This is a genomic window from Dactylosporangium salmoneum, assembly GCF_039532525.1.
GTDB classification, from domain to species: domain Bacteria; phylum Actinomycetota; class Actinomycetes; order Mycobacteriales; family Micromonosporaceae; genus Dactylosporangium; species Dactylosporangium salmoneum.
Window position 1 is genome coordinate 29,272 of record NZ_BAAARV010000005.1, and the last position, 47,590, is coordinate 76,861.

Genomic DNA, 47,590 nt, shown 5'->3' on the forward strand with positions numbered 1-47,590 from the left:
CGAGGGTGAGGTTGACGTACCCCGGACCGGCCACCTCGACGCGGGAACAGAGCTCGTCGAGCCCGGCGGCCCGGACCACCGCGGCCGCCGTGGCCCGCTTGTCCCCCGGCAGCGCGAGCGCTCCGTTGGCCTGGAAGTCGGCCCGCTGCGATCGGCGCAGGGCGGGGTCCACGGTCGATCCGGTCACGGTCTCGAACGCGGCCGCGAGCCTGTCCCGCAGCACCTTGCCGATGTCAGCCATGCCATCGCACGGTACCGAGCGCCCGGGCGCCCCGCCGCTGGTTTTCGGCTCAGGACCAGGCCGGCAGGACGCCCGGGCCGGTGACCATCAGCAGGACGCAGATGCCCGTGGCTATCAGGACTCGCGCGATTATCCGCATGCAACGGAAGGTAGCCGCGCGGGTCGCAACCCACGGTCACACCGCGGGGGGAGTTGCCTGCGGTCCCCGCGTCACCTTCTAGCCCCAGTTCTGCGGGGCCTGCTGGCGGGTGGTGACGTTGATGCGGTTGAAGAAGTTCGTCACGGCCACCCACAGCACGAGCCCACTCAGCTGCTCGTCGTTGAAGTGCTCGGCGGCCGCGGCCCAGATCTCGTCCGGCACCGCGTCCGCCCGGTCGGCCAGCCGGGTCGCCGCCTCGGCGAGGGCCAGGGCGGCGCGCTCCGCGGCGGTGAAGTACGGCGTCTCCCGCCACGCGGCCACGGCGAACAGCCGCTCGTCGGTCTCGCCGTTCTTGCGGGCGGAGCGGGCGCCGGAGTCCACGCAGGGGCCGCAGCCGTTGATCTGGCTGGCCCGCAGGTGGACCAGCTCCAGCGTCGGGCCCGGCACCCCGGACGAGTGCGCCGCCTTGTACAGCAGGTTGACCGCCTTCAGAACGTCCGGCCCGGCAGTGTTGGTCAGGCGGGGCGTGTTCGTGGTGTCCATCGTCGTTCCTCCGTCACATCGGGGCTGTTTGGTTCGTCGCTTGTATGACGCCCCGGTGGCGGGCAGTGTGACGAATATGGCGTAGGCCACAATTAGTGCCAAAGGTGGGCGATGTGAACGACGAGGTGCTGGCCGAACGGTTCGAGGCCGCGCGGCCCCGGCTGCGGGCGGTGGCGCAGCGGATGCTGGGCTCGGCGGCCGAGGCCGACGACGCCGTGCAGGAGGCCTGGCTGCGGCTGCACCGGGCGGACGCCGGCGAGGTGGACAACCTCGCCGCCTGGCTCACCACCGTCGTGGGCCGCATCTGCCTGGACATGCTGCGCTCGCGGGCCGGGCGCCGCGAAGAGCCGCTCGACGCCGTGGACGCGCCGACCGGCGGCGGCGATCCCGAGGAGGCGGCGGTGCTCGCCGACTCGGTCGGGGTGGCGCTGCTCGTGGTGCTGGAGACGCTCACGCCGACCGAGCGGCTGGCGTTCGTGCTGCACGACATGTTCGCGGTGTCGTTCGAGGACATCGCGGTCGTCGTGGGGCGCAGCCCGGCCGCGGCCCGGCAGCTGGCCAGCCGGGCCCGGCGGCGGGTGCAGTCGGGCGGCTCCGCCTCGGCGGCCGACGTGCGGCGGCAGCGGGAGATCGTGGCCGCGTTCCTCACCGCCTCGCGCACCGGGGACATGACGGGGCTGCTCACCCTGCTGGACCCCGACGTGGTCATGCGCGCCGACGAGACCGCGGCCCGGATGGGCGGCAGCGGCCAGTCGCGCGGCGCGGAGGTGGTGGCCGAGTTCTTCCACGGCCGGGCACAGGGCGCCGAGCCGGCCGACATCGACGGCGCGGCGGGCGCGGTGGTGCGCTCGCCGGACGGGCTGGCCCGGCTGGCGCTCAGCTTCACCGTCGCCGGCGGGCGGATCATCGCGATCGAGGTGGTGGCCGGGGCGCGGGAGCTGGCGGGGCTGGACATCACGCCGCTCGTCTGACGTTTTCCTTGAGGTGGCTCCCGTGGTGCCGATGAGTGGCACGAGGGGTGCAGAACGGGTGTCACCAGGGGGAATCGCCGTGAGCGTGGACGTTGCTTCCGAGGCGCGGTACCTGACGTTCACGCTCAACGGCGAGGCCTACGCGCTGGACATCTTCCACATCGCGGAGATCCTGGAGTACCGCAACCTCACGGTCGTGCCCATGGCGCCCGATTTCGTCCGCGGCGTCATCAACCTGCGCGGCCGGGCGGTTCCGGTGATCGACCTGGCCATCCGCTTCGCCAAGGGCTCCACCGCCATCGCCCGGCGCACCAGCATCATCATCGTGCACGTCAACGGCGTCCCGGGGGCCGGCGAGGCCCCGGGCGGGCGCGGCGACGGGCAGGAGATCGGCATCCTGGTCGACGCGGTGAGCAAGGTCGAGACGTTCACACCGGAGGACCTCGAACCGCCGCCGGCCTTCGGCGCGGGCATCCACGCGGACTTCATCGGCGGCATGGCCAAGCGCGATGGCGACTTCATCATCGTGCTCGACGTCGGGCACCTGCTCCCGGCGGCCGACATCGCGGCACTGGCGAGCGCGCCGCCCGATCCGGCCGACGACGCCGAGGGTGCGAGCCGGCCCGCGCCGGTGTCATGACGTCGCTGCTGGCCGGGCCGATCGTGATCACCCCGGCCGAGTTCCAGGCCGTCAGCGAGTTCCTGCACCGCCACACGGGCATCCGGCTGTCCCCGGGCAAGGAGTCGCTCGTCATGGGCCGGCTGGACCGGCGGCTGCGGGCGCTGGGGCTGTCGAGCTACACGCAGTACCTGCGGCTGCTCTCCGCGCCGCAGCAGACCGATGAGCTGCGCCTCGCGATCGACCAGCTGACCACCAACGAGACGTTCTTCTTCCGCGAGCCGCAGCACTTCGAGTACCTGGGCCGGGTCATCGCGCCCGCGCACCCGGCCGGCCGGCCGCTGCGGCTGTGGAGCGCGGCCAGCTCCAGCGGCGAGGAGGCGTACACCGCCGCGGTCGTGCTGTCCGAGGCGATGCCGGACGGGGCCTGGGAGATCGTCGGCACCGACATCTCGTCGCGGATGGTGGCCGGGGCCCGGGCCGGCCTGTACCCGATCACCGCGACGGAGCGGATCCCGCGGCCGCTGCTGCAGAAGTACTTCCGGCGCGGCCGGGACGAGTACCACGGGCTCATCCTCGTCGACCGCGCGCTGCGGGCCCGGACGAACTTCCAGCACGCCAACCTGCTCGACGACCTGCGCCGGCTGGGCCGCTTCGACGTGATCATGCTGCGCAACGTGATGATCTACTTCGAGAACGCCACGAAGGCCGGCCTGATCGACCGGGTACAGCACATGCTGCAGCCCGGCGGGCACCTCATCGTCAGCCTGTCCGAGACGCTCAACGGCATCCCGTCGCGGCTGCGCGCCGTGCAGCCGTCGATCTACCGGCTCCCCGAGGCGGCCCATGGCTAGCCCGGCGACGGACATCTACCTGCACCCCGGCGACGTCCGCTTCGCCGGGGCCGGGGTCCGGCTGCGCACGCTGCTGGGCTCGTGCGTGGCGATCACCCTGTGGCACCCGCGGCTGCGCGTCGGCGGCATGTGCCACTTCGTCGTGCCGGCGCGGAGTCAGCGGCAGCCCGGGGGCGAGCTCAGCGGCCGGTACGCCGACGAGGCCGTCGAACTGCTGCTGCGCGAGGTGCGCGGGCGGGGGACGGAGATCTCGCAGTACGAGGCGAAGATGTTCGGCGGCGGGGCGCAGTTCCCGCACAGCGGCGGCGTCCCGCAGGGCAACGTCGCGGCCGGGCTGCGGCTGCTCGAGGAGCAGGGCCTGCACCCGGCGGCCCGGCACCTGGGCAGCACCGGATCGCGCCTGCTCATCTTCGACATCGCCACCGGCGAGGTCTGGCTGCAGCACCAGGCGCTGCGGCACCTGGAGGACTCGGCATGACGATCCGCGTCCTCATCGTGGACGACTCGGCGGTGGTGCGGCAGGTGCTGTCGCGCCGCCTGTCCGGCGCGCCCGGCATCGAGGTGATCGGCTGCGCCGCCGACCCGCTCTTCGCCATGACGCAGATGAACCGCCAGTGGCCCGACGTCGTGGTGCTCGACATCGAGATGCCCCGGATGGACGGCATCACCTTCCTCAAGAAGATCATGGCGGCCCGGCCGACGCCGGTGATCATCTGCTCGACGCTGAGCCAGCGCGGCGCCCGCGCGACGATGGAGGCGCTGGCGGCCGGGGCGGCGAGCGTCGTACCGAAGCCCACGACCGGCCTGAAGACGTTCCTGGAGGAGGACTCCGGCGACATCGTCACGGCGGTGCGGGCCGCGGCGGCCGGCAAGGCGTCCCGGCTGGTCCCCGCGAACGAGCGCCGCCCCCTGCCGGCCGCGCCGGACCCGCCCGGCACCACCAGCGACCGGGTCGTGGCCATCGGCACCTCGACCGGCGGCACCCAGGCGCTCGAACAGGTGCTCACCGCCCTGCCCCCGGTGCGCTCGGGCATCGTGATCGTGCAGCACATGCCGGAGAAGTTCACCGCCGCCTTCGCCGAGCGGCTCGACGGCATGTGCCCGATGAGCGTGCGCGAGGCCGGCAACGGCGACCCGGTGGTGGCCGGGACCGTGCTCGTGGCCCCGGGCGGCCGACACCTGCAGCTGGTCGGCGACGGCGCCCACTTCCGGGTCAAGGTGAGCGACGGCCCGCCGATCAACCGGCACCGGCCGTCGGTCGACGTGCTGTTCCGCTCCGTCGCCAAGGTCGCCGGCCCGCGCGCGCTCGGCGTGATCATGACCGGCATGGGCGACGACGGCGCCCGCGGTCTGCTCGAGATGCGCCAGGCCGGCGCGCTGACCGTCGCGCAGGACGAAGCGACCTGCGTCGTGCACGGCATGCCGAAGGAGGCGGTCCGGCTCGGGGCCGTCGACCGGGAGGTTCCCCTGTCCGCCATAGCCGAGGTGATCCGTACCCATGCTTGAGTTGCTGCTCGTCCTGCTCGCCCTCGCGGTCGGCGCGGCCGCCGGTGCCTGGTTCGGCCGCCGGTCCGCCCGCGGTACCACCGACGAGGCCACGGTGCGCCGGGACGCCATCCGATTCCAGGACAGCGTGGGCGACCTCGCGTCCACGATCACGCCCGTCTGGGCCAACCAGATCGCGTCCTCGCGGTCGCAGATGGAGGACGCCGTCGGCGCCGTGACCGCCGAGTTCGGCCAGATCGTCGAGAACCTCGACGCGGTCCTGGCCTCCTCCAGCGCGGCGCTGGAGGACAGCCGGGGCGGCGGCGCGCTGGAGCGCGGCCGGCACCGCCTGGACAACGTGGTGAGCACGCTGGACGACGCGCTGCGCTCCAAGCGCGCCGCCCTCGGCGACCTGGAGCGGCTGCTGGAGCTCAACCAGGAGCTCAAGCAGATGACCGCCGAGGTGGCGCAGATCGCCGCGCAGACCAACCTCCTGGCCCTCAACGCCTCCATCGAGGCGGCCCGGGCCGGCGCGGCCGGGGCCGGCTTCGGCATCGTCGCGCTCGAGGTCCGCCAGCTCGCCGACCGCTCGTTCCAGACCAGCGAGCGGATGGCGCAGCGGGTGGACGGCATCGGCGGCGCGATCACGTCCACCCTGTCGCGGGCCGAGGGCGACGCCGAGCGCGAGGGGGTCGCCGTCGCGCGGGCCAACACCGAGGTGAGCGAGGTGCTCGACGACCTCGACGCGGTCTTCTCCGGCCTCCGGCACTCCTCCGACGAGCTGGAACGGGCCGCCGTCGGCATCCGCGGCGGCGTCTCGCAGGCCATCGTCAACCTGCAGTTCCAGGACCGCATCGGGCAGGTCCTGGGGCACGTCAAGGACAGCATCGAGCAGCTGCCGGGCCTCGTCGACCGGGCCGAGCCGGACGCGACCGGGATCCGCCGGCCGCTGGACGGGCGGCGCCTGCTCGACGACCTCACCGCGACCTACACCATGCACCAGGAGCGCGACGCCCAGCACGCCGGCGTCGCCGCCGGGGTGCCCGAATCGGAGATCACCTTCTTCTAGGAGTCCTCATGTCGAAGACCATCCTCGTTGTCGACGATTCGGCATCCGTGCGGCAGGTGGTGACGATCGCCCTGCGCGGCGCGGGCTACGAGGTGCTGGCCGCCACGGACGGCCAGGACGCGCTGCGCCAGCTCGACGGCCGCCGCGTGCACCTCATCGTCTCGGACGTGAACATGCCGAACATGGACGGCATCACGCTGGTCGGCGAGGTGAAGAAGCTTCCGGCGTACAAGTTCACGCCCATCATCATGCTGACGACCGAGTCGCAGGAGGAGAAGAAGCGGCAGGCCCAGGCGGCCGGGGCCAAGGCGTGGGTGACCAAGCCGTTCCAGCCGGCCCAGATGCTCGCCGCCGTGCAGAAGCTCATCGCGCCATGAGCCTCGGCTTCTCGGGCCTCGCTTTCGAGGGCCTCGCTTTCGAGGGGGAGTTGACCGTCATGACGGCCGCGGAGCAGCATGCCCGGCTGCGCGCGTACCTGCGCGGGACGGGCCCCTTCGAGCTCGACCTGTCCGGCGTGACCGAGCTGGACACCGCCGGCCTGCAGCTCCTGCTGGCCGCCCACCACGACGCCCGCCAGCAGGGCACCCGCCTCACGCTGCGGCATCCCAGCCCTGCGGTGGCAACGGCCCTCTCGGTCGCCCACCTCGACACCGGATCGCTGGGGGCGCTGTGAACGACTTCGCTGACTTCGGCGACGCGCTGGGAACGTTCCTCACCGAGGCCCGCGAACTGCTGCAGGACTTCGAGGAGGGCCTGCTCGGGCTGGAGGGCTACGACGACACTGCGGACACCGTCAACGCCCTCTTCCGGGCCATGCACACGCTCAAGGGCTCGGCCGGGCTGTTCGGGCTGGGGCACGTGGTGTCGTTCACGCACGTGGTCGAGACGGTGCTGGAGTCGGTCCGCGCGGGCGAGCTCCCCGTCACCGCCCCGCTCGTGTCGGCGCTGCTGCCGTGCGCCGACCACGTCTCCTCGATGGTCGAGGGCATCGCCGCGGGCCGGCTCGCGCCGACCGCCGACGAACAGGCCACCGGGGAACGGCTCCTGCTGGCGCTGCGGCCGTTCCTCGACGCGCCTCCGACCTGGCGCCTCACGCTCTGGTTCGGGCCGGACAGCCTGCGCAACGGCATGGACCCGTTGTCGTTCCTGCGGTACCTGTCGACCATCGGCACCCTCTCGCGGGTCGCCACCCGCGCCGACGCGCTGCCCGACCTCGAGAACATGGACCCCGAGACCTGCTACCTGGGCTTCGAGGCGGAGCTCGCCACGACCGCCCCGAAGGCCGACATCGAGGGCGTCTTCGACTTCGTCCGCGACGACAGCCAGATCGAGATCGTCCCCGTCCCGGTCGACACATTCGTGCGCCGCATCGAGGAGCTCCCCGACCGCGACCGCCTGGGCGACCTGCTCATCGAGAGCGGCGTGGCGACCGACCGCGACATCAGCACGGCCCTGCAGATCCAGCAGCAGGACAACGCCCGCGCCGGCGACGGCGCCCCGCGCCCGCTCGGCGAGATCCTCATCGAGCGCAACGTGGTCCAGGCGCCGGTGGTGGAGGCCGCGCTGAGCCGGCAGCGCAAGACCGCCGAGAGCCGTCCTCAGGACCAGACCATCCGGGTGTACGCCAACCGCCTGGACAAGCTGATCGACCTCGTCGGCGAGCTGGTCATCGCCCAGTCCAGCGTCGGCATCCGGCGGGTCGACGCCGGCGCCGACGTGGACGCGCAGAACGAGGTCATGCGGCTGGTCGAGGAGGTGCGGCACAGCGCGCTCTCGCTGCGGATGGTGCCGATCGGCACGACGCTACGCCGGTTCGAGCGGGTGGTCCGCGACGTCTGCGTCGACCTCGACAAGGACGTCGACCTCATCATCACCGGCGGCGACGCGGAGATGGACAAGGCGCTGGTCGAGCGGATCGGCGACCCGCTGACCCATCTCGTGCGCAACGCCCTGGACCACGGCATCGAGACCCGCGCGGAGCGCGAGCGGACGGACAAGCCGGTGCGCGGCAAGCTGCGGCTCAACGCCTTCCACGACGCCGGCTCCATCGTCATCGAGGTGGCCGACGACGGCCGCGGCCTCGACCGGGACCGGATCCTCGCCAAGGCGGTCGCCAACGGGCTCGTGCCGCCCACCGCCGGCCCGACGGACCAGGAGGTCTACGACCTCATCTTCGAGCCGGGCTTCTCCACCAAGGAGACGGTCTCCAGCCTGTCGGGCCGGGGCGTGGGCATGGACGTGGTGCGGCGCAACATCGCCGAGCTGCGCGGCACCGTCGAGGTCGACACGCGGGCCGGCGCCGGGACGACCTTCCGGATCCGGCTCCCCCTCACGCTCGCCATCATCGACGGGTTCCTCGTGGGGGTCGGGCCGGCCTCGTACATCGTGCCGCTGGACCGGGTCACCGAGTGCGTCGAACTGCCGGGGAACTGCGCGGCGCGGCCCTGCATGTCGCTGCGCGGCGAGGTGCTGCCGTTCATCCGCCTGCGGGACATCTTCGGCATCGCCGAGCCGCCGCCGCGCCGGCAGAACGTCGTCGTCATCGAGCAGTCCGGGCAGCGGGCCGGGCTCGTGGTGGACGTGCTGCTCGGGCAGTTCCAGACCGTCATCAAGCCGCTGGGCGGGCTGTTCAGCGCGGCGACCTGCATCAGCGGCTCTACGGTGCTGGGCAACGGCGAGGTGGCGCTGATCCTCGACGTGGGCCCGCTCGTGGCCGACCACGTCGCCCGCGAGCAGGTCCCTGTCCTTTCTTAGAAGCGGTTCTCGCTTTCTAGAAGCGGTTCTCGCTTGGTTCTCGCTTCCTAGAAGCGGTCGAACTTGGTCTCGTCGATGTCCGGGACCGTCACCTCGGAGCCGGTCGCCGGGTACGACGCGAAGGTCCGGTGGTTGCCCGCGCCGGCGCCGGCCGTGGCGTAGGCCGGGGCCGGGGCCGGGCGGGACGGCCGCGCGTGGGCGAACCCGCGGACCCCGTTGCCGGCCCGCTCGGTGGTGAAGAACGCCATCATGCTGCGCAGCTCCTCGGTCTGCGCGGCCATCTGCTCGGCGGTGGCGGCCAGCTCCTCGCTGGACGACGCCGTCTGCTGGGTGACCTTGCCGATCTGGGTCATCGCGATGTTGACCTGGTGGACCCCGGTCGACTGCTCGCCGCTGGCCGCCGCGATCTCCTGCACCAGGTCCGAGGTCCGGGTGATCGAGGGGATGATCTGGTCGAGCAGCTCGCCGGCCCGCTCGGCCGTCGTCACGCTGCTGGCCGCCAGCTCGCTGATCTCCTGCGCGGCGACCTGGCTGCGCTCGGCGAGCTTGCCGACCTCGGTGGCCACCACCGCGAAGCCCTTGCCGTGCTCCCCCGCCCGGGCCGCCTCGATCGTCGCGTTGAGCGCCAGCATGTTGGTCTGGAACGCGATGTCGTCGATGATGCCGATCTTGCTGGTGATCTGCCGCATCGCCTCGAGGGTCTTCTTGACCGCCTCCCCGCCGCCGTGGGCCTCGGTGGTCGCCTTCGTCGCGATGCTCTCGGTGGTCCCGGCGTTCTCGCTGTTCTGCGAGATCCCCGCGGACATCTGCTCGATGCTGGCGGTGGTCTCCTCGACGCTCGAAGCCTGCTCGGTCGCCGCCTGCGACAGGCTCTGCGAGGCGCCGCTGATCTGGCTCGCCGCGTTGGTCAGCTGTGCGGTCGAGTCGATCACCGAGCTCACCGTCTCGGAGAGCCGCTCGAGCGCGCTGTTGAGCGAGCGCCCCATCCGGCCGACCTCGTCGCGGCTGCGTACCGAGACCCGCTGGTCCAGCCGCCCGTCGGCCAGCGCGGCGAGGACGTTCACCGTCTGGGCGAGCGGCCGCGAGATGGCCCGGCTGATCAGCTGGACCACCGTGAACGCCAGCACCACCGCCACCACGATCAGGACCAGCATGATCACCCGCGAGGTGTCGTAGGCCGACCGGGAGTCCTTCAGCGTGGCCGCCGCGTCCGTGGTCTGCAGGGTCACCAGTTTCCCGGTGGCGCTGTCGATCGCCGCCGCGATCGGTATCCCCTGCTCCTTGGTCACCTTGTTGAAGTTGCCGTAGTCGCGGGCGGAGGCGAGCGGGATCAGCTTCTCCGACAGCAGCGACTGGTACGTCCGCCAGGAATCGGCGAACGCCTGCCGCTCCTGCGTCGCCCACTGCCCGGCCGAGGAGTTGAACTGCTCCCACCGCTTGTTCAGGTCGTCGATCGCCCCGCGCAGGGTCTTCTCGGCCGCGGCGTTGTCGTCGGCCGACTGCGCCAGCGCGAGCTCCCGCAGCTGGATGCGGACGTCCTTGTACGCCATGAGCACGTTGTCCACCGCCTGGACCTGGTGGAGATTCTCGTTGTACAGCGCGTCGAGCCGGCCCTGCGCACTGCCGAGCTGCGAGAGGGCGAGCAGTCCGATCGCCAGCAGCTGGACGGACACCAGGATCGCCATGATGCGAAGCTTCCAGCCGACCGACAGATCGCGAAACGCGGACATCAACGAACGGCGCGGATTCCCGGTTGCCTCGACCATGCCGGCCCTCCTCGAGCGGTGAGTACTCCTTTCGGGACATCGGCGCGGGCGCGCACCCGGATGAGACCTTTCCCGCAACCCGCTCGGTGGTACTCGCGGTCAGCCGCCGAGGCTGCGTCGGCGCACCGCTCGGTCGTGCTCGCGGGTCAGACCTCGTGCCGGCCGCGGAGATCGCCGTCTCCACCTACGCCGAACTGTCGGCGCCAATATCAAGACGGTGCCAGGACCTGCTCGGCCACTCCGGCATCGTCGTCACCGCCGACACCTACACCAGCGCCGCTGCGCCGACGCCACCGCCGCCCGGCACACCTGGCCCGCCGGTCGCGACGAAAGCAGACACCCTCCGGCAAGCAACCCGGCAACAAGCGAAAGCGCCGCAGGTCACGCGCCCGTCGTCACCCGAACCGTCGAGGACGAGCAGTGACACCCATGCGGCACCCATCGTCCACAGGAGACGGAAACGACGAAGGGCCTGAACCGCATCTCTGCAGCTCAGACCCTGTCGATCGAGCGCGCCCGAAGGGACTCGAACCCCTAACCTTCTGATCCGTAGTCAGATGCTCTATCCGTTGAGCTACGGGCGCTTGGTGCTGGGCCTAGTGTACACACCAGGTTTTGCGGGTTTTGCGCGGAGGCTCCGGGATTCGAACCCGGGATGGGCTTTAAGACCCAAACCGCATTAGCAGTGCGGCGCCATAGACCGAACTAGGCGAAGCCTCCAGCAGTCCCCGTCACCAGAGACCGCCGTACGAGGATACAGGCTTGCGGCAAGACCCGGCAAAGTGGGTAGTCCCCCCGCGTGGCGACCCGGGGTGTGCGCTGGTCGTTCGCGTGGCGGGTGCTCCGGGCGGTTGGCCATTACGCTCGTGAAGATGGGAGAGGACGCGGATCCGCCGGATCGTCGGAAGGCGACAAAAGACACAAAACCGGATTCGGTACCGCCACAAGCCCCGCCCCCGGGCCATGCCCGACGCGCCGGGGCTCTGGGCGACCTGACGCTGCGGTTCGAGCCGCCGCCGCGGGATGCGACCGCTGAGGATGCGCCGGCCGCGCCGCCCCGGCCCAGGACGGCGGCCCCGACGACACCCTTCGCGCCGGCCGCGCCCACGGTCTCGGCGACCCCCTTCCGCACCGCCCCCGCGCAGGCCAGCCCGCCTCCCGCCGCTGAAGCCGCGCGGGGTACCCGGGCGTCTCGTGCTCCGGCTCAGCGTTCGGAGCCCTCCCCGGCGACCGTGCCCGAGCCGCTCCCCGTCGAAGCGGCGCCGGTCGAGGAAGCGCCCCCGGCGACGACCCCGGCGAAGCGGGCCACGGCGGCCAAGAAGGCGGCTCCGGCCAAGAAAACCGCAGCTAAGACGGCCGCGGAGCCGGCTCGGAAAGCCGCAGAGCCGGTCGAGAAGACCGCGCCCAAGAAGGCGGCGGCGAAGAAGGCGGCTCCGGCCAAGAAGGCCGCCCCGAACGCGACGAAGGTCACACCATTGGCGGAACCTCCCGCTGATCCACCCGCGACGGAAGACCCGCCCGCGAAGAAGGCCACGGCGAAGAAGGCCGCCCCCAAGAAGGCCACCGCGAAAAAAGCGGCACCGAAAGTGGCGGAGATCACTATTTTCGAGGCCCGCGCATTCGTCGAGCCCACGCCAGCCGCCACGGTGCAGGCCGCCAAATCGGATGAATCCGCAAATGTCCAGATCCAGTCGGCGCCGGTCGATCCCGCATTCCTCCCCGAGATGCTCGCGGTGGCAGCGGTCGAGCGGCTCGGCGCCGGGGCGCGCGACCGGGTCGATTGGTACCGGGTCACGTACCCGGGCGTCGACGGTGACGCGATGTCGCGGGCGATCACCCGGGAGTTCGTCCGGCGGGCGCGGCGGCAGGGCTTCGCCGCGGGGTTCGCCGGCTCGGCCGGGGTCGTCGTCGAGGCGGCCGCCCTCGGCTGGCTGCAGGCGCGGCTGGTGCTGCACGTGGCCGCCGCGTACGGGCACGACCCCGAGGACCGCCGCCGGGCCGCCGAGCTCCTCGTCCTGCAGCAGGTCCACGCCACGGTGGAGACCGCCGAGGCCGCGGTGCGGGAGTCCCGGCAGGCCGGCCGCCGGACCGGAGCACCACGCTCGGCGGCGCCCTGGCGAGGGCGCTCGGCGCCGGGGTCGCGAGGGCGTTCGCCGTCCGGTTCGCCCGCCGGATCGTGCCCGGCGCGCCCGCGATGCTCGGCTCCGTGACCGCGGCCCGCAGCACCGAACGCCTCGCCGCCCGAGCCGTCCGCTACTACCGCAGCCTCCGCGCCTGACCCGAGAGCAGCCCCGAGCGGTGCCCTGCCACCGCAGCCTCGCGCGGCTGATCCGAGAGCAGCCCCGAGCGGTGCCCTGCCACCGCAGCCTCGCGCGGGTGATCCGGGAGCAGCCCCGAGCGGTGCGCTGCCGCGGCCTCCACCGAGCGGTGCGCTGACGCAGCCTCCGCGCCTGACCCGAGAGCAGCAGCCTCCGCGCCTGACCCGAGAGCAGCAGCCTCCGCGCCTGACCCGAGAGCAGCGCCGAGCGGTGCGCTGCCGCCACGGAAGCAGTCCCTGGCGGTGCGCTGCCGCCACGGAAGCAGTCCCGGGCGGTGCGCTGCCGCCACGGAAGCAGTCCCGGGCGGTGCGCTGCCGCCGCGGCCTCCACCGAGCGGTGCGCCGACGCAGCCTCCGCTTCACCAGGTACGCCATGGCGCCCGCCGCCCACGATCGCTCGACGAGATCGCGCTGGCTGAACGCGATGAGCACGACGACGCCCGCCCCCAAGGGGGACCGCCGCCGAACGTTCGGGTGAATTGCTCCGGGAATTGCTCGTCAGTGCTCCTGCCATTCATCGAGCAGACCGTCGTGGGCTTCCGCTGGGAGTGGTGAACAGGCCCCCGACGTCCCCGGAATGGGGCCACTGAACAGCCGGAGGAACCTGCCGTGCGGTGGACACCCGGCCGTCGAAGCGGCAGCCAGCTCGGGACTTCATGCGGATTACCGCAGCGGCACGCCTCGATACCGTACGCAGCAACATCGCCGCAGCTCACGCTGTGCGCCATTACCGCGAGATAGCCGTATTTCACTCGCCGCGAAACATGCCGCGCTGAGAGGCACCCTCATGACCATCGTCGGAATTGACCTGGGAACGACCTACTCGGCCGTCGGGTTCCTCAACGATCTGGGTAAGCCGCAGACCATTCCCAACCGCGACGGCGAGCCGACCACCCCCTCCGTCGTGTTGTTCCAGGACGACGCTCCGCTGGTGGGCACGATGGCCAAGCGGTCCGCCGCGACCGCACCGCTGGACGTCGTGCAGTTCGTAAAACGGCAGATGGGAGACCCGGCGTACCGGTTCGAGGCGAGCAACGGCGCGCAGTACCGCGCCGAGGAGGTTTCCGCCTTCATCCTGCGCCGGCTCAAGGAGGACGCCGAGGAGTTCCTGGGCCGGCCGGTCACGCAGGCGGTGATCACCGTTCCGGCCTACTTCGACTCCGCTCGGCGCAAAGCGACCCAGGACGCGGGCACCATCGCCGGCCTCGATGTCGTGCGGATCCTCAACGAGCCGACCGCGGCCGCGCTGGCCTACGGCATCGGCGCCGACACGGCCGGCACCTTCCTCGTGTACGACCTCGGCGGCGGCACATTCGACGTGACGGTCATGCGGACCGAGGGTGGCGAACTGCGCGTCCTGGCGATCCAGGGCGACCGCAACCTCGGCGGCTTCGACTTCGACAACGTCCTCATGGGGCTCATCAACGACCGGATCGTGGCCGAGGGCGGCGCCGATCTGTTCGACGACGAGCACGCCACCGCGATGCTGCGCGAGCGCACCGAGTTGGCCAAGCACAGCCTGACGACGGTGGAACGGGCGCGGGTGGTGCTCACCGTCGGCGGGCGCAACCACAACATCGTGGTGACCCGGGCCGAGTTCGAGGAGGCGGCGCAGGGGCTGCTGAACCGCACCCGGGGCCTGACCGAGATCGCGCTCGAAGACGCCGGGCTGACGTGGGCCGACATCGACAAGGTGTTGCTGGTCGGCGGTTCCACCCGGATGCCGATGGTGCGCCGCATGGTCGAGGCGGAGGCCGGCAAGCCCGCCGAGCGCGGCATCAACCCCGATGAGCTCGTCGTACTCGGCGCCGCCGTGCAGGCCCGGCTGGAGGAGGCCGCCGGCGAGCCGGGCGGACCCGTGCCGACAGTTGACGGGCAGCCGATCCCACCGGTGGCCGAGGCGACCTCGCACGGCCTGGGCACGCTGGCCCGCAACCCGGTCACCGGGCGCATGGAGAACACCGTGATCATTCCGCGCAACAGCCGGATTCCGGCCCAGCAACAGGGGTTCTTCACGACGGTGGTCGACAACCAGGAAGAGGTCGCCGTCGAGATCACGCAGGGCGACGACATCGACCCCGAGGGCGTCCAGATCCTCGACACCAAGGTCGTCAAGCTGCCGTCGTACCCATCCGGCGCTCCCATCGCCGTCACCTACGCCTATGACATCGACCAGACCGTCTTCGTCGAGGTCACGGACCTGACCGCGAAGCAGTCGCTGGGCACCTTCGAGGTCTACGCCCCGCAGAACTTCTCGGAGCAGGAGCTGATCGAGTCCGCCCGCCGCCTCACCGACGTCGGCGTGCAGTAGCCGCCGCAACAGCACCGGAGTAGCCGATGAGCATCGACAACACCCACCTCGTGGACTTCTACGAGCTACTGGGCCTCGCGCCGGACGCGAGCCCGGCGGACATCAAGGCGGCGATCAAGAACAAGCGACGCACCTTCAACGCCCGGCAGAGCCACCCCGAGCCCAAGACGCGCGCCCACGCCGAGCAGGTCATGCGCGACCTCGACGAGGCCGAGCGGACGCTGCTGGACGCCGGGCGCCGTCGCGAGTACGACCAGAACCGCCCGGCGCGGCAAGCCCAGGCGCAGGTCGGCGCCGTCGGCCCGGCGGGCGGGCCTGGCGGTGCGGACGACTGGGAGGACCGCGCGCGGCATTTCCTGGAAAACGACAACCCGCTCGCCGCGCACCGGGTGGCCCAGGAGTGGGTGATGTCCGCGCCCGGGAACTCGGTCGCGTGGACGGTCCGCGGCCAGGCGTCGGCGCTGCTGGGCAACTTCCCGGACGCCGAGTACGAGCTGGCGGAGGCGGGCCGGCTCGCGCCCGGCGAGGCGTTCACGAGCTATCTGCTCGGCGAGGTGTACGCCGCGCAGGAGAAGTGGAAGAGCGCGCTCACCCAGTTCGACAAGGCGCTCGCCACGGACCCCGAGAACCCCGTCTACGGCACCAGCAAGGCGCGGCTGTTCCTGGCCAACGACAAGCCGAAGGCCGCCGTCAAGCTCATGGAGCCGATCGTGAAGCGGTTCCCGAAGGACGAGGTTTACAAGTACCACCTCGCCATGGCCTATCACGATGCCGCGCTGGACGAGCTACCGCAGCTGCAGGGCGGCGGGCACATCTGGACCTCCGAGGAGCAGATCGACGGCCTCGAGCGGGCCGCAACCAAGATCGATCGGCTTCACTCAAAGGACGGTGAGGTGCGGGAGGCGGTGTCGGCGCTGCGGACGTTCGCGGCCCAGGGCCGGGAGATCCGGTGGGATACTCGGGCCCCCAACCTGTACGTCGGGCTGGGCATCTTCGTCTTCCTGTTCGCCTGCACGGGCTGCTTCAACGCGACGCAGAGCATCGGCGCGGCCCTCTTCCTCAGCCTGCTCATCAGCGGTGGCGCCGCGTTCGGCCTGTTCGCGGCGATGCGGCGCAAGCCGGCCTGGAAGCTCGCCCAGCAGGCGCTCGGCAAGGGGAACCTGACCGAGCAAATGCAGGACGCCGGCAACAAGATGGGCATGGCCGCCGGGCGGTTCTTCGGATGAGCGAGCCGGCCGACCTGCAGACACTGGCCCAGGAGGTCGCTGGGCTGCGTGACCTGTTCCAGCGGCGCCTGATGGACGACCGCGACAAGCGCCGGCTCTACGAGGAGCTGTACGAGCTGGTCGGCGACGCCCGGAAGGACCTCGAGCGGCAGTTCGTCTCCCCGTTCGCCCGGGACCTGCTGCTGCTCCTCGACCGCCTGACCGCCGCCGGCACGGACGGTGCCGACCCGGCCGAGGTGCTCGACTCGGTGCGGGCCGAGGTCGTCGAGATCCTGGCCCGGCGGGACATCACGCCCTTCGTCTCCGAGAACGAGCGATTCGATCCGCTGTACCACGAGGCCGCCGGCCAGGCCGCCACCTCCGACGAGCGCGACGGGCGCGTGGTGCGCGAGGTCCGGCCGGGCTGGCTGTTCGGGCAGTCGCTGCTGCGCCCGGCCCGTGTTGTGGTAGGGGTGCGGTCCGGTGCCGCCCGCGATGCGTGAGGGCCACTCTCCGGCCGTGGGCCGCGCCGCGCGGGCCGACCTGGCCGGGCGGACCGAAGCCGCCGCCGAACGGTTCCGGGCGTCTGCCGGCCGGGTGCGGGGACTGCTCGACGCGGCCCGCGCGGGCGCCCGGTCGCGGGCGGCGACGCAGCGGCAGCGGCTCGACAGCACAGGCAGTGCCGAAGTCCGGCAGGCCGTTTCCGGCGCCCAGACCCGCTGGGAGCGCGCGCACGCGCAGGTGTGGGCCGCGGCCCGGGCGCTGGCCGGGGCCGACCAGGCCGGACCGCCGCCGGAGCTGGGCGGCGCCGCCGGGCTGCTGGACGTCGCCGGGCACGTCCGGATCGGCAGCGTGGGCCGCTCACCAAAGGGCGCCGCGGCCCTTCCGCCGCCGCCGGTGCTGCTGCCGCTACTGGGGCAGGGCAACGTCCGGGTGGTCGGCGACGCCGCTCACCCCTCCGTCGCCGGCGTGCTGCAGACGATCGTGCTGCGCGCGCTCACCGCCACCGGCCTCGGCCAGCTCAGGATCGCGGTCGTCGATCCGCGGCTACGCGCACTGCACGCGCCGTTCGCGGTGCTCGGCCGCAGCGACGACCCCCTACTTGAGCCACCGGCGACGAACCGGCAGGAGGTGGAGGCGCTGCTCGCCCGGCTCGTTGAGGTGCACCAGCGAATCGCCGGCCTGGTGCGCGGCAACGCGGAGAGCCTGGCCGAGCTGTCGCGCCGGGCGGGCCTGCCGGTCGAGCCGCACCGACTCATAGTGGTGCTCGACTTCCCGGACGCGTTCAGCGAACAGGCACAGGCCAGCCTCCTGAGCCTGATGCGGGACGGGCCGCGCTACGGCATCAGCATCCTGCTGCATCACGAGCCCGCGGTCGCGGTGGACGCGTCGGCCGAGACGCTGACCATCGGTACGACCGTCACCTGGACCACCGTGCCGCAGCTGGCCATCCGGCTCGACCCGCCACCCGGCGACGCCGAGGCGAAGCGGCTCGCCGAGGCGATCGGCCGGGCCGCGCAGAAGGGCGCCGCGCCGGTGCTGCCCCTGGCCGATCTGCTCGCCGGCGAGGGCCCGGACGGGCGCAGCGCCGCCGGGGGGATCACCGTGCCGATCGGCCGCGCCGGGCGCGACACCGTCGAGATCAGCCTCGGTGACTCGATCGCCCAGCGGCACAACATGCTCGTCACCGGCGCGGTCGGGCAAGGCAAGTCCAACGTGCTGCAGGCGCTCGTGCACGGCCTGGTCGCCCGCTACGGACCGGACGAGGTCGAACTGTACCTGCTGGACATGCGCGAGGGCGTCTCGTTCTTCCCGCTCGCCGGGGCCGACGGGCGGGACTGGCTGCCGCACGCCCGGCTGGTCGGGGTGCAGGCGGACCGGGCGTACGCGCTCTCGGTCATCGAACACCTCGTCGACCAGTTCACCGTGCGGGCCGAGGCGCTGCGCCGCCACGACGGCACCTACCCGACGTTTCGAGCCCGGGAGCCGGGCACCCGCATGCCGCGGCTGATCCTCGTCATCGACGAGTTTCAGGTCCTCTTCGAGGAGCTCGACGAGATCGCGGAGCGGGCCGCCGCGCAGCTGGAGAAGCTGGTGCGGATGGGCCGTGGGTTCGGAATCCACGTGGTGCTCGCCTCGCAGGCCGTCTCGCACATTCCGGCGCTGGGCCCCAAGGCCGACATCGTGTTCGCGCAGTTCCCGACCCGGCTCGCGCTGCGCAACTCGCGGATCGAGTCGCAGGCCACGCTCGATCAGCACAACGATGCGGCGGCGGAGCTTCGCTACCGCGGCGAGGCCATCATCAACCACGGCTTCGGCCGGCGCGAGGACAACCTGCGGTTCGTCACGGCGTGGGCCGGGGACGAGACCGTCGCGGCGATCCGCACCGGCGCGTGGCGGCGCTGGCACGCCGGGCGCCGCTCGCCCGAGGTGTTCGACGGGCGCCGCCGGCCCGGCCTGGACACCTTCGTCGGCGAGCTGCTGCGCCTGCGCCGCCGTGCGGGCGCGAGCCGGGCCGCCCTGCTCGGCCGCTTCGTCGCGTTCGGCGTGCCCGAGGCCACCTCGGTGCTGAGCTCCGAGCCCGGCCGGCACCTGGCGATCGTCGGCGCCGGCGAGGCATCGGCGATCGGCATGCTGCAGGCCGCCGCCGTGTCCCTGGCCCTGCAACACCCGGCCGGGGACGCCGAGTTCACGATCTTCGACCTGCTCGACCCCGTGACGTACGGCGAGACGACGAGCGCGCTGGTGGACCTGCTCAACCGGCTCGGCTTCGCCCCTGAGGTGCACAATGAACGACGCAACGGCGCGGCCGTCGTCGCCGCGGCCGCCGCGATGCGGGAAGGCGGCGCCGGGGTCACCCGCTACGTGATCGGCTTCGGTCTGGACCGCAGCGTCGACCTGGACCGCCCGGCGAGCCTCGACGAGCCCGAGTCGCCCGCCGAGGCCCTGCAGGCCCTGCTCGCCGACGGCCCGAACCGCGGAACGCACGTTCTCGCCTGGTGGGCCAGCGCCGGCGCGTTCAGCCGGCAGCGCGGCCACGGCGAGGCCACCATGCCGGCGAGCCTCGTCGCGCTGCGGATGGACGGGCGCAGCCTGATGGACCTCGTCGGTCCGGGGCTCACCTGGGGAGGCGCGGATGACCGGGCGCTGCTGTGGGCGCCGCGGGACGCCGGCCACGAGGTGCTCGTCCCGGCCGCACCGCTGGACGCACGGGCCGCGCGCGCCCTGCTGCGCGTCGAGTGGGACGGGTGAGGCGCGATGAAGACCGACGAGTACCTCGCCGCGCTGACCGCCTACGACCGTGCCGTGGCGGCGCTCGACGGCACCGCGGACCGGGTCCGGGCGGCGCAGGGCAAGGCCCGCCTGGCCGCGCAGGAGACGGAGGAGGCCATCCTGGCCCGGATGGACCGGCTGGCCCGCGATGTGGACCGGCGCTGCGCCGAGGCTCAGCGGCTCCTCGGCGGGGCCGCTGGCCGGCTGCTCGGTGACCTCGCGGCCGAATCGGCGCGACCGAACGAGCCGTCCGACCCGGAAGCGGCGATCCCCGAGGCCCACGCCCGGCACGTGCAGGACTACGAGGCGCTGCGCGTCGCCGTGGAGGCGGACCGGGTCGCGGTGCGGGCCGAGCCGACCACCGCCGAGCCCGCGCCACGCGCCCGCGGCCGGAGCGGGCTGATCGCTGTGCTGGTGATTGCGGCCCTGGCCGTCGCCGCCGTCGCCTACCTCCTCACCCGCTGAGTCCACTTTGGAGAGACAATGAGCGATGTACGCCAGCTGAAGGGCCGGCTCGACCAGATCAGCCGCGACGCGAAGAGCACCGCCAGCAACCTGGCCGGATTCAGCGGCCGGCTCGGCCGCCAGATCGGTGAGATCGAGTCGAGCATCGGCGGCACCGCGACCGGCACGGACAAGGACATGATCGGCACGCTGCAGGCGGCCGAAAAGCAGCTCGCGCAGGCGATCACGGCCCTGCAGCGGGTCGCCCAGGTCGCCGGCCGCTACGGTGCGTCGCTGTAGCCGTGTCCGACCTGGAACGGCTCTGCGCGGCGCTGGAGCGCACCTGCGCCGACGGTACGGCCGTCATCGACGACCTGCGCCGGCTGCGGGTGCGCATGCTCAACATGTCCGCCGAGATCGCACGCCTGGCCTCGGCCGGCGACGGTTCGGGCGCCCACGTCGCCCGGACGCTGCAACTCGAGCTGGCCGAGGCGATGCGCCGCGGCGCGGACGCCGCCACGAGCATCCGGCAGATGCAGCGGCTGGGGCGGGAGTTCATCAACCGGACCGTCGGCGGAGCCGGCATCACCCAGAACTCCGCGGACCACGTCCTGGACGGCCACCTGAGCCTGCGCATGGAGGACGGCGAACTGCGGGCCTGGCTCAGCGGCGGGCACTTCCTCGGCGGCCGGTTCCACCTCCAGGACCTCCACGTGGACGCGGCGAGCGGGGTGACCGCGGTGGGCCGGGGCGACCTGACACTGTCCGCGGAGGCCACAGCCGAGCTGAACGAGATCCTGGAGATCCTGGTCGGCCACGGCTTGGCCGAGCCGCCCAAGAAGTCGGCCGGCAGCACGTTCTACCCGCTGGGCTGGGCGAGTGAGGCGTGTGCGGCCGCGTACACCGCAGCCTGGAACGACCCGGACGGCACGCGGGACAGCGACAGCGGCCGTTGGTCCGGCACCGGCTACGGCCTTCGCATCGAGGGCTTCTACAACCCCGAGACGGGCGAATTCGTCTCAGGCTGGCCGGTGCGTGCGGGTCGATCACGGTGACCGTGTTGGAGGTCTGGTCGGCCGTGTAGACCCGGTCGTTGGACGTGATCGGCGGCGGCTGTGCCGGCGGAGCCTGCGCCTGGGGCGGGGGAAGCAGGAGCCCGGCGACGAGGAGGACGGATCGCAGCATCGTGACTCACCACCCGAGTGTCGGGAAGGGATCGCCCTACCCGTGCACTCACCCCGCCTAACACGATCGCGCTACTGCAGCCCCATGGTCAGCCGCAGCTGTGAGCACTCCCCGGTGGCCTCCGGCGGGCACTTGGCGGACGAGGCGATCAGCGGCCACAGATGGAAGTCGCCCTTGTCGTAGTTGTGGCACGGGCGGCTGACGCTGGAGTTCTGGCAGTTGGTGCCCTCCGCCCAGCCGGCGTCGATCAGCCGGGCCTCGAACGCCTCGACCGCCGCGTCGCCGCCGACCGGCGCCACGAGGTAGCGGGTCCAGTGCAGGTGGTGGTCCTGGTACCCCGTCCACTGGTACTGCACCGACCAGCCGTCCGGCAGCCCGACCGCGTCGAGCTCGCCGTCGCCGGTGCGCTTGAGCGCCTCCTCCTGCGCGGCCGCCTTGGCGGGGTCGTAGCCCGTGTCGCAGCCCGCCGCGGCGGTCAGCAGCAGCGCCGTCAGGCCCGCCGCGAAGGCGGCCCGCACCAGGGTTGGAAGCGTCATGGACGTAGATTGCCAGCTCGCCCGGCAGCGGCGACAGCGTCCGAGCTGAGACGAAGGTGTCAGGCAGCTTCCTCTCAGGCCACGGGCCGGTCACGGCACCGCGCGGCATGGCATCTTCTGTTCGCCGGCATCAGCTCTTGTCCCGCCCGACCTTCCGCGGAGGTCGGGCTCTCGCGTATCCCCATTCGTTGGAGACGGACCCTGATGTCAGAACGAACTCGACCGCGCGCGCGGCTGCGGAGGATCGCCATGGCGACCACCGCGACCGTCGTCGCGTCGGCCACCGTCTATGCCGCGGTCGCGCTGAGCACCGGCGCCGACCCGCTTTCCCCGCCGGGCATGGAGTCGATGCACGGCACGCAGGTACAGCCCCAGGCCCGCCCGGCGGACCTCAGCCAGGGCGCCGGCCGCGGCAGCGCGGCGCCCGTGGTCTGGCCGTCGGGCCAGGGCGACGCCGTGCTGCCCGCGAACGGGCGGGCCCGGGTCGGCCACCTGCCGGTCTCCGTCGCGCCGGTCAAGGGCGGCGCCGGCGGCGGCCGGGTGTCCGTGTCGGCCCTCTCCCACTCCGAGCAGGCCGGCACCTGGCGCAACGGCGTCGTGCTGCAGGTCCAGGCCCCGCCCGGCGGCGCCGACGTCGCCGTGGACTACTCCGGCTTCGCCGGCGCGTACGGCGGTGACTGGGGGTCGCGGCTGAGGCTGGTCGAGCTGCCCGCCTGCGCGATCACCACCCCGGACGCCGCCGGGTGCGGCGAGAAGACGCTGCCGGCGTCGGTCAACAACCGAGCCGGCAAGACCGTCTCGGCGCAGGCCGCCGGCGGCATGAGCCTCCTGGCGGTCACCGCCGGCGCCGCGGGCACCGCCGGCGACTTCGGCGCGAGCACGCTGCAGCCCTCGTCGACCTGGTCGGCCGGGGGCAACGCCGGCGACTTCGCCTGGAACTACCCGATGCGCACACCCCCGTCGCTGGGCGGGCCGGCCCCGTCGATCTCGCTCGCCTACTCCTCGTCCTCGGTCGACGGACGCAACGAGTCGACCAACAACCAGCCGAGCTGGCTGGGCGAGGGCTTCGAGTACGCGCCGGGCTACATCGAGCGGACCTACAAGGCCTGCGCCGATGACAAGACCGGCGGCAACAATGCCAACGACTCCGGCGACCGCTGCTGGGGCACCGACAACGCCACCCTGTCGCTCAACGGCACCGGCGGCGAGCTCATCAAGGACGACGCGACCGGTGCGTGGCGGATCAAGCACGACGACAACTCGAAGGTGGAGCGGCTGACCGACACGGTCAACGCCGACAACGACCACGAGTACTGGAAGGTCACCACCGCCGACGGCAACCAGTTCTTCTTCGGCCTGAACCGGCTGCCGGGCTACACCGGCACCGCCCCGGCCGACAAGACGACCAACTCGGTGAACACTGTGCCGGTGGCCGGCAACCAGGCCGGCGAGCCTTGTCACCAGTCCGGCTTCGTGGCGTCGTTCTGTAACCAGGCCTGGCGCTGGAACCTCGACTACGTGGTCGACCGCTACGGCAACACCATGTCGGTCTTCTACAACACCGAGTCGAACAACTACGGCCGGTACAACAGCAACACCGACGTCGTGTCGTACACCCGTGGCGGCACCGTGGACCACATCGACTACGGCACCGACCGGCGCTCCGGCACCGACACCGAGAACACGGCGACCAACCCGCCGATGCGGGTGGTGTTCGGCACCGCCGATCGCTGCCTGGCCGACTGCGCCACGCACGACCAGGCGCACTGGCCGGACACGCCGTGGGACCAGTCGTGCACCTCGAGCTCGAGCTGCACGACGGTGCACAGCCCGTCGTTCTGGACCACCAAGCGGCTCACGTCGATCACCACCAAGGTCTGGGACGCCGGCACGTCCGGCTACCGCGACGTCGACGTCTGGACGCTGACCCACAACTTCCCCGACCCGGGCGACGGCACCCGCGCCGGGCTGTGGCTGGAGTCGATCGCCCACACCGGCAAGGTCGGCGGCAGCGCCTCGCTGCCGGAGATCAACTTCGACTGGAAGCAACTGCCGAACCGGGTGGACACCGCCACCGACGGCAAGCCGGCGATGAACTGGATGCGCGTCGACACCATCTGGACCGACACCGGCAGCAAGATCTCGGTGCGCTACACGGACCCCGACTGCGTCGTGGGCACCCGCATGCCGGCCTCGCCGCAGAACAACACGCTGCGCTGCTACCCCGTGCTGGAGCAGCAGCCGGACAAGTCGATCAAGACGGAGTACTTCCACAAGTACCTCGTCTCCAACGTGACCGTCGCCGACCTGACCGGGGGCGGCACCGACCAGGTCACCTCCTACGAGTACGTCGGCACCCCCGCGTGGCGGCACACCGACGACGACGGCATGACCAAGGACAACCTGCGCACCTGGTCGGACTTCCGGGGCTACCGGCAGGTCAACACGCGGGCCGGCGAGCCCGGATCCGGCAAGGAGACGCTCAGCGAGAGCACGTTCTTCCAGGGGATGTACGGCGACCAGAACGGCGCCGGCGGCACCCGCACCAACGCGCTGCCGGCCATCGACGTCAACGGCGACGGGAACACCACCGGCACCGCGGACGCGCCGGCGGTCAACGACGAGAACGCGTTCAGCGGCACGCTGCGCCAGACCACCGTGTACGAGGGCGACGAGAGCAAGCCGATCTCGACGCAGGTGCTGGCGCCGTGGCAGTCGGCGGCGACCGCGTCGCGCAACATGGGGCAGACCACGTCCTACGCGCGGCACATCGGCACCGCCACCACGTGGGCCGGCACGAAGCTGGCCGCCGGCGGTTGGCGGGTGACCCGCAACGACGACACCTTCGACGCCTACGGCATGCCCACCCAGTCCGCCGACTCGGGCGACGTGGCGGTCAGCGGCGACGAGCGGTGCACCATCACCACCTACGGGCGCAACACCGCGGCGAACCTGCTGAGCCTGGCCAGCCAGACCGAGGCGTACGCCCTGCCGTGCGGGCAGCACCCGAGCAGCGAGGCCGACGTCATCTCCATCGCCCGGAGCCGCTTCGACAACCAGGCGTGGGGCGCGGCCCCGACCAAGGGTCAGACCACGCTGGAGGAGCGGGCCGAGTCCTACGCGTCGGGCGCGGTCACCGGCTGGCTGACCACGGCCACGCACGCGTACGACGCCTACGGCCGCGAGAACGACGTCACCGACGTGCGGGGCAACCACCTGTACAAGGCGTACACGCCGGCCGCCGGCGGGCCGCTGACCAAGGTCACCCTGAGCGACTCGCAGGGCTGGTCGTCCTTCACCGAGCTCGAGCCGGCCTGGGGCAGCACCGTCGCGCAGGTCGACCTCAACGGGCGCCGGACCGATCTGGAGTACGAGCCGCTCGGCCGGCTGGCCAAGGTCTGGCAGCCCAACCACGCCAAGGCGAGCTTCCCCACGCAGCCGAGCACCACGTACACGTACCTGGTGCGCAACACCGGCGGCGTGAACGCGGTGACCACGCAGAAGCTCAACGCCAACGGCAACTACGTCACCAGCTATGACCTGTTCGACGGCCTGACCCGCCCGCGGCAGACCCAGCAGGGTTCGAGCGCCAACGGCAACGTCGGCACGCTGTTCACCGAGACGAAGTACGACGCGGCCGGGCGCACCACGCTGACCGACACGCACTTCGACGCGACGGTCCAGCCCTCCACGACGCTGTACACGATCGCGGAGTGGCTGCCGAAGACGGTGCTGACCACCGAGTACGACCGGGCCGGCCGCCCGACGGCGACGGTGTTCAGCAGCAGCGGGGCCGAGAAGCTGCGGTCGACCACGGTGTACGGCGGCGACCGGACCACCACCGTCCCGCCGGACGGGGGCACCGCGACGACCTCGATCACCGACGGGCTCGGGCACACGGTCGAGGTCCGGCAGTACCGCAACAAGGCCGACGCCGGCAGCAACACCCGGTCGACGTTCGACGCGCAGTACTTCGGCTTCGACCGCAAGGGCCAGCAGACGTCGACCACCGACAACGCCGGCAACGTGTGGACGTACAAGTTCGACTTCCTCGGGCGGCAGACCGGCAGCACCGACCCGGACAAGGGCACGTCCAGCGTGGCCTACGACGACAACGGCGACCTGCTCTCCACGACCGACTCGCTGCAGCAGACGCTGGCCTACACCTACGACTCGATCGGCCGCAAGACCGGCCTGTACCTCGGCAGCACCACGGGGACGAAGCTCGCGACCTGGGCCTACGACCCCGCCGGAGCCAAGGGGCAGGTGGCCTCGGCCAGCCGCTGGGTCGGCACCGACGAGTACAAGGTGAAGGTTCGCGGCTACACGCCGATGTACCAGTCCACGGGCGAGGACTACACGATCCCCGCCTCGCAGACCGGCCTCGCCGGCACGTACAGCTTCACCCGCTCGTACAAGGTGGACGGCTCGATCGCGACGCTGGGCTTCCCCAACGTCGGCGGCCTGGGCGCGGAGACGCTGACGTACACCTACGACGACGTGACCGGCCTGCCGGAGCAGCTGCAGACCAACTCGCCCGGCATCGGCCAGTACGTGAGCAACACCGACTACACCGCCATGGGCGAGGTCAGCTTCGTACAGCTGCAGACCACCAGCGGCAGCTGGCTGCAGCGGGCGTTCACCTACGACGACGCGACCCGCCGCCTGGTGCGGGCGATGACGGTACGGCAGACCAGCCCGCAGGCGGTGGCGGACGTGAACTACACGTTCGACAACGTCGGCGACATCGTCAAGCTGGCGGACGCCCCGTCGGGGCAGACCGCCGACACGCAGTGCTTCACCTACGACCACGTCCAGCGGCTCACCGCCGCCTGGACGCCGGCCTCCGGCGACTGCGCCGCCGCCCCGTCGGCCGCGGCGCTCGGCGGTCCGGCGCCGTACTGGCAGTCGTGGACGTTCGACGCCGTCGGCGACCGCAAGACGCAGACGACGTACGCGACGGGCGGCAACACCACGGCGACCTACAACTACCCGGCGCCCGGCTCGGCCCGCCCGCACGCGGTGGGCTCGGTCGTCACCACCGGGCCCGGGGTGAACCGGACCGACACCTACACCTACGACACGACCGGCAACACCACCGGCCGGCCCGGCCTGGCCGCCGCCCAGGTGCTGACCTGGGACGCCGAGGGCAAGCTGGCCAAGAACACGGAGGCGGGCAAGGACACCACCTACATCTACGCCGCCGACGGCGCGCAGCTGGTGCGCAAGGACCCGGTCAACACGACGGTCTTCCTGCCCGGCACCGAGCTGCAGCGCAACAACACCACGGGGGTCGTGTCGGCCACCCGCACCTTCCAGTGGGCCGGGCAGGACGTCGTGACGGTCAGCACCGGGGCGCCGCTCACCTGGCTCGTCACCGACAACCAGGGCACCCAGCAGATTTCGGTCGCCGCGGGGAACCAGGCGGTCACCCGGCGTCGGCAGACGCCGTACGGCGCCCCGCGCGGGGCCGCGGTCGCCTGGCCGACGGGGCACGGCTTCGTCGGCGGGGACAACGAGCCGACGGGCCTGACCCACATCGGGGCCCGCCAGTACGACTCCGCACTCGGCCGGTTCATCAGCGTCGACCCGGTCTTCGGGCAGAACGCGCCGCAGAGCTGGAACGGCTACAGCTACGCGGACAACAACCCGATCACCCAGTCCGACCCGACCGGCCTCGAGTCGGGCAAGGACGGCTCCTGCCTGATCTGCAAGGTGCCGGGCTTCGCGCCGGCCTGGAAGGCCAGCGTGTACCTCGGTGGCAAGGCGATCGGCAACGGCATGGCGATGGTCGACAAGGGCGCCAAGGCCGTTGACAGCAGCCTGGCGTACATGTCGAGCAACTACGGCGGGGCATGGAGCGCCGCCTATTCCGCCGAGACCCAGGTGAAGACCTCGGTCATGGGCACGCCCAGCGATCCGAGCCCGGTCCGCGTGGGCTGGGAGTGGGCGACCGGCACCGGCCCGAAGGAACGCTTCTTCGACGACAACAACACGATGACCCACGAACTGCAGCTGCACAGCACGGTGCAGGACGCGCGCGCGGGAATCGCGGAGCAGATCCTCAAGGGCAATCCCGAGTACACCCGGACCGGTCCGCTGCACTGGGACGACGGCCGGGGGCCGAAGGTCTGGTCGCACACGCTCAGCAGCAAGGCGCTCGTCAAGGACATCATGACGAACGAGACGGCATTCTTCCTCGGCTCGTACGACGTCACGGGCGAGATCAAGGAAATCGACCTCGCCGCCGGCACGGCGACCGTCGTTTTCACCGCCACGAACGAGAGCGACATGAACTCGGGCACCCACACCGCACCATTCCTGGGCGGGTACACCCACGAGTGGGACGAGCAGGTCGGCAACTGGGTCAACGACCAGTTCAAGACCGGTCCCGGCGGGCCCAAGAGCCAGACGTTCACCTGGACGGAGACGATCGACCTGCACAACCCGAAGCCGCCCACCACGGCGGCCCGGCCCGGCTGGAACGGCTGGGGCGGCAACAGCCCCAGCATGCACAGCGCGAGCTGGAACAGCGGCGCCGCCAGTGGCGGCGGCGGGGGCATCATCTTCCACGTCCCCGCGGGTGGGAGGTTCGCCAACTACACCCTGTAGCACTGCCACGACGTGGGCCCGGGTCGCGTGCGACCCGGGCCCACGCCCGGTCGGCCGGAGGCGTAATCGGCCGTCGGCGGGTAGTGAACCCGGCGTTTGCGAGCGCGACCGAGAGGAACCGGAGGCGTTTCGATGACCGTTGGGACGCGGGTAGCCGCGAAGCGGAAGTTCCGGTCAGAGAACGGCGCATACGTCACGACGGCACGTGGCGCGGAGGTGCTGGACACGCCGTTGCTGAACAAGGGCACGGCGTTCACCCGTGAGGAGCGAGCGGCGCTGGGGCTGGAGGGGCTGCTGCCGCCGACGGTGCTCTCGCAGGAGGACCAGGTGCGGCGGGTGTACGAGCAGTACCACCGGCAGCCGTCCGACCTGCACAAGAACATCTTCCTGGCCATGCTGCAGGACAACGACGAGGTGCTGTTCTACCGGCTGCTGTCCGAGCACCTGCGGGAGATGCTGCCGGTCGTCTACGACCCGACCGTGGGTGAGGCGATCAAGCGGTACAGCCACGAGTACCGCCGCCCGCGCGGGGTGTACCTGTCGATCAACGAGCCCGACCGGGTGGAGACGGCGCTGGCCGACGCCGGGCTGGGCGCGGACGACGTGGACCTGATCGTCGCCTCCGACGCCGAGGAGATTCTGGGGATCGGCGACTGGGGAGCCGGCGGGATCGACATCGCGGTGGGCAAGCTGGCCGTCTACACCGCCGCCGCCGGAATCGACCCGGGCCGGGTGATCCCGGTCGCGCTCGACGTCGGGACCGACAACGAGGAGCTGCTCAACGATCCGGACTATGTCGGCAACCGGCACGGCCGGGTGCGCGGGCGGCGCTACGACGAGTTCATCGAAGCCTACGTGCAGGCCGCGACCAAGCTGTTCCCGAACGCGCTGCTGCACTGGGAGGACTTCGGGCCGAGCAACGGCCGGCGGATCCTGGAGCGCTACCGCGACCGGGTGTGCACGTTCAACGACGACATGCAGGGCACCGGCGCGATCGTGCTCGCCGCGGCACTGAGCGCGGTGCGGGTGGCCGGCACCCGGATGCGGGACCAGCGGATCGTGATCTTCGGCTCCGGCACCGCCGGGGTGGGCATCGCCGACCAGCTCCGCGACGCGATGGTCCGCGACGGTGCGGACCGGGCCACGGCGACCCGGCAGATCTGGTGTGTCGACAAGCAGGGGCTGCTCACCGACGACATGACCGACCTGCGTGACTACCAGGCCCCGTACGCCCGGCCCGCCGGCGAGGTCACCGCCTGGCAGCGCAACGGCCGCATCGGGCTCAAGGAGACCGTCGCGAACAGCAAGCCGACCATGATGATCGGCACCTCGACCAAGCACGGCGCGTTCACCGAGGACATCGTCAAGGAGATGGCCCGGCACGTGGACCGGCCCATCATCTTTCCGCTGTCCAACCCGACCGAACGCATCGAGGCGATGCCGGACCAGCTCATCCCGTGGACCGGCGGTCGCGGCCTGATCGCCACCGGGATCCCGGTCCCGCCAGTCACCCACCGAGGGGTCACCTACAGCATCGGGCAGGCGAACAACGCCCTGCTCTACCCCGGTCTCGGCCTCGGTGCCATCGTCGCCCGGGCGAAGCGGATCAGCGACGGGATGTTCGCGGCCGCCGCCGAAGCCGTCGCCGGCCTCGTGGACGTGAGCACGCCGGGCGCCTCGCTGCTGCCGCACGTGGAGAACCTCCGGATGGTGTCAGCCACCGTGGCCGTCGCGGTCGCCGAGCGGGCCGCCGCCGAAGGCTTGGCCCGCACGGAGTTGACCGACCCGGTGCAGCAGGTGCAGGACGCGGTGTGGCAGCCCGACTACCGCCCGATCAAGGCCGGGTGACGCCATGGCCAAACACAACCCGCCCGAGGTGCGCGATCTGCCGATCGGCATCGACGCGACCGGCACCCGCACCGAAACCGACTCGCTCGGCTCGGTCGACGTCCCGGCCGACCGCTACTGGGGCGCACAGACCCAGCGGTCGCTGACGCACTTCGACATCGGCGACGATCGCATGCCCAAGGCCGTGTACCACGCCTACGGCTACGTCAAGAAGGCCGCAGTGATCGTCAACGCCCGCGCCGCGCGGATGCCGGAGTGGAAGGCCGACCTGATCTCACGGGTGGCCGACGAGGTGATCGCCGGCAAGCTGGACAGCGAGTTCCCGCTGTACGTCTGGCAGACCGGCTCCGGCACCCAGTCCAACATGAACGTCAACGAGGTGATCTCCAACCGGGCGATCCAGCTCGTCGGCGGGCAGCTGGGGTCCAAGACCCCGGTGCACCCCAACGACGACGTCAACATGGGGCAGTCCTCCAACGACACGTTCCCCACCGCCATGCACATCGCGGCCGTGACCGCGATCGAGCGGCACCTGCTGCCGGCGCTCGGCCGGCTGCACGACGCCACCGCGGTCAAGAGCCGCGACTGGACGGACGTCGTCAAGATCGGCCGGACCCATCTGGAGGACGCCACCCCTCTCACCGTCGGCCAGGAGTGGTCCGGCTACGCCGCCCAACTCGAGGACGCCGCCGACCACCTCGCCTCGACCACGCGGGGCCTGTACCGGCTGGCGATGGGCGGCACCGCCGTCGGCACCGGCCTCAACGCCCCACCGACCTTCGGCGAGGACACCGCCAAGGTGGTCGCGGAGCTGACCGGCCGCCCGTTCGTCACCGCACCCAACAAGTTCGCCGCCCAGGCGTCCCTGGACCCGCTGGTCCGCGTGTCGGCCGCGCTGCGCGGGGTCGCCACGGCACTGTTCAAGTTCGCCAACGACATGCGCTGGCTCGGCTCCGGACCGCGCGCCGGCCTGCACGAGCTGATCCTGCCGGCCAACGAGCCCGGCTCTTCGATCATGCCCGGCAAGGTCAACCCGACCCAGGCCGAAGCGATGCTCATGGTGTGCGTGCAGGTGCTCGGGTCGGACACCGCCGTGGCCATCGGCGGCAACGAGGGCAACTTCGAGCTCAACGCCTTCCGCCCCGTCATCATCAGCAACGTCCTGCACTCGATCCGCATCCTCGCCGACGCCACCGACCACTTCCGCGAGTTCCTGGTCGAAGGCGTCCAGCTCAACCGCGACCAGCTACGGCACAACGTGGAACGCTCGGTCATGATGGTCACCGCCCTGTCGCCGGTCATCGGCTACGACAAGGCCTCCGAGATCGCGCACCTCGCCATCGACGACGACCTGCCGCTCAAGGAGGCGGCCCTGCGGCGCGGCGTCAGCGACGAGACGTACGAGCGGATCGTCGTGCCGAAGAACCTGACCCACGCCGGCACGGCCGACACCAGAGCGTAGCCAGGCGGAAGTGGGATGCAGCGGCAGCCGCATCCCACCTCCACGTGCGGGTAAGGCTAGATCAGCGTGACGGTGAGGACCGCGGTGTAGGCGCCGACGGGGGTGTCGAACGGAACTCCGAGGTTCAGGGCGCCGCCGCAGGTGAACTGGCCGGTGCTGGCGCCCTGGTTGGCCGAGCACAGCGTGTGCGCCGCCGAGAGGCCCTTGCCCGGGATCAGCGCCGGGCCGGCGACCACGGCCGGGGTGGTCGTGGCGCTGTGTTCGAGGTTCATCGAGCCCGGGACGACCGCCGCGGTCGGCGCCCAGGCGAGGTCGGCGGCCGGGATGGTCGCCGAGCCGGTACCGCGGAAGTCACTCACCTGGCCGGTGAGGCTCCACCCGGCGTTGGTACCCCTCGGGTCCACGACGGTGACCGACTTGAGCACACCCGAGACGAGCTGATCCTGGCCGTTGAGCTGGACCTGGCCCAGGTTGATGGGCGCGTTGTCCGCCACGCTCATGCTCAGCGCGCCGCCGGTGACCTCAGTGATGATCGTCTGCTGGCCCGGGTCGACGCTGCCCACGTTGGCCACGGAGTTGACCATGCGGCTGTTGATCGGGTCGGGGTCGATGGTGGCGACCGTCAGCGCGTAGGAGCCCGGCTTGGCGTACGTGTGGGTGCCCGTAACCGAGAAGGCTCCGTTGCCCAGCGGCAGCACCACCGCCGCGCTGTGCGTGTTGTCGCCCCAGTTGATCTCGGCGGTGAGCGACGCGGCCGAGCTGCCGGTGACCCGGGCGACCTCGCCACTGAACGCCTTGCCCTGCCCGGCCATGATCGAGGCACCCTTGACGGTCGGGGCCGGCGCGGCCACGACCTTCTCCGGCTCGAACGGCAGGGCGATGGCGCGCAGCTGGCTGCCCTGCGCGTCGCCGGTCAGCTCCCAGGTGAACATGCCGTTGAGGCCGTTGTCCTTCGCGTACTGCGCCCGGATGCCGAGCGACTGCGCGTTCTCCTGGCTGCAGAAGCGCTTCTGCGCCGGGTCCCACACGTACGGCGACAGCGCGTACGGGTCCCAGTTGACGAGGGCGGTGGTGCCCGGTTTGAGCGCGTTCGCCATCGTGGCCGTGCCGCAGCCGGTGCCCGTCCACTTCCGGAAGAGACCGTTGTTCACGTCATCGACGGTCTGGAAGCCGCGGCTGAGCGTGAACTCCGCGCCCAGGGTGAGCTTGTTGGCCGGCACGCCCTGTGCCCGGTAGAGCTTCACCGCCGCGTCGATGCTGTTGTAGGGGTCGCCGGTGGTGTCCAGCGGGTGCTTGTACAGCGGCTGGTTGAACATGGAGATCGGCGAGTAGCCGGTGCCCATGTCGTAGGTCATGATGTTGATGGTGTCGAGCGTCCGGCCCAGGGTCGCCAGGTCGAAGCTCTTCAGCACGTCATACGGCGCGCCGGTCACGTTGTCGCCGGAGTCCTGCCAGCGGCCGGCCGGGAGCGCGGCGGTGACGAGGAAGTCGCGGCGGTTCTTGCCCTGCGCGTCCGCGTAGGCGTTGAGCTGGGTGCGGAACTCGTCGACCAGGAGGTTCATGTTCTCCCGGTCATCGGCGCGGTAGCCGATGTTGTTCAGCCCGCCGCTGACCGGAAACTCCCAGTCGAGGTCGATGCCGTCGGCCACCCCGTTGGCGATGAAGGCGTCGATGCACGAGGCGACGAGCGTCTTGCGGCTGGCGTCGGTGGCGGCCGCGTCGGAGAAGCCGCGGGCGCCCCAGCCGCCGAGCGAGCGGATCACCTTGAGGCTCGGCTGCTTCTGCCGCTGAGCCTTCACGGCGTCGATGCCGGCCTGGGACGCGGTGGTGCACTTTCCGTTGTTGATGGTGGAGAACGCCCAGTAGAAGTGGGTCACGAGCCCCATCTGGATGGAGCTGAAGTTCGGCACGCTCTGCAGTAGGTACCCGCCCACCATCGGGCTGGTCGGCGCCGGCACCGCCTCGCCGGAGCCGGTGGGCTCCGCGACGGCGGAGCCGGCGGCGGCGATGACGGTGCCCGCCGCCAACAGGCCGATCAGGCCGGTGCGGGCGAGCTTGCCCATCCGCCGGCCGGGTCGGCGAACGCTGGGTGGTCTCATACTCTTCCCTCCCGCGATCCAAAGGACCGCCGGTGCTGAAAGTGGGGGTGCGAGAAAAACGAAACGTTCTTTCCTATTCCTACCGGCACGCTCATGATCGCGTCAAGGGGTGCGCGAAGAGCGTCGATCCGGGGCGCAAACCGCGGGCCCACCCGCGGACATGCCCGCGTTGAGCAGCCCGGGTATCGTCAATTCGGGACATACATACGGAAGGCAGGCTGGGCTGGTGGCCGAAATACCCGCCGGTACCGCGGTGCTGCGGCAGTTCAACACCTCGCTGGTCCTCGCCGCGGTGCGCCAGGCACGGCGCCCGCTGCGCATCAGCGAGATAATTAGCGTCACTCGACTAACTCGGCCGACGGTCGCGCAGGCCATCGAAGAACTCAAGTCAGGTGGCCTCGTCGTCGAGTCCACGGACAGTCCGGACGGGGTCCGCCAGGGCCGGCCGGCCGCCGTCTTCGAGCTGCGTCCGGGTGTCGATCCGGTGCTCGGCATCGACGTCGGGCCACACGCCGTGAAGGCCCGGGTGAGCGACCTGGGCGGCAACACGCTCGCCGCGTCGGCCCGGGCGGTGTCCGGGCCTCACGACGCGGTGGCGGTGCTGGCCGGGGTGCGCCGGGTCATCGACACCTGCCTGCGCGACGCGAACCTCGACAGCGCGCAGATCGCCGAGGTGGTGGTCGGCTCACCGGGAGTGGTCGACCCGGTCGCCGGACGGCTGCGGCTCGCCCCGAGCATGCGGGGATGGGAGACCTTCAACATCACGAGCCATCTGGAGAAGGAGTTCCGCTGCCGGGTCCACCTGGAGAACGACGCCAACCTGGCGGCGGTGGCGGCGGCGAGCCGGCTGCCCGGCCGCACGATCATCGCGATCCAGTGGGGTGCGCGGCTCGGCGCCGGCATCGTGATCAACGGAACGCTCCATCGCGGCAAGGACAACGCCGCCGGCGAGCTCGGTCTGATCAGCTTCAACGACGCCGACAACCTGGCCTTCGACCGGGACGGCAGTGGTCCGCTGGAGGCCCAGATCGGCAGCACAGGGGTGATCAACCTGGCCCGGGACGAGTTCGCCGGCGTACCCACCACGCGACTGCGGCCGGACCGCGAACCCACCGCGATGGACGTGTTCAGCGCGGCGGCCGACGGCGACGAACGGGCCGTCGCCGTGCTGGATCACGCCACACGCATCCTCGCGCGCGCCCTCAGCCCGGTCATCCTCGCGCTCAACCCCGACGCCCTCGTCATCAGCGGCGGCATCGCCCATGCCGGCGACGTCCTGTTGCAGCACCTCAGGCGGCATCTACAGGCCCGCACGTACTGGGTGCCCGAGCTGGAGCTGTCGGAGTACGCGGAGCACACGGTGGTCATCGGCAGCGTGGAACTGGCCCGGCAGCACACCTGGGATCGGCGCCTGGCCGCCGCCAAGCAGAAGCTGGAACTGTCGGAGTACCCCGAGCGCACGGCCGCCAACGGCAGCGCGGACCTCGCCTGGTAGCACCAGCCCAATTCACAGCGATCTTGACAAAACCGGCCGCTCGACAGCGAGGGCGGCCGGTTTTTCATGACTGCGTCTTGAGACCGAGGCCGGCGGCGAAGTCCCTGTCCACAGAGGTTGCGCGCATGAGCTGGCAGCCCGGGCCCCTGCGGACCAAGCGAGTGCTTGCTCTGGACGGCCGGGCGCGGGTGCGCTAAGTTCTCGACCCAATAGAAAGGAATCTTTCGAATAACGGAGAGTAGCCTCGTTATGAAGACACCCCTGTCACAACGGTTACGCGGGCTCGGCGTGGTCACGCTGCTCGCTTGCACGATCGGCGCCGCAACAGCGACCGTCCTTGCCGTGCCGGCCCAGGCGGCGGCGACGGCGCCGGGCACACCGATCCCGCCGCACGTGTTCGCCCCGTACTTCTACAGCAACTCCCCCACCGACACGCTGTACCAGGCCAGCCAGGACTCCGGCGCCAAGTACCTGACCCTGGCCTTCCTGCAGACCCTGAAGCACGGGGACTGCACGGTCTACTGGAACGGCCGCGCCGACTCGCCGATCGGCGCGACCTACGCCGCCGGCATCGCGGCTATCCGTGCCGCCGGCGGCGACGTCTACCCCTCCTTCGGCGGTTCCGCGGCCACCTCCGGGTCGCTCACCGAGCTGGCCGACAGCTGCCAGGACGTCAACGCGATCGCGGACGAGTTCAAGCGGGTCATCACCGCGTACAACTTCACCCGCATCGACCTGGACATCGAAGAGGAGTCGCTGGCCAACCCCGCCAACTGGCCGGGCATCGACCGGCGCAACAAGGCCATCAAGATCGTGCAGGACTGGGCGAGGGACACCGGCCGCACGGTCGAGTTCGTGTACACCCAGCCGACCTTCACCAACGGCCTGAACAACGGCAGCATGTTCCTGCTGCAGAACGCGGTCACCAACGGCACCCGCATCGATGCCGTACACCTCATGACCTTCAACTACTACGACGATGTCTCGGACGCGTGCAAGGCGAAGACCGGACCCGCGCACGACATGGCCGCGGAGACGTTCAAGGCCACCCAGGCGACCTACGACATCCTCCACGGGATCTACCCGCAGAAGACCCCGGCCCAGCTGTGGGGCATGATCGGCGTCATCGTCATGCCGGGCCCGTCCGACTTCGGCGACTGCGAGACGTTCACCACCCAGGACGCCGTGAAGGTCCTCAACTGGGCCATCCAGAAGAACATCCACGGCCTCTCGTTCTGGTCGCTGCAACGGGACCAGAAGGGTTCCGCGCGGTCGTACGCCTGGAAGCCGTACCAGTACTCGCAGACCTTCGCGCCGTTCACGCACGGCGACAACTCGGCCCAGACGACCATCACGGCCACGGTGGCCGGTGGTCCGCTCAGCCTCGCCGTCGCGAACACGTCGCCGGTGGTGCTTCCCACCGTCGCACTCAACGGCCAGGACCAGGTGGTGACGGGTCCCCTGGGCCACGTCACCGTGGTCGACTCACGGGGTACCAACGCCGGCTGGAACGTGACCGGGCAGGTCAGTGACTTCCGGTCGCCGGCGGGGAACCAGACCATCGCCGCGGCGAACCTCGGCTGGGCACCGACGGCCGGCCTGGTGCCGGGCGGCATGAACCTGGTGCGCACCACGAGCGACTCGGTGGTCACGGCGGGGCAGGCGAAGGTGCCCGGCTCCGGCCTGTCCACGCCGCAGACGCTGTGCTCGTCGGCGGCCGGTGCGAGCACCGGGACGTTCGACTGCGGGGCCACCCTGAACCTGGGCGTGCCCTACAACGCGGCGCTGGGGACCTACACCGGCGTGCTGACCCTGACGCTCATCTGACCCGACGATCCCGCCCGCCGGGCGTCAGCGTGGTGCCCAGCCACCCTGACGCCCGGCGCCTTGCGTGACAGGAGCGACCGTGACCGAGCTTGCCCGTCCCCGCATCCGATCCGGCCGTGCGATGGTCGCGGTCGGCCTCCTTCTGGCCCTGTCCAACGTATGGCCCGCCATACCGGCCGCGGCCGCGCCCACGCAGGACACCATTCAATGGGCCGTCGGCCCTGCCCCCTCCGCCAGTGGCGAGGCCCGCTCCACCATCGACTACACGCTCCCGCCGGAAACCGAGATCACCGACCGGGTCGCCATCAGCAACCTCGGCAACGAGGAACTGACGCTCGCCGTCTACGCCACCGATGCGTTCACCACGCCGGAGGGCAGTTTCACGTTGCTGACGGCCGACCAGCGCCCCGTCGACCTGGGCAGCTGGATCAGCTTCGAGTCGCCCACCGTCACCATCGCCCCGCGCACCACGGTTCAAATGCCGTTCCGCATGGTGCTGCCCAAGGACGCCACGCCCGGAGATCACGCGGCCGGCATCGTCGCCAGCCGCCAGGTTCCCGGCTCGGCCGACGGCACCACCCGCCTCGCCGTCGACCAGCGCGTGGGCACGCGCGTCTACGTACGCGTCAACGGCACATTGAACCCCACGCTGTCCATCACCAAGCTGACGGTCGACTACGGCGCGGCCATGTACCCGTTCCACAACCGGGATGCCACGGTCACGTACACCGTGCACAACGGCGGCAACATACGGCTCGCCGGCACCGGGACCATCTCGTTGCTCGCCCCGTTCGGGGCCCGGATGGCGAAGTCCCAGCCGCTGCCGATACCGCCGCTGCTGCCCAACGAATCCTTCACGGCCACCGTCACGATCGGCGGCGCGTTCCCGGCCGGCCGGGTATCGGCCCGGATGGACCTCGACGGGGTGAACCCGCCCGGCGTGGTACCGCTGGCCACCCCGCACCAGCGCCAGAGCGCCTCGACATGGGCGATGCCGTGGCTGCTCGCCGCCGTCGTCGTCGTCATCCTGCTGGCCTGGCCCGGTCGCCGCATACTCCGCGCCGGGTACTCGCGCATCCTTCGCCGCAACCGCTGACCGGGGCAGCGTGGAGTGGCTGACCGAAGGTTGACTTTCCCGTGAGCCGGGCGACCGCAGTGGCTACCTTCTGCGCTGCGGCCGCGATCCGCTGATGACGTCGGTCCACCCGACGGTCAGCGACGCCGGCTGGCCGTAGCGGCCACGAGCAGAGGAAGCCACATGTCAGAGCTTCACGCACGCACCATGTCCTCAGTCGTGCCCCCGGACGGGCGCGGACGATTCACCTTGTCACCTCGCAAGGCCGGCCGGGTCGCGCTCGCGCTCGCGGGTGGGGCCGCCCTCGCGGCGCTCCTACCCGCGGCGCCGGCCCAGGCCATGGCCTCGGGCGGGATCACCAACGGCGGGCGCTGGTGCGCGGCGGGCCAGCAGGTGACCGGCGGTGGCGCCGCGGTGGTCGGTGAGGGCACCGGCGACTTCAACACCCGCATTGAGGGGTCCGAGGCAAGAGCGCACTTCGACTACACCACGGGCACGGTGGCCGGCTTGTGGGCGACCACGATCCGCAACACCGACGGCGTCGCCCACCAGATCGGCCTGTTCAGCGTTTGCGTCAACAGCATCGCCGGCTACCAGGTCGCCTCCAAGGACGTCACCGTGGCCGCGGGTGGGTTTCTTCGTGACATCGCAACGTGTCCGGTGGGAACGGTGGCGCTCGGCGGTGGTGCCACCGACAGCCCCTACAGCTCCAACCAACCGGCCGCCGCCGATCGCATCGTCCAGGAGTCCGCACCGGGCGCGACCGGCGGTCAGTCCCTTTGGCTGACCGCCCTGCGCAACAACGACACCGTCGCCCATGCGATCAGACTGTTCGCCGTCTGCTCCAACGCCCCGGCGGGCTATCAGGTCGTTCACAAGGACGTCACCGTGGCCGCCGGCGGCTTCGTCCGCGACACCGCGCGGTGTCCGGTCGGCTCGGTGGTACTCAGCGGCGGTGCGGCAGTCGTCGGCTCGGGCAGTGCCGACTTCAAGACCCGCATCCAGGAGTCAGCGCCCGGCACGGCCGACAGCCAGTCCGTGTGGATGACCGCCCTGCGCAACACCGACAGCGTCGCGCACACCACCAGCCTGTACGCCGTCTGCGCCGGCCCACTCGCCGGTTACCAGGTCGTGCGCTCGGATGTGTAGAGCTGAAACAGCGTCTGGTCACGCTTCGGTGAGCTCCTCGCCGAAGCGGGTCCGGTAGACGCCGTACGCGATCGCCCACGGCGCCTGGTAGCCGCGATGGTCCGGATGGGACACGGCCGTGTCCCACCGGACCGCCGCCGCGCCCAGCGGCGAGGGCCGGTCGAGGTAGGCGTCGGCGACCTCGGCCAGCGACCACGTGCCGTCGACGACCCGCCCCCAGAAGTCGCGCCCCTGGCCGACCACCCACGCGCACAGGTCCTCGGCGCTGTCCTCGGACCACACGATGCCGTCCACCTCGACGCCGTCCGAGTAGTCGTCGACCAGTTCACCCGCCGCCGCGTCGTAGGCGGCGGCGAACCGCTCCACGACCTCCCGCGGCTGCGCCTCGAGCCACGCCTCCAGCGCGGCGAGCGACGGCCGCGCGGCCGCCAGCGCGGACCAGAACCAGTCCGGGATCGCCTCCATGCAACCCGCTCCTAGTCCTCCCAGACGTCGACCAGCGGCAGGCCGCGGGCGGCGCGGGCCTCGTCGACCATGCGCTGGATGAGTCCGGTCTTGCCGCGGGTGTACTCCAGGCCGTCCCCGGTCGCACCGGCCAGCTCGCGCTTCAGGCGGCCGTAGGCATCGCGATCCGCCGGGGTGGCCAGCAGGTGGTCGCGCAGCAGCCGCTCGTTGCGGGTCGCCCACGTCGGCGCGGCGACCACGTGCAGGTGGTAGGCGACGGGTGCGCCCTCGCGGCGGTAGAAGAGGCGTCCGGTCATGCCGGTCTCGATCCGGCGGTACCCCATGGAGCCCAGAACGTCCTCGTCGCGCGCCACGGCGTCGAGGTCGTCCGCCGCCGCCATCAGGTCGATGACCGGCTTGGCGGCCAGGCCGGGGACGGCGGTGCTGCCGACGTGCTCGACGTCCGCGATCCGGCCGGCCAGCGCGGCCCTCACCTCGTCGATCTCCCGGGCGGCGAGGGCGGCCCAGGCGGGGTCGTACTCGAGGACTTCGATCACGCCGCCAGTATGCCGGTGAGCGCGTCGTATCCATGCGCCGAAACAGCACCGCCGCCGCCCAGGATGTGACACCGCCGTGATCGCGCCTTGACCCCGCCGATCGACAGTGGTGGCTATGACTCGTTTGCGCGCGGGGGCGCTGACGATCGTCGCGGTGCTGGGCCTCTCGGGCCTGTCCGGCTGCTACCTGGGCCCGGACCCGATCCAGTTCGCGGCGCTCGCGGTAGTGGACGGCAAGCCGACGGCCTTCGTGGCGGTGTGCGGCCGCTCGACGGTGGACGTCGAGGTGTACCGAAACGACAAGGACGACTACACCAACACGCTCCTGACCTGGTCGGTCACGGTGGCCCCGCCGGACCGGGCGCGGAGCGTGGACGTGGAGCTGCTGGGCGCCGTGCGCCCCGGCTGGCGGCTCACCACGGTCCGGCACACGGTCGACGAGGGCCAGCCGGGCAGCTTCGAGGTGATCCCGCTGACCGCGTTCGAGCCGGGCCACCGCTACGCCCTCGACTCCTCCGACCCGGGCCCGGAGGGCTCCAGCGCCCCGACGGTCCTCTTCACCGTCGACGACCTGACGAAGGTGCCGGACGGCCAGGTCCTGGTCCCCGAGGACCACGACCACAGCAAGCTCATGACCCGCGAGGCCTTCGCCAGGGACCGCTGCGGTGCCGGCTGACGCGCTACCCTGCCGATCGTGATCGATGCGAAGTTCTCCGTGCGGCAGGCCGTGGTGGTCGTCGTCGCGCTGGCGGCGGTGGCGGGGCTGGCGGTCTTCTGGACCTCGCGCAGCGATACCCGGGCCGCCCGCGACCAGTGCTCGGCCGCGGCCCGCGACCGCAACGCCGGCCCGGTCGCCATCGCCTCCACCGAACGCCCGGACGACGACACCTTCCTGGTCCGCGGCACGGCCGGCGGCCGGTCCTTCGTCTGCCGGGTCGTGCGCGAGCCGCTGAGCCACCGCTGGGAGCTGTCCGGCATCGAGTAACCCTGCTAAACTGCTAACGTCGTTCGCAGTTATCGTGACGCGATGGGAGCAGTCATGAGCGAGGCAGTCGAGCGCATCCCGGCCCCCGACGGCGCGACGATCGCGCTGCACACGTTCGGCGCCGGGCCCGGCATCGTCGTGGTCCACGGCGGCGGGGTCACCATCGGCATCTACAAGCGGCTGGCGCACAGGCTCGCCGACCGGTTCACCGTGCACCTCTACAACCGCCGGGGGCGCGAGGACGCCGGCCCCCGCCAGGAGCCCTACACGTTCGAGCAGGACCTCGCCGACCTCGGCGCGATCCTCGAGCACACCGGCGCGCGCAACGTCATCGGCCACAGCTCCGGCGGTTACATCGCGCTGGACGCGGCCCGGCGCGGCCTCCCGATCGAGCGGCTGGCGGTCTACGACGCCGCGGTCGGCGTCGCCGGCGGGTTCCCGGCGCAGTGGCTGGACGCCGCGCGGGAGGCCGCGGCCCGGGGCGAGGTCGCCCTGGCCATGGCCCTCACCGCGGGCGGCATCAACACCCAGTCGGCGGCGTCCCGGCTGCCGCTCGGGGCGCAGGTGGCGATCTGCCGCGCCTTCCTGCGCACCTCGATCGGCCGGATGATGGGCCAGCTGCTGAGGATGACCCTGGACGAGTCCCAGCAGATCCGGCTGCACGACGCACCGGCCGAGGCGTGGTCCGGCATCACCGCCGAGGTGCTGCTGGCGTACGGCGCGGGCGGTCCGCCGTACTATGCCGGGCTCAACAACGCCCTGGCGGGGGCCATCCCGCGCGCTCGGGTGCTCGCCGTCCCCCGCAGCGGCCACGACGGCCTCAACCGGGCCCCGGCGCGGATCGTCGAGCCGCTGGCCGAGTTCTTCGCCTACTCGATCGAGCAGTTCCGGGACGCCCGGCCGCGGGCCTAGCCTGGCGCCGTGTACGGCTACGTGATCGCCGACGTCTTCACCGACACGGCCCTGGAGGGCAACCCGCTCGCGGTCGTTCCCGACGCCACCGGCATGTCCTCCGCATGCATGCAGCGCATCGCGCGCGAGATGAACCTGTCCGAGACCACCTTCGTCCTCCCGCCCACGGCGGGCGGCGACGTGCGGGTGCGGATCTTCACCCCGGTCGGCGAGCTGCCGTTCGCCGGCCACCCCACCTTCGGCACCGCCGCGGTCCTCGCCACCACCGCCCACCCGGGCGTGCGCGGCCGCGAGCTGCGCATGGAGACCGGCATGGGCGTGGTGCCGTTCGAGTTCGCCGGCCCGCCGGGCGGCCGGGTCACGACCGCCCGGATGCGCCAGCCGATCCCGGTGTGGCAGCCCTACGACCGGGCCGCGGAGCTGCTGGACGCCCTCGGGCTGTCCTCGTCGACGCTTCCGGTCGAGGTGTACCGCAACGGCCCCCGCCACGCCTTCGTGGGCCTCCCCACCGTGGCCGACCTCTCCGCCCTGCAGGTCGACCATCGCGCCCTGGCGGCCCACGAGGACCTGGCCGCGAACTGCTTCGCCCCGACCGGCGACCCGCTGGTGTGGCGGGCCCGCATGTTCTCGCCGGCCTACGGCGTGGTCGAGGACGCCGGCACCGGCTCCGCGGCCGGCCCGCTCGCCCTGCACCTGGGCCGCCACGGCCGCATCCCGCAGGGCGCCACCATCACCGTCCACCAGGGCGTGGAGATGGGGCGCCCGTCGACCATCCGCGCCACCGCCACCGTCGTCAACGGGGCGGTGGATAGGGTCGAGATATCGGGTAGCGCGGTCGTCGTCGCCGCCGGCCGCCTATATGTATGACCAGCAGGATCACGGCGGTGAGCACCAGGACGGCCCCGACGGCGAGGGCGACCAGGGCGCGGCGCAGGTACGGCCCGAGCCCCGTCGGCGCGCGGCCCGGCCGCGTCAGGCCGCTCGCGATGGCGGCCTCGGACACGTCGATGGACAGCACATCCTCGTCCGGGCCGCGGACCAGGACGCGCTGCGTGCCGTCCGCGGCCAGGGCCACCACGCGGGCCGAGCGGACGAACGCGTAGTCGGCCAGGTGGTTGCCGGAGATGGACAGCGCCCGGTCGTCGGTGTCGAAGCCGACGACGGCGATGCCCGGCTCGGGATAGGCGGCGGTGATGACCGGCTCGCCGGAGTTCGTCCAACCCAGCAGGCGTACGGCGACCAGCCCCGCCAGCTCGGGCACGGCCGGCTCGGCCCGGTCCCGGCCGGTGGCCGCGTCCACCGCGAAGAGCTGCCAGCGGGACTGGTAGGCGTCCTTGGCGCAGCAGCGGCGCTGGCGCAGCAGCATGAGGCCCTCGCCGTCGCGGGTCCACGCGCCCTTGCCGGCCAGGCGGACGCCGAGGTCCATGTCGAAGCGGGACAGCAGGGTGCCGTCGAGCGACACGACCGAGATCTGCGTGCCCGACTGGTAGGCCAGGCGCGCGCCGCCCGCCGGCGCGAACGCCGCCGTCCAGCCGTCGTGGTTGCCCCTCGTCGGGAGGTCGGCGATCTTGCGGTGCTGGCCGGTCGCGACCTCGACCAGGTGCAGGGTGGCCTCGGCCGCCCCGTACGTCTGCCCCCCGTTGGGCTCCGTGACCCACATCACCTTGTAGGCGACCACCGCCAGGTAGCGCCCGTCGGCGGACCAGGCCTGCGGAATGCGCGGGGTGGCGCCGAGGTCGGGCAGCGTGGTGTCCTTGCCGGTGCGCAGGTCGATCACCCGGTTCTCGGTGGCCACCAGCGCGCCGTCCGGGGACAGCAGGACGTGCTCGCCCGCGCGCAGGACGTCGCGGTTCTGCACGGTGCCGTACGCATCCGTGCTCGCACCGACCAGCGCGGTGACGCCCTTGCTCTCGCCCCACCACCACAGGCCCGAGCCGAAGGCCACGCTCGCCGGGCCGATCGGCTCGTCGGTCACGTCCGGCGTGCCCCACAGCGGCGCGCCGATCTTGGCCGGCAGCGACGGCGTCGGGGGGACGGACGGGTCGACAGGGGCCACCGGGGCCGGCGCCGGCCGGGTCAGGGGCGGGGCGACGATGGCGAGCAGCGCCAGGATCGCGGCCGCCGTCGCCGCCGCGACCCACTGCCGCCGCCGGTGCCGCCGCGCCTTGGCCAGCGCGCCGGCGTAGAGCTCGTACGGCGTGACGCCCTCGGCGCTCGCGCGCATCTCCTCACGCAGCCGGGCCGTCATCGCCAGCCTCCCCCGACTCGCTCCGCGTCATCGACGAGGTGTGGGGCCGCGGCCCGGAGCCGGGCGAGCCCGTCGTGCGCGTACCGCTTCACCGATCCCACCGAACAACCGAGGACCTGCGCCGCCTGTACCTCGGTCAGGTCCTCGTAGAACCGCAGCACCAGCACCGCGCGCTGGCGCGGGGTCAGCACGGCCAGCGCCCGGTCCAGCGTCATCCGCAGCACGGTGCCGACGTACGGATCGAGGCCGGCCCGCTCGGGCGGCGCCGCGGCCAGCTGCTCCGGTACCCGCCGGCGCCGCCACCACGACATCTGCAGGTGGTACATGGTCCGCCGGACGTACGCCTCCGGATCCCCGTCCCGCGCCCGCCCCCAGTGCCGCAGCACCCGTGACAGCGCGGTCTGCACCAGGTCCTCGGCGGCATGGTGGTCCCCGGTCAGCAGGTACGCCGCCCGCGACAGCGCCGGCCCGCGCCCGGACACGAAGTCCCGGAAGCCCGGATACCGATCCTCGTCCATATCCCCTCAAACGCCTGCCCGACCACAGATGGTTGGGGTCAACGTAGGCTCGCATCATGGCGGCCCCGTGGAAACTGCGCCCGGCCACGCCGGACGACGCCCCTCGCCTGGCCGGGCTCAAGGCCCTCGCGATGCGGCCCGATCTCGAGCGCATCGGCCGCTGGGACCCCGACCGGGCGAGGCAGCGTTTCCTGGAGCAGTACGTCCCGGCCAACACGGACGTCATCGAGCTCGACGGCGAGGCGATGGGCTGCATCGCCGTGCGCCCCGAGCCCGACGCGCAGTGGATTGAGCACTTCTACCTGGACCCGGCGCTGCACGGCACCGGCGTGGGCGGCGAGGTCCTGCGCCAGGTGATGGCCGCACACCGCGACGCCCGGCCCTTCCGCTTGACCGTCATCGGCGGCAGCCGCGCCCGGCGCCTCTACGAGCGGCACGGCTTCGCACACGCCTACGACGACCCGAACGGCATCGACGAGGTGCTGGAAGCTGCCGGCGACGGCGGCTACCTGCTGGCCAACGCCCAGGCCGAGGCCGGCCGGCGCTTCGGTGCGCTGGCCGAGCTCTTCGACCCCGGCACGTTGCTCCGCCTGGCCGCCCTGGGCGTCGCCCCCGGCTGGCGGTGCTGGGAGGTGGGCGCCGGCGGCCCGAGCGTCCCGGCCTGGCTGGCCGCCCGGGTCGGCCCGACCGGCCGCGTGCTGGCCACCGACATCGACGTGTCCTGGCTGCCCGCCGGCGCCGGCTACGAGGTGCGCCAGCACGACGTCGGCGCCGAGCCGCCACCGGGCGACGGCTTCGACCTGATCCACGCCCGGCTGGTCCTGGTACACGTGCCGCAGCGCGCCGCCGCCCTGTCGGCGCTGGTCGCGGCCCTGCGCCCGGGCGGGCGCCTGCTGCTGGAGGAGGCCGACCCGGCGCTGCAGCCGCTGGCCTGCCCGGACGAGGCGGGCGAGGACGAGCGGCGGGCGAACCGGCTGCGGCACGCCTTCCGCTCGCTGATGGCGGAGCGTGGGGTGGACCTGGCGTACGGGCGGACGCTGCCCCGCGTGCTGCGGGCCGCCGGTCTCGTGGACGTCGCCGCCGAGTCGTCCTTCCCGTTCGGCGGGGCGGTCAGCGCGCGGCTGGAGCGGGCGACGATCGAGCAGCTGCGGGCGCGGCTGACGGGCTCGGGGCGGGCCACCGACGCGGAGGTCGACGCCCACCTCGCGGCGCTGGACGCGGGGCGGCTCGACATCGCCACCGCCCCGATGGTCTCGGCGTGGGGTACCCGCCCCTAGGGAACCGTCGGGGGCTGCGGGCCGATGGCCACGGTGGTCCAGGCCCGGGCCGCGGTGCCGTCGCCGAACTCGATCATGCCCAGGTAGCGCTTCGCCGGGTCCAGGGACTGCCAGGAGACGTCGAAGGGCAGCGGCGAATCGGCGGTCACCGGCCGCTGGCGCGGGGTCACCGACAGGTTGCCCGTCAGGGGCGCGCCGGCGAGGAACAGGTGCGCCTTCACCTGCTGATCGACAAGCGTCGGCGGGAGGGCGAACTGGACGACGTACGCCTGATAGGTCCCGGAACCCCCCGTCAGCGGGATCTCCTCGTCCGCCGTGGTGCCCTCGCTGCGGCCGACGAGCTTGTCGTTCTGGAACACGTACAGGTCAAGGTCGGTCCCCGGCGCGTGATCCGCCGCGTACGTGGCCAGGCGGGCCAGCTTCGTGGCCGGCGGCACGGTGAACTCGAAGGCGTAGACGGCCGGGGACACCCCCGGGAGCGCGGAGCTGAAGGCGGCCGTGCTGCCGACCAGCTTCGACGTGTAGACCGTCGACGCGGCCAGGCCGTAGGGGTGGGCGGTGACCAGTCCGTCGTAGCCGCCGAGAAGGTCGATGGCGGCGTGGCCGCTCGCGCCGGTGCCCGTGATCTCGCCGGGGCCCGAGAGCGCGACCGGCCGCGCCGCGATCGGGCTGCGCACGGCGTGCCCGCGCAGGTCCGTCCAGGTCAAGGACCCGAAGGTGTACTTGCCGTAAGCCGCGTCGGTCCGCCGCACGGTGACCTTGAACTCGACCGTCCTGCCGGCCGGGACCGTGATCGTCGTCGGGGAGACCTCGACCGTCGTGCCGGGCGGGGCGGCGACCTCGGCGACGTACACGCTGGGCAGGCCGGTGACGTTGGTGACCGATCGCGTGACGGTCTGGGTGCCGGGCAGCGAGCCGATCGAGATCGACGGGTAGTTCAGGTCGCTGGGGTCGATCGTGCCGACCATCGGGCACCAGTCGCTCACCAGCTGCATCTGGCCGAGCCCGCAGGCGTACCGCGCCCAGTCCTGCGCCCCCGCGTCGTACACGAGGCCGGGGTCGAAGGCGCGGGCCGGGCGCACCTGGCCGGAGCCGTAGTCGAAGGGGGTGGCGTCGCGGGTGCCCCGCTGGATCGCGCCGCCGGTGTTGTCGGTCGTGCCGGCCGTGGTCATCAGGGCGGACTTGATCGCGGCCGGGGACCACTTCGGGTGCTTGGCCCGCAGCAGCGCGGCGATGCCGGCGATGTGCGGGCTCGACATCGACGTGCCGCTCTCGCCGTCGAAGAGATTGCCGTGGTGCCCGGCCGGGGAGACGCCCGCCACGATGTCCATGCCGGGGGCGGCGATGTCGGGCTTGATGAGGTCCCCGTC

The 47,590-nt window shown here is 71.8% G+C and carries 38 protein-coding genes, 2 tRNA genes and 2 pseudogenes; 29 read left to right on the forward strand and 13 right to left on the reverse strand.

The features are described 5' to 3' along the window. Both ABD352_RS02875 and ABD352_RS02880 read right to left on the reverse strand, forming a co-directional pair. Nucleotides 1–241, reverse strand: a pseudogene (locus tag ABD352_RS02875) (arginine--tRNA ligase); the annotation flags it as partial. 217 nt (nucleotides 242–458) lie between these two features. After that, complete coding sequence (locus ABD352_RS02880; RefSeq protein WP_344610603.1) at nucleotides 459–923, reverse strand: carboxymuconolactone decarboxylase family protein; 465 nt, start codon at nucleotides 921–923, stop codon at nucleotides 459–461. A gap of 113 nt (nucleotides 924–1,036) precedes the next feature. Between ABD352_RS02880 and ABD352_RS02885 the strand changes: the two genes are divergently transcribed. The 9 genes from ABD352_RS02885 (at nucleotide 1,037) to ABD352_RS02925 (ending at nucleotide 8,675) form a co-directional block, all read left to right on the forward strand. Next, nucleotides 1,037–1,894, forward strand: coding sequence for a sigma-70 family RNA polymerase sigma factor (locus tag ABD352_RS02885; RefSeq protein ID WP_344610604.1), 858 nt, complete (start codon nucleotides 1,037–1,039; stop codon nucleotides 1,892–1,894). 79 nt (nucleotides 1,895–1,973) lie between these two features. Next, the gene (locus tag ABD352_RS02890; RefSeq protein ID WP_344610605.1) at nucleotides 1,974–2,534 is read left to right on the forward strand and encodes a chemotaxis protein CheW; all 561 of its coding nucleotides are present in this window, start codon (nucleotides 1,974–1,976) and stop codon (nucleotides 2,532–2,534) included. Beyond that, entirely contained in the window at nucleotides 2,531–3,367 is an 837-nt protein-coding gene (locus ABD352_RS02895) for a CheR family methyltransferase (protein ID WP_344610606.1), read from the forward strand. The genes ABD352_RS02890 and ABD352_RS02895 overlap by 4 nt, the downstream gene beginning before the upstream one ends. Then, nucleotides 3,360–3,845, forward strand: a complete 486-nt coding sequence (locus ABD352_RS02900; protein ID WP_344610607.1) for a hypothetical protein — start codon at nucleotides 3,360–3,362, stop codon at nucleotides 3,843–3,845. Before ABD352_RS02895 ends, ABD352_RS02900 begins: the two co-directional genes overlap by 8 nt. Next, nucleotides 3,842–4,873 (forward strand): protein-glutamate methylesterase/protein-glutamine glutaminase, encoded by a 1,032-nt coding sequence (locus ABD352_RS02905; RefSeq protein WP_344610608.1) that lies wholly within the window; start codon nucleotides 3,842–3,844, stop codon nucleotides 4,871–4,873. Before ABD352_RS02900 ends, ABD352_RS02905 begins: the two co-directional genes overlap by 4 nt. Next, entirely contained in the window at nucleotides 4,866–5,921 is a 1,056-nt protein-coding gene (locus tag ABD352_RS02910) for a methyl-accepting chemotaxis protein (RefSeq protein ID WP_344610609.1), read from the forward strand. Before ABD352_RS02905 ends, ABD352_RS02910 begins: the two co-directional genes overlap by 8 nt. 8 nt (nucleotides 5,922–5,929) lie before the next feature. Continuing rightward, nucleotides 5,930–6,298, forward strand: a complete 369-nt coding sequence (locus ABD352_RS02915) for a response regulator (RefSeq protein WP_344610610.1) — start codon at nucleotides 5,930–5,932, stop codon at nucleotides 6,296–6,298. Beyond that, a complete protein-coding gene (locus tag ABD352_RS02920) occupies nucleotides 6,295–6,594 on the forward strand; it encodes an STAS domain-containing protein (RefSeq protein ID WP_344610611.1) in 300 nt (99 codons plus the stop codon). Before ABD352_RS02915 ends, ABD352_RS02920 begins: the two co-directional genes overlap by 4 nt. Continuing rightward, on the forward strand, nucleotides 6,591–8,675 hold the full coding sequence (locus ABD352_RS02925; protein ID WP_344610612.1) for a chemotaxis protein CheA: 2,085 nt from the start codon (nucleotides 6,591–6,593) through the stop codon (nucleotides 8,673–8,675). The genes ABD352_RS02920 and ABD352_RS02925 overlap by 4 nt, the downstream gene beginning before the upstream one ends. 47 nt (nucleotides 8,676–8,722) lie before the next feature. Here the strand turns inward: ABD352_RS02925 and ABD352_RS02930 are convergent, their stop codons facing one another. The 3 genes from ABD352_RS02930 to ABD352_RS02940 all read right to left on the reverse strand — a co-directional run bounded on the left by ABD352_RS02930 (nucleotide 8,723) and on the right by ABD352_RS02940 (nucleotide 11,161). Then, nucleotides 8,723–10,405, reverse strand: coding sequence for a methyl-accepting chemotaxis protein (locus tag ABD352_RS02930; protein ID WP_344610613.1), 1,683 nt, complete (start codon nucleotides 10,403–10,405; stop codon nucleotides 8,723–8,725). Nucleotides 10,406–10,952: 547 nt separating this feature from the next. Further along, a tRNA-Arg gene (locus ABD352_RS02935) sits at nucleotides 10,953–11,025 on the reverse strand. A 45-nt stretch (nucleotides 11,026–11,070) separates the two neighbouring features. Further along, nucleotides 11,071–11,161: transfer RNA gene (locus ABD352_RS02940), tRNA-Ser, on the reverse strand. Nucleotides 11,162–11,673: 512 nt separating this feature from the next. On the opposite strand from ABD352_RS02940, the gene ABD352_RS02945 reads away from it, so the two are divergent. Continuing rightward, nucleotides 11,674–12,651: a hypothetical protein gene (locus tag ABD352_RS02945; RefSeq protein ID WP_344610981.1), complete on the forward strand. Its 978-nt coding sequence runs from the start codon at nucleotides 11,674–11,676 to the stop codon at nucleotides 12,649–12,651. Nucleotides 12,652–13,115: 464 nt separating this feature from the next. On the opposite strand, the pseudogene ABD352_RS02950 reads toward ABD352_RS02945, so the two are convergent. After that, nucleotides 13,116–13,202 (reverse strand): annotated as a pseudogene (locus ABD352_RS02950) (response regulator); the annotation flags it as partial. 343 nt (nucleotides 13,203–13,545) lie between these two features. Here ABD352_RS02950 and ABD352_RS02955 point away from each other — a divergent pair. Genes ABD352_RS02955 through ABD352_RS02985 form a run of 7 tightly spaced genes read left to right on the forward strand, consistent with a single transcriptional unit; the run spans nucleotide 13,546 to nucleotide 21,046 of the window. Further along, nucleotides 13,546–15,069, forward strand: coding sequence for an Hsp70 family protein (locus ABD352_RS02955; protein ID WP_344610614.1), 1,524 nt, complete (start codon nucleotides 13,546–13,548; stop codon nucleotides 15,067–15,069). Nucleotides 15,070–15,095: 26 nt separating this feature from the next. Continuing rightward, complete coding sequence (locus ABD352_RS02960) at nucleotides 15,096–16,295, forward strand: tetratricopeptide repeat protein (RefSeq protein ID WP_344610615.1); 1,200 nt, start codon at nucleotides 15,096–15,098, stop codon at nucleotides 16,293–16,295. Beyond that, a complete protein-coding gene (locus ABD352_RS02965; RefSeq protein WP_344610616.1) occupies nucleotides 16,292–16,777 on the forward strand; it encodes a nucleotide exchange factor GrpE in 486 nt (161 codons plus the stop codon). Before ABD352_RS02960 ends, ABD352_RS02965 begins: the two co-directional genes overlap by 4 nt. A 16-nt stretch (nucleotides 16,778–16,793) precedes the next feature. Then, the gene (locus tag ABD352_RS02970) at nucleotides 16,794–19,526 is read left to right on the forward strand and encodes an FtsK/SpoIIIE domain-containing protein (RefSeq protein WP_344610617.1); all 2,733 of its coding nucleotides are present in this window, start codon (nucleotides 16,794–16,796) and stop codon (nucleotides 19,524–19,526) included. Nucleotides 19,527–19,532: 6 nt separating this feature from the next. Then, nucleotides 19,533–20,012: a hypothetical protein gene (locus ABD352_RS02975; RefSeq protein WP_344610618.1), complete on the forward strand. Its 480-nt coding sequence runs from the start codon at nucleotides 19,533–19,535 to the stop codon at nucleotides 20,010–20,012. 18 nt (nucleotides 20,013–20,030) lie between these two features. After that, on the forward strand, nucleotides 20,031–20,291 hold the full coding sequence (locus ABD352_RS02980) for a hypothetical protein (RefSeq protein WP_344610619.1): 261 nt from the start codon (nucleotides 20,031–20,033) through the stop codon (nucleotides 20,289–20,291). A gap of 2 nt (nucleotides 20,292–20,293) precedes the next feature. Then, nucleotides 20,294–21,046 carry an EndoU domain-containing protein gene (locus tag ABD352_RS02985; RefSeq protein ID WP_344610620.1) on the forward strand — a complete coding sequence of 251 codons (753 nt, stop codon included), beginning with the start codon at nucleotides 20,294–20,296 and terminating at the stop codon, nucleotides 21,044–21,046. A gap of 201 nt (nucleotides 21,047–21,247) precedes the next feature. Here the strand turns inward: ABD352_RS02985 and ABD352_RS02990 are convergent, their stop codons facing one another. Then, on the reverse strand, nucleotides 21,248–21,712 hold the full coding sequence (locus ABD352_RS02990; RefSeq protein ID WP_344610621.1) for a hypothetical protein: 465 nt from the start codon (nucleotides 21,710–21,712) through the stop codon (nucleotides 21,248–21,250). A gap of 249 nt (nucleotides 21,713–21,961) precedes the next feature. Between ABD352_RS02990 and ABD352_RS02995 the strand changes: the two genes are divergently transcribed. The 3 genes from ABD352_RS02995 (at nucleotide 21,962) to ABD352_RS03005 (ending at nucleotide 31,634) form a co-directional block, all read left to right on the forward strand. Further along, complete coding sequence (locus tag ABD352_RS02995) at nucleotides 21,962–28,324, forward strand: RHS repeat domain-containing protein (protein WP_344610622.1); 6,363 nt, start codon at nucleotides 21,962–21,964, stop codon at nucleotides 28,322–28,324. A gap of 132 nt (nucleotides 28,325–28,456) precedes the next feature. Next, nucleotides 28,457–30,172, forward strand: coding sequence for an NAD-dependent malic enzyme (locus ABD352_RS03000; RefSeq protein WP_344610623.1), 1,716 nt, complete (start codon nucleotides 28,457–28,459; stop codon nucleotides 30,170–30,172). Between the two features lie 4 nt (nucleotides 30,173–30,176). Next, nucleotides 30,177–31,634 (forward strand): class II fumarate hydratase, encoded by a 1,458-nt coding sequence (locus ABD352_RS03005; protein WP_344610624.1) that lies wholly within the window; start codon nucleotides 30,177–30,179, stop codon nucleotides 31,632–31,634. Nucleotides 31,635–31,690: 56 nt separating this feature from the next. Here ABD352_RS03005 and ABD352_RS03010 read toward each other — a convergent pair whose 3' ends face one another. Further along, nucleotides 31,691–33,733, reverse strand: a complete 2,043-nt coding sequence (locus tag ABD352_RS03010; protein ID WP_344610625.1) for a glycosyl hydrolase family 18 protein — start codon at nucleotides 33,731–33,733, stop codon at nucleotides 31,691–31,693. Nucleotides 33,734–33,959: 226 nt separating this feature from the next. Here ABD352_RS03010 and ABD352_RS03015 point away from each other — a divergent pair, with 226 nt between their 5' ends. From ABD352_RS03015 to ABD352_RS03030, 4 genes are all read left to right on the forward strand, one after another. Next, on the forward strand, nucleotides 33,960–35,228 hold the full coding sequence (locus tag ABD352_RS03015; RefSeq protein WP_344610626.1) for an ROK family protein: 1,269 nt from the start codon (nucleotides 33,960–33,962) through the stop codon (nucleotides 35,226–35,228). A gap of 249 nt (nucleotides 35,229–35,477) precedes the next feature. Continuing rightward, nucleotides 35,478–37,055: a glycosyl hydrolase family 18 protein gene (locus ABD352_RS03020; RefSeq protein ID WP_344610627.1), complete on the forward strand. Its 1,578-nt coding sequence runs from the start codon at nucleotides 35,478–35,480 to the stop codon at nucleotides 37,053–37,055. Between the two features lie 79 nt (nucleotides 37,056–37,134). After that, nucleotides 37,135–38,151 carry a WxL protein peptidoglycan domain-containing protein gene (locus ABD352_RS03025; RefSeq protein ID WP_344610628.1) on the forward strand — a complete coding sequence of 339 codons (1,017 nt, stop codon included), beginning with the start codon at nucleotides 37,135–37,137 and terminating at the stop codon, nucleotides 38,149–38,151. A 162-nt stretch (nucleotides 38,152–38,313) separates the two neighbouring features. Continuing rightward, nucleotides 38,314–39,279, forward strand: coding sequence for a hypothetical protein (locus tag ABD352_RS03030; protein ID WP_344610629.1), 966 nt, complete (start codon nucleotides 38,314–38,316; stop codon nucleotides 39,277–39,279). Nucleotides 39,280–39,297: 18 nt separating this feature from the next. Here the strand turns inward: ABD352_RS03030 and ABD352_RS03035 are convergent, their stop codons facing one another. Together ABD352_RS03035 and ABD352_RS03040 are read right to left on the reverse strand one after the other, a co-directional pair. Beyond that, a complete protein-coding gene (locus ABD352_RS03035) occupies nucleotides 39,298–39,744 on the reverse strand; it encodes a hypothetical protein (RefSeq protein WP_344610630.1) in 447 nt (148 codons plus the stop codon). An 11-nt stretch (nucleotides 39,745–39,755) separates the two neighbouring features. Next, a complete protein-coding gene (locus tag ABD352_RS03040) occupies nucleotides 39,756–40,280 on the reverse strand; it encodes a GrpB family protein (protein ID WP_344610631.1) in 525 nt (174 codons plus the stop codon). Nucleotides 40,281–40,395: 115 nt separating this feature from the next. On the opposite strand from ABD352_RS03040, the gene ABD352_RS03045 reads away from it, so the two are divergent. From ABD352_RS03045 to ABD352_RS03060, 4 genes are read left to right on the forward strand one after another with little or no spacing between them, the layout of a single operon-like run. Next, nucleotides 40,396–40,956 (forward strand): hypothetical protein, encoded by a 561-nt coding sequence (locus tag ABD352_RS03045; RefSeq protein ID WP_344610632.1) that lies wholly within the window; start codon nucleotides 40,396–40,398, stop codon nucleotides 40,954–40,956. A gap of 18 nt (nucleotides 40,957–40,974) precedes the next feature. Beyond that, the gene (locus tag ABD352_RS03050; RefSeq protein ID WP_344610633.1) at nucleotides 40,975–41,265 is read left to right on the forward strand and encodes a hypothetical protein; all 291 of its coding nucleotides are present in this window, start codon (nucleotides 40,975–40,977) and stop codon (nucleotides 41,263–41,265) included. A 54-nt stretch (nucleotides 41,266–41,319) separates the two neighbouring features. Next, nucleotides 41,320–42,177: an alpha/beta fold hydrolase gene (locus ABD352_RS03055; RefSeq protein ID WP_344610634.1), complete on the forward strand. Its 858-nt coding sequence runs from the start codon at nucleotides 41,320–41,322 to the stop codon at nucleotides 42,175–42,177. Between the two features lie 9 nt (nucleotides 42,178–42,186). Beyond that, nucleotides 42,187–43,044 carry a PhzF family phenazine biosynthesis protein gene (locus ABD352_RS03060; RefSeq protein WP_344610635.1) on the forward strand — a complete coding sequence of 286 codons (858 nt, stop codon included), beginning with the start codon at nucleotides 42,187–42,189 and terminating at the stop codon, nucleotides 43,042–43,044. On the opposite strand, the gene ABD352_RS03065 is transcribed toward ABD352_RS03060, so the two are convergent. Both ABD352_RS03065 and ABD352_RS03070 read right to left on the reverse strand, forming a co-directional pair. Continuing rightward, nucleotides 42,971–44,425, reverse strand: a complete 1,455-nt coding sequence (locus tag ABD352_RS03065; RefSeq protein WP_344610636.1) for a TolB family protein — start codon at nucleotides 44,423–44,425, stop codon at nucleotides 42,971–42,973. The two genes, ABD352_RS03060 and ABD352_RS03065, sit on opposite strands and share 74 nt — an antisense overlap. Then, entirely contained in the window at nucleotides 44,422–44,943 is a 522-nt protein-coding gene (locus ABD352_RS03070; protein WP_344610637.1) for a SigE family RNA polymerase sigma factor, read from the reverse strand. The genes ABD352_RS03065 and ABD352_RS03070 overlap by 4 nt, the downstream gene beginning before the upstream one ends. Nucleotides 44,944–44,999: 56 nt before the next feature. Between ABD352_RS03070 and ABD352_RS03075 the strand changes: the two genes are divergently transcribed. Further along, the gene (locus ABD352_RS03075; RefSeq protein WP_344610638.1) at nucleotides 45,000–46,220 is read left to right on the forward strand and encodes a GNAT family N-acetyltransferase; all 1,221 of its coding nucleotides are present in this window, start codon (nucleotides 45,000–45,002) and stop codon (nucleotides 46,218–46,220) included. Here ABD352_RS03075 and ABD352_RS03080 read toward each other — a convergent pair. Beyond that, nucleotides 46,217–47,590 (reverse strand): S8 family serine peptidase (locus ABD352_RS03080; protein WP_344610639.1); only part of this gene is annotated, 1,374 nt, incomplete at its 5' end. The two genes, ABD352_RS03075 and ABD352_RS03080, sit on opposite strands and share 4 nt — an antisense overlap.

What these genes read in the sequence shown, in the direction of transcription:
- ABD352_RS02955 (WP_344610614.1), top strand. Translation starts at nt 13,546, where the DNA reads ATGACCATCGTCGGAATTGACCTGGGAACGACCTACTCGGCCGTCGGG.
- ABD352_RS02980 (WP_344610619.1), top strand. Translation starts at nt 20,031, where the DNA reads ATGAGCGATGTACGCCAGCTGAAGGGCCGGCTCGACCAGATCAGCCGC.
- ABD352_RS02920 (WP_344610611.1), top strand. Translation starts at nt 6,295, where the DNA reads ATGAGCCTCGGCTTCTCGGGCCTCGCTTTCGAGGGCCTCGCTTTCGAG.
- ABD352_RS03070 (WP_344610637.1), bottom strand. Translation starts at nt 44,943, where the DNA reads ATGGACGAGGATCGGTATCCGGGCTTCCGGGACTTCGTGTCCGGGCGC.
- ABD352_RS03005 (WP_344610624.1), top strand. Translation starts at nt 30,177, where the DNA reads ATGGCCAAACACAACCCGCCCGAGGTGCGCGATCTGCCGATCGGCATC.
- ABD352_RS02895 (WP_344610606.1), top strand. Translation starts at nt 2,531, where the DNA reads ATGACGTCGCTGCTGGCCGGGCCGATCGTGATCACCCCGGCCGAGTTC.
- ABD352_RS03055 (WP_344610634.1), top strand. Translation starts at nt 41,320, where the DNA reads ATGAGCGAGGCAGTCGAGCGCATCCCGGCCCCCGACGGCGCGACGATC.
- ABD352_RS03010 (WP_344610625.1), bottom strand. Translation starts at nt 33,733, where the DNA reads ATGAGACCACCCAGCGTTCGCCGACCCGGCCGGCGGATGGGCAAGCTC.
- ABD352_RS03000 (WP_344610623.1), top strand. Translation starts at nt 28,457, where the DNA reads ATGACCGTTGGGACGCGGGTAGCCGCGAAGCGGAAGTTCCGGTCAGAG.
- ABD352_RS02905 (WP_344610608.1), top strand. Translation starts at nt 3,842, where the DNA reads ATGACGATCCGCGTCCTCATCGTGGACGACTCGGCGGTGGTGCGGCAG.
- ABD352_RS02900 (WP_344610607.1), top strand. Translation starts at nt 3,360, where the DNA reads ATGGCTAGCCCGGCGACGGACATCTACCTGCACCCCGGCGACGTCCGC.
- ABD352_RS02965 (WP_344610616.1), top strand. Translation starts at nt 16,292, where the DNA reads ATGAGCGAGCCGGCCGACCTGCAGACACTGGCCCAGGAGGTCGCTGGG.
- ABD352_RS03075 (WP_344610638.1), top strand. Translation starts at nt 45,000, where the DNA reads ATGGCGGCCCCGTGGAAACTGCGCCCGGCCACGCCGGACGACGCCCCT.
- ABD352_RS02930 (WP_344610613.1), bottom strand. Translation starts at nt 10,405, where the DNA reads ATGTCCGCGTTTCGCGATCTGTCGGTCGGCTGGAAGCTTCGCATCATG.
- ABD352_RS03035 (WP_344610630.1), bottom strand. Translation starts at nt 39,744, where the DNA reads ATGGAGGCGATCCCGGACTGGTTCTGGTCCGCGCTGGCGGCCGCGCGG.
- ABD352_RS02960 (WP_344610615.1), top strand. Translation starts at nt 15,096, where the DNA reads ATGAGCATCGACAACACCCACCTCGTGGACTTCTACGAGCTACTGGGC.
- ABD352_RS02910 (WP_344610609.1), top strand. Translation starts at nt 4,866, where the DNA reads ATGCTTGAGTTGCTGCTCGTCCTGCTCGCCCTCGCGGTCGGCGCGGCC.
- ABD352_RS02995 (WP_344610622.1), top strand. Translation starts at nt 21,962, where the DNA reads ATGGCGACCACCGCGACCGTCGTCGCGTCGGCCACCGTCTATGCCGCG.
- ABD352_RS02915 (WP_344610610.1), top strand. Translation starts at nt 5,930, where the DNA reads ATGTCGAAGACCATCCTCGTTGTCGACGATTCGGCATCCGTGCGGCAG.
- ABD352_RS02990 (WP_344610621.1), bottom strand. Translation starts at nt 21,712, where the DNA reads ATGACGCTTCCAACCCTGGTGCGGGCCGCCTTCGCGGCGGGCCTGACG.
- ABD352_RS02975 (WP_344610618.1), top strand. Translation starts at nt 19,533, where the DNA reads ATGAAGACCGACGAGTACCTCGCCGCGCTGACCGCCTACGACCGTGCC.
- ABD352_RS03065 (WP_344610636.1), bottom strand. Translation starts at nt 44,425, where the DNA reads ATGACGGCCCGGCTGCGTGAGGAGATGCGCGCGAGCGCCGAGGGCGTC.
- ABD352_RS03030 (WP_344610629.1), top strand. Translation starts at nt 38,314, where the DNA reads ATGTCAGAGCTTCACGCACGCACCATGTCCTCAGTCGTGCCCCCGGAC.
- ABD352_RS02880 (WP_344610603.1), bottom strand. Translation starts at nt 923, where the DNA reads ATGGACACCACGAACACGCCCCGCCTGACCAACACTGCCGGGCCGGAC.
- ABD352_RS03045 (WP_344610632.1), top strand. Translation starts at nt 40,396, where the DNA reads ATGACTCGTTTGCGCGCGGGGGCGCTGACGATCGTCGCGGTGCTGGGC.
- ABD352_RS03020 (WP_344610627.1), top strand. Translation starts at nt 35,478, where the DNA reads ATGAAGACACCCCTGTCACAACGGTTACGCGGGCTCGGCGTGGTCACG.